The following is a 57,014-nucleotide window of genomic DNA, read 5'->3' as shown; positions in this document are numbered from 1 at the left end:
GGAAAATGGGATTGTGCTCTGTCCTTCTTTTTGTGAAGGTCGATGATAAACTGAAAGACAACAAAGGAACCGAAGCGCTCAACCCCAATGGTTTGATGCAACGTGCCATAAAAACCGTGAAAAATGCCTGTCCGCAGATGCTGGTTATGACCGATGTTGCCTTGGACCCGTTTTCGTCCTACGGACACGATGGTATTGTGGCCGAAGGGCAAATCTTGAACGATGAAACGGCTGAATTGCTAGCGGAAATGAGCGTGTCCCACGCCAAGGCAGGGGCCGATTTTGTGGCCCCCAGCGATATGATGGACGGCAGAATTTTGACCATTCGCGAAGCCTTGGAAGATGAAGGCTTCCTCAACACTGGGATTATGGCCTATTCCGCCAAATACGCCAGCGCCTTTTATGGCCCGTTCCGGGATGCTTTGGATTCCGCTCCCGTGGATATCGCCAATGTACCCAAGGACAAAAAGACCTATCAAATGGATTATGCCAATCGGTATGAAGCTATCAAGGAAACCCAAATAGATATTGACGAAGGGGCGGATATCGTGATGGTAAAACCGGGGTTGTGCTATTTGGACATTGTTCGGGAAATCAAAAACGAAGTAGAAGTTCCGGTTGCCGTGTACCAGGTTTCTGGAGAGTATGCGATGGTAAAAGCCGCTGCAGAAAAAGGCTGGTTGGACCACGATGCCGTGATGTTGGAACAGCTTACGGCCATTAAAAGAGCCGGTGCCAATATCATTGCCAGTTATTTTGCGAAGGATTTTATCCGAACTTTGGGCTAAAACTTGACCAAATGAAAAAACTGGCGGTTTCGTTCTTTTTCATCACTTTAGTGATGCCCTTTGCATTTGCCCAACGCGAACTAATCCACGCCGTGCCCTCCAAATTGGGGTTCGATGAGGCTTTCATCGACCAAAAGGTGGATTCCATTATGGAAATGGGCATCGATAGCTTGGCTTTTCCCGGTGCACAGCTCTTGGTGGCCAAAAACGATACTGTCATTTTTCATAAAGCCTACGGTTTCCACACCTACGACAGCATTCAACCCGTGGCTTTGAACGATCTATACGATTTGGCATCCGTCACCAAAATTTCCGGTCCCTTGCCGGCCTTAATGAAGTTGGTGGACGAAGGCAAGCTAGATTTGGACCAACCTTTCAGCACGTATTGGAAGCCTTGGCGGCACCGAAAAGACAAAAAAGACCTCACGCTTCGGGAAATTTTGGCGCATCAGGCTGGTCTTATACCCTATATTGTTTTCTTACAGCAAGTACTCCGTAAAAACGGTGAGGTCAAAAAAAGATTTGTGCACAATTCATCAAACAAAAGATATCAAGGACAGGTTTACGAGGGCCTGTATATCAATAATCGTTTTGAACGCAAGATGAACCGAATCATCAACCGGTCCAAAGTATCGGAAGAAAAAAAATATGTGTACTCTGGTCTCACTTTTCTGATTTTTCCAAGTTTGATTGAGCAAATCACCGGAACGGATTACCAAACCTATTTGGATGAAAATTTCTATCAACCATTAGGCTGTCATACCCTAGGATATCTTCCCAAGGAAAACAACTACGTAAATGCCATTGTCCCTACCGAAGTGGATTCACTCTTCAGGAAAACCTTGGTCCAAGGATGGGTGCACGATGAAAATGCATCCCTCAAAGGAGGTGTTTCGGGCAATGCGGGATTATTCGGTACGGCAGATGACTTGGCCAAACTGATGCTTTTCTATCAAAATTATGGGAACGTCGACGGCAAACAACTCATTTCAGCTGAAACCGTAAAGTAATTTACCAAGGTGCAATATCCTGAAAATGAAAATTACCGGGGTCTAGGTTTTGACAAACCTCTCTTGAACAATGCCGAACTGCCTTTGGAAGAGGCCTACCCCTCCCCTTTGGCATCGCCGGAGAGTTTTGGCCATTCGGGCTTTACCGGAACCTTTGTTTGGGCGGACCCAGTAAAAAATCTGACCTTTATCTTTCTTTCCAATCGGGTTTACCCATCAAGAGACCATCGAAAACTGTACAGTTTGGACATTAGACAAGCCCTACAAGATGTTTTTTACAAAGCTGATGGATTAAGCATCCATAATTAATTCCTATTCCCTATCTTGGTACTAAAGATTCTGCCATTCTATGGGACTACTACTATTTTATGCCCTTATTTCCATATTCTTTTCGTTTCTGTGCTCCATATTGGAGGCGGTGCTGTTAAGTATCACACCCACCTTTATCAATGTAAAAAAACAAGAAGGGAAAGATTATGCGGCCACGTTGGAATCTCTTAAGAAGGACGTGGACAAACCACTGATTGCCATTCTTACCCTGAACACCGTTGCCCACACTGTGGGTGCCATTTTGGTAGGTGTACAGGCAAAAGTCGCCTATGCAGAAATGTATGGTAGCACAGCGCGAACCATATTCGGATTCACGTTGACCGAAGATTTGATGGTAGGTATTGTTTCCACTTTAATGACGATATTGATTCTAGTGGCCTCGGAAATAATTCCAAAGACCATTGGGGCAACTTTCTGGAAGCAACTGGCCAACTTTACCAGCAAAGCACTAAACATAATGGTATTCATCTTAAAATGGACAGGGTTGTTATGGCTTTTGCAACTGTTTACCAAGCTTGTTGGCGCCAAAGGGGAACATGGTAGTGTTCTGAGCCGTGAGGATTTTAGTGCCATGACCGAAATCGCACACGAAGAAGGCGTGTTTCAGGAATCGGAATCCACGATGATCAAGAACCTGCTCTATTTTGATGAAATACAGGCGCGGGATGTGATGACTCCCAGAACGGTTATGAAGATCGCATCCGAAGACACCCCTATAAAAGAGTTTTTTGAAAAAAACAGACCGTTGCGCTTTTCCAGAATTCCCTTGTACAAAGATCGTATGGACAACATCACGGGCTTCTTTTTAAAGGATGAACTCTTGGAAGCCATCATCTCCAACCAAGGAGAAGAAAAACTATCAACTTTGAGAAGGGAGTTATTGGTTACCGAAAGAAATAAATCTATCAACGAGCTTTTCAAAAAATTTGTACAGAAAAGAGAACATGTTTCATTGGTAGTGGATGAGTATGGTTCCGTAAGTGGATTGGTCACGATGGAAGACGTGATCGAAACCCTTCTTGGTTTTGAGATTATGGACGAAAGCGACAATGTGGAAGACCTCCAAAAGCTTGCCCGAAAGAACTGGCACGAACGCGCCAAGCGTTTGGGAATTATTGAAGGTGAAGATGAAATAGAATAATGGAAACTGCTTACGTACAGACACCTATCGGAACAGCAGAATTAAAAGGAGATGTTCATGGACTATCCTCCATAACCGTTTTGGAAAACAAAAAACCAAATGGTACAATTTCTGATGTTTTAAAGGATGCTGTAAAGCAGTTTGAAGAATATTTTAATGGAGACCGAACGGTATTTGACCTTAAATTGAATCCATCGGGCACCGATTTTCAGAAAAAGGTTTGGGATGCCTTGTTACAAATTCCCTTTGGAAAAACCATTTCTTATTTGGAACTTTCCAAACAACTCGGTGACGTAAAGGCCATTCGTGCTGTAGCCTCGGCCAATGGCAAAAATCCACTTTGGATTGTGGTTCCCTGTCACCGTGTAATCGGAACCAACGGAGACCTCACAGGCTATGCAGGTGGACTGCATAGAAAAAAATGGTTATTGGAACACGAGAGTCCTGCAAAACAGACGACTCTTTTTTAATTGGCTACCATGCTTTATAAACTTAACCTGGAGCATATCCTTTTTTTGGATATCGAGACCGTACCCCAACAACAACATTTCACCGATTTGGATGAAACTGCCCAGCTATTATGGGAACAAAAAACACAGTACCAGCGAAAAGAAGAGTTCACGCCCGAGGAATTTTACGACCGGGCTGGCATTTGGGCCGAATTTGGTAAAATTGTCTGCATCTCCGTAGGCTATTTTAAAATACAAGGAGATCTAAGGACATTTAGGACCACTTCCTTTTATGGTGACGAGACTAAAATCCTGAAAGAGTTCAAACAACTGCTGACAGGTTATTTTAGCGGCGTAAAGCATCTTTTGTGCGCCCACAATGGCAAAGAGTTCGATTTTCCGTATATCGCCCGCAGAATGATCATAAACGGCATCAATCTGCCCTACAAGCTGGACCTGTTCGGAAAAAAGCCATGGGAAATACCCCATCTGGACACCATGGAACTTTGGAAGTTCGGCGATTATAAACATTACACCTCGCTCAAATTATTGGCGCATATACTGGGCATCCCTTCCCCAAAAGAGGATATGGATGGCAGTATGGTAAAAGATGTGTTCTACAAGGAAAAGGACATCGACCGAATCATCAACTATTGTGAACTGGATGTAGTGACCACCGCACAGGTTTTTTTACGCTTACGAAATGAGGAGCTCTTGTCGGACGAAGAAATCAAAAAGGTTTGATTTTGGATGTCGGTAGTTTGTATTGAGTAATGAGAAAATGGTCGCTTCGTTCAGTATGACAACTCGGTCGCTTCGACTCCGCTCAGCGACACGCATGTTATCGATATTTTACGAGGAAAAGCTATTGGTTTTCATTTGTGTAAAGCGATACAAATTCAACATTTTGGTATAAAAGCCCTTGTTTTTCCGATTTCTTGTGACGAACCCTCGTTCAACTGCGGGCAAAAACAGGGTGACTGTTCTGTTATCGTCCATTTCGATGAGTGGCTGTGGTTTGAGATACTTCGCTCCGCTAGGAATGACAACCCCGTCGCTGAGCGTCCGCCTGCCGGACGGGCAGGTAGTCGAAGCGACACGAATCGCACGGGCAATTGGCCAAAGGGAAAAAGTGAAGGGTAAAAGGTTCCGAGTGTCATTTCGAACGGATGTGAGAAATCTTGTGATGCGAAGGGCAAGGGAGATTTCCCGATCGGTGCCCTGCACCTCATTTCGAAATGACAAAACCTGCTCTCCAACAAGAAGTCCTATGTCCTGATTCTGTTTTCTTGATTCCTATCCCTTAACCCCAGACACGAATCCCACGAATTATCGCGAACTTGGGTCAAAGGCAGAAAAGGTAAAAGTTCAATGGTTGGTTGCGTAATTCTACTGAACTTCGCATTGAGTTTGAACTTGAGACTTGAACTTAAACTTGTTCTAGTTCTTGTAAAACTTGGTGCTTTTAAACCCGGAATAGTCCTGAACCACCAACACATACAGTCCTGAAGAAAGCGACGATACATTGATGGAACCCTCGGTCTTTCCTTTTTTAATCACATTGCCAGAAGTGGTCACGATGGAGAACTCTGCATCTTTGGATAGTTCTGCTTCAATATTTAGATAATCCACAGCAGGATTTGGGAATATGGAGATATTCAATTCTTGGGGTACAAACATGGGCGTATTCTCTATCAATACGGTTTCTTCGCCGTTAAATTCAAACTCGATGGTTTCGGAAAATTCGGAAACGGCATTTTCGGTACAGATGGAACGTACGCGCGCCTCGTACACTTTGCCTGCTTCCAAAGCGGTAAGTTCAAAATTGTTGTCCCAAATCAATTCGTTCGACCAATTGTCGGTATCAATACTCTTGTACTGAATCTCGAACAATGTTTCTCTTGCCTCTCCCCATGTAATAGTGGTGCCCTCGTTGGTTGAATTTTCCAATGCAACATCAGAAGGAATACCGATAGAGCAATTGGAAATCTGTGCTCCTGAAACTACCAGCGAAAAATCCTGAAAACCGTTCTTCAAGCTGCCCTTGTGAGAAATTGTAATGGTGTAGGCACCTTTTGCATTGTCTACCTCAACCCGTTCAAACGGGTCAACTTTATTGTCGCCCTTGGTGGCGACATCGTTTGCTTTTGCAGGGTTCAACTTCCAAGGGAAATAAGTTTCACCGTTCTTGGTTATCCTAATGTCCAAATCGTTTACCAAAGCGGGATTAGTACTATTGAGTTCGCCTCGGTTTATATTCTCCGATTCTGGGTCCGTCCAAGAAATCGAAGCCACCAATGGAGCACCATCAATTGCATTTACAGTTACGCTATAAGTTTCACCGTTTGAAAGGCTCTCTTCGTTCACTAAGGTGGTATAATCTTTATACTGAAGAACTTCTGCCGCAGATTTGGCATTTATTACTCCCCACCCCATTTTGTAATCCGGTCCTTTGGCATCAACATCATCAGCAGTATGAAGTGCAAGTCCCTTTAAGGTCGCCGCTTTCATATAACTGCCAAAAAGCTCTTCGTGGTACTGCTGCAACAACAACAATGATCCTGTCACTCCCGGTGCTGCCATCGACGTTCCTGCTGAAACCTGATAACTGCTATTGGTGGCCGAACTGGTGGAAAGTATGTTTCCGCCATCACCGGCAAGGTCAGGTTTTACACGGCCGTCATCCACAGGACCAAAACTACTATATCCCGCTACCGTGGCTTTTTTTAGCTCTCCATTGCTCCCTATCTCTGTATTGGCACCTGCGACCGTCAATCCATTTTTAGTAGTGGTAAAGCCCAACAGAAGGTCAAAGCCATCAGTGGTTTTACCATAAATTGGAGCTTCGTTGTCACTGGAGGTCCGGGCATTGCCCGCTGCGGTCACCATCAGGTAATATGGTGCATTGTACATGATTTTGTCCCAATCCTGGGTCACTTTAATATAGGCCCCAAAATACCAATCGGGTACTCTGTCCGACAAAATTCCGTAGGAATGGTTGCTCAAGAGCATACCATTGGCGGCGGCTTCCGCAACTTCGATTTTATCCCTGCTCCAATCGTGGGTCAGGGCTTGGGCACTATAGGCAACCCCTTTTGCATTGGGTTCAACACCAGCAGAAATTAAGTTTCCCGTAACCAAAGTGGCGTGCAGGCCAATTTCGTCTGCATTATCCGCATTTTTGGCCCGGGTATCAAATTCTTGATGGGACGATAGGGCCACGCCGGAATCCCATACGCCAACTTCCATATCTGTACCGGTAAGTCCCAGATTCAAAAGGCCTTTATCGTATAGGGTATATGCTCTGGAAGTTTTTGAGGCTGGGTCGTTGAGTGTGGTATAATATAATGGGGTGCCATCGGTGCCGATATCCTTTAGTGCAAGCTGTGTACCGTTGGGTTTGTTCTCGGTGGCCTTAAATCTTTTGGATTTGACTAACTCACTTATTTTCTTAAGTTTGGACTCATGCTCCATTTCCATGTCAGAAATCAACGAAGAGATTTTAGCTTGATCGTAGGAAAAGCTAATCTGCTTTTTGGCATTTTCAGACTGAGCAAGAATAGAGGCTCCGCTTAAAAGCGAAAGTAAAATGGTGAAGATCACTCCCTTGGCCCCTAAAGGAAATCTGTAATCCATAGTTAAGTTAAGGTAAGATTTGGATTACGAATATAATTTGATATGTAGGATTCATCGATAAAATTCCTACTTTATTCGATGAAATACATCGCTTTTATCTGTATCCGTTGTGAAAATTAACTTTTCTGTGGTGTAATTTTATTCCTACTTTCAGGCTTTGTTCACATCCATGAGTATGTAAACGGGAAAATGGTCGCTATACCCCCCTAAATATTTGTCTCCAGCATAAGTTCTAAATGGATTTCCCTTGTACCTCCCCTTCCATTCCTTTAGGAAAAGAGGCGCAAATATGTTAGCCTTTACAAAACTGTGGGTGTTTGTTTCGTAGTTCAAGAAGCTGTGCGAAATTAGGATTTGGTCGAAAAGACTCCATGTTCTTTTGTAGTTGGCACTTCCGGTGACGGGCGACAAGAGTTTTTTCATCGGATTTATCAATTGGCCGGTATCCATCAGGGTTTGAATACTTTCAGAATTTGGGCCATCGTTAAAATCGCCCATGATAATAATATTTGGCTTATTCTCTTGGATTTGGCCGATTCTGCTAAGTATGGTCTTGGCTGCTTTTATCCGTTTATAGCTTGTTATTTCTGCACCCTCCCTCCGAGATGGCCAATGGTTCACGAATATGTGGACCTCCTCTTGGTGCAGCTTTCCGCGTACATAAAGAATATCACGAGTGAGGTCGCGCTCGCCATTGGTGTTTTCCACCATCAATGGGATGGTCTCCGATTCTAGTACCATAAAACGTTCTTTATGATAGATAAGCGCTGTATCTATACCCCGTTCATCCGGGGAATCAAAATGGACAAATGCGTAATCGCTATCCCGAAGCTGCTTTGATTTCAACAAAGATTTTAGCACATTTTTATTTTCAACCTCCGCCAAGCCGATCAGAACCGGTGGAAAATCACTTTCGTTCGAACCTATCGCGGAAATTGTCCTTGAAATCTTATTGGCCTTGTTCCAAAATTTGGCCTTGTTCCACTTCTTAAAGCCGTTGGGCGTAAAGTCATCATCCAACAAATACGGATCGTTTACAGTATCGAAGAAATTTTCAAGGTTATAAAATGCTATTGTGTATCGGTTAAGATTTTTCTTCAAGGCAAACTCTTATTATAAATTTATTCCTGACCGTTTGATATTTCTATGACAGGTTTGCTGCCAATGGAAAGCCATTCATCACTGGTTTCTCTTTCTAAATTGGACAATTCATTGGCATACAGCAGGGCATTGAACAAAGTTCGATAGGTTCCCATGGGTTGTCCTCGCCACTGTGGTTGAAAACCAAATAGCAGTACATGTCCGTTGCCATATTTTACATCCATTGCCGCCGCATTTCCGTTCATATATTCCTCTCCGACCAAAAACCCGGACATTAGGGGTGAACCTTTTTTCTGATATTTTGCCAATATTTCCCCAGTGAACCCCTCTTTGGTATTAAAAATGGGGCTGTTATACACAAACACATTGGCATTGGATTGCATACCGGCCATTACCGGATGGTTGGGGTTGGTCTCTACCTGCATGATGGAGCCACCAGTAAAAAACCTGGCCCTATCCACTTTATTGACCACGTTGGTAACAGGCAGATGCAAGGCATTTATTGCAAAATCGGAGCTTTTGTTCAACGTTATCAATGTTCCTCCCTGTTTAACAAAAGTACTTAGATTTCGGATTCCCAGTTCACCCATTCCGCCGGTATATTCTGGAGGGGCAGAACCAGGTTCCAATCCATTTTCAATAGATTCGGGCCATTCGGATGCCATAACGATTACATCGAAACGTTCCCTTAAATTGTTGGATTTGAAGTCTGCATCCCGAATAGATGAATATGAAAATCCAAAATTATCCAGCAACCAGCGTGTCCAACCCATATCCATACTGGCGGTCCATGGTCGATAAACCGCAATTTTGGAATTCACTTTGGTATCACCTGAACCTGAACCCAGATTCGCCTGTATGGCGTAGTCATTGATCCATTGGTTGATTTTACCACGCGATGCCCCTCGCACTCCATATTTTTTGGTATCTGTATCATAATTGATGGCGTATCCTTCCTTGATCGCCTCTGCCAAAACACGAAAAATATTGTTTTGAGTTGGATCCAGCCACAAAGTGCTGCCGCCTCCGCTTAGTTTTCCCGGCAATGGTTTTATGCCTGACGCCACCTTATCCGTATCAAAGCCTGCACCTGGAGCGAAATCCGATTTGTTCAAATCCTTTTTCTCATCATCGGTAGTTTCAAGTGGAGAGCCTTCCACAGGTGTCAAAGCATTTCTAAATGCATCGCTCAAAGGAACGGTTCCCGTAACCACATCTACTTCCATTTGAAAAGGCAATGTCCACCCTGCAGCATCATACGGTTGTTCCAATGGCCCATCGGGAGACTCCCTTAAATCTGGGTATACCTGCACATCCAAAACCTGACGCGCCATTTCGGCAAACTCTTGATCCATCGGGATGACCCAAGTGCCTTTGGGATAGTTTACCCCTGCATAGTCCATAGCTTGCTCAAATTGTGAAACCTGGATACCATTAAAGGCCAATCGCTTCAACAATTCTACGGGACGAACGGGGTCGCGTTGTTTTTGTGGGATGATATAAGCATACGGCGGCTCGTTCCTATATTTTTCAATAGTGGTCATCGCCGCTTGGTACTTATTGAACAACAATGTTTCCTTATATTTTGATGCATAGTCCAAAACGGCAATGGAAGCCGTCTGCATGTATTGCATGGCATTGCTCAATCGCCACCATCCGCCTTTCCAAGGGCTATTGTACAACGATTCCACTCGTAAATCCTTTCTGGACTCAGGAAAATCCCGAAGGGTATAAAAATAAGGTGTCGCATACCGATATAAAGCCGTCTCGGTCCAAAATGAGGGGATATTTTGCATTGCAGGCAGGTAATCGATATAGCCTGGGTACCAAGCATCAAAACCCTTTCCCATATGCACGGCACCTGGCAACCCTTCGGTTTCCAGCTCTTGGGCCATAGCCATACCGATCATGTTCACTTCCCTTGCCACAATGGGCGGAGTTTGTGGGGCAATCGGCTCCGCAAAAGGCGGCAACCATATTCTAGTTGGAAAAGGGGAGGATTGGTGGTGTACATGGATTACGTTGGGCTCCCATTCTCGCCATGTCCTACCCACAACTCTTGATTCGAGCATATTGAGCATATACGCATCCCTATTATTATCATGGCCTACATATTTTTGATAGGGCCAGGGTGTTCGTGCCGTTTCGTAGGGCGTGCCTACATTGGACATGTACCAATTGGCAATAATATTTTGTCCGTCAGGGTTTAAAGACGGCCACAAAACCAAAATCACATCATCCAAAATGGGTTTAAACTTTTTGGAATTGGCCTCACTTACAATTTGATGGGCCAGGGTGATAATATGTTGTGCCCCGGCAACTTCGGAAGCATGAAGTCCACCGCTGATATCCACAATGGCCTTACCTTCCTCTGCCAATTTTTGAGCCTCTTCGCGGGTCATCCCTTTGGGATGGGCCAATTGTTGGGAAATCTCTTTGTAATGGTCAATTTTGGAAAGATTCTCCTCGGAAGAAATCAAAACATAGTACCAAGTAAGGCCCTCAGAGGTTTTTCCGGTTTCGCGCATCTGCACCAAATCACTGGCGGCATCCAACTTTTTGAAATACTCGATGGACTGTTCGTAGGTGGCCAAATGAAAATCGGAACCTACTTCAAATCCTATGACCTCATGAGGATTGGGAAGAGTAGTGTTTTGCGCTTTCAGGTTGAAGACAAGCAAGGGCATCATCAAAAAAGAGCCAATAAAACACTTGCCTTTTAAGCTCAAGAGAGGTTGAATTCCAGACATTATTTTGAGTTAGGTTGGTTTTGGGCATCAAGATAGGGAACAATACAAACAAATAATAGCCTTTCGCCCTGTTCATCAGTGCTTAAAAGGAAGAAAGCACAAAATAGCTTCCAAAACATTATGTAAATTTGTAGTCTAAATCCATCTGATGCTAGAAAAGAAATCAATAGAATATGAAAAGGCGGTACTTATTGGTGTATTGAACCAGTACCAAGATGAGGAAAAGGTAAAGGAATACCTGGACGAGCTGGAATTTTTGACCTACACCGCAGGTGGCGAGGTTGAAAAAAGGTTTGTGCAACGGATTGATGTGCCCAACCCAAAAACCTACATCGGGAGCGGTAAGATGGAAGAAGTACGCCAATTTGTAAAGGAAAACGAAATCGGCTCCGTTATTTTTGATGATGAGCTGTCCCCTGCACAACAGAACAATATAGAAAAGTTATTGAAGTGCAAAGTCTTGGACAGGACTAGCCTTATTCTGGACATTTTCGCCCAACGTGCCCAAACAAGCTATGCACGTACACAGGTGGAACTGGCACAATATGAATATTTATTACCCAGATTGACCGGCCTTTGGACTCACTTGGAGCGGCAACGTGGTGGTATTGGGATGCGCGGACCTGGTGAAACGGAAATTGAAACGGATAGACGTATTGTTCGTGACCGAATTGCCCTTCTAAAAAAGAAGCTGGCCAAAATAGACCGCCAAATGGAGACACAACGGGGCAACCGCGGGTCTTTGGTACGAGTGGCCTTGGTCGGTTATACCAATGTGGGCAAATCCACATTGATGAACGTGATCAGCAAGAGCGAAGTATTTGCGGAGAATAAGCTGTTCGCTACGTTGGACACTACGGTCAGAAAAGTGGTGTTGGGTAACTTGCCCTTTTTGTTGAGCGATACGGTAGGATTCATTCGAAAACTGCCCACCCAGTTGGTCGAAAGTTTCAAGAGTACGTTGGACGAGGTACGTGAAGCTGACCTACTGTTGCACGTAGTGGATATTTCCCATCCGAATTTTGAGGAACATATCGACTCCGTAAATCAGATTTTGGACGAAATCGAAAGTTCCGACAAGCCATGCATCATGGTTTTCAACAAAATAGACCAGTATGTTCCCGAAACCATTGATGAGGACGACCTGGTAACAGAACGTACCAAGGCGCATTTTACGCTCGAGGAGTGGAAAAAAACCTATTTCAATAAGCTCGGGGACAAGGCGTTGTTCATTTCTGCGCTCAACAAGGAAAACCTGGACGAGTTCCGAAAACGTGTTTACGATGCGGTACGGGACATTCATGTTACCCGTTTCCCGTACAACAACTTTCTGTATCCAGAGCATTTGGATGAATATTAAACCAATTCATCGAAGTCTACTTTTTCAGTGAAAAGCAAGGAATCTTTTGCTTCACAACAATTATGTGCCCATTCACAACAAAAATTTAGGGAAAGGCAACGTAAGGTATACTTTCACATTGTTTTTAAGTCATTTTAGTGTCGAACGCAGATCTTAATCGATCTTAACCTACTTAGACCATGGTCTTAAAAACATAGAAAACATTTTCACCCCACAAAAAAGCCACCGTTTCGGTGGCTTTTTTTATACTTAGTATTTATGTCAGAACTTGTAGCTGAGCCCTAAAGTCCAGTAGGTCTGCAACTCGTTATCAATGGCATCGAAGGTAGCATCCGGATTGGGGGTCGGGGCATTGTTCACGATATAGTTAAGCGTCTCTTGCTTGTTGTTTCTCAAACCAAAATCAAACCCTACCCCTATCATTTTCCATAATGTATAACTGAAGGAGTTGGTCCATGTCCAGTTACTCAGGTCGCTGCTTTCATAGCTTTGGAACAGGGATAGGTTACTCTTAAAGCTCACTGCTCCTATTTGTTTCGTATAGTCCGCAACAATCTTGGCACCCATGGACGATTCAAAAATGGTATCCTCATTGCTGAACACAAAGTTGTAGTTGAGCGGATGCATTACCACCACCAAATCTGGTATCGGGGTCCAAGTGGCACCCACACCAAGGTCTAAATACCCGGGGTCGTTAAAGTTGCTCAGTATTGTGGTCCGGTATTCCACAAGACCGGAAATAGCAAACTTCTCGCTTAATTTTCTACCGTACAACGATGAAATATTAAAGACATCCGTAGCTTGGCGAAAGCTATCATCGTCCGTTGGGTCGTCCTTATCGTCCAATTTTACCCATGCGAGATTAACATTGGCAGCGTTTCTCCAAAAAAACTTCTTTTCCTGAAGATTAGCGAAGGAATTTACCGTAAATCCGATGTTTCCTGATGAGTTGTTGGGAATTCCTTGTGCAAACCAATTGTTGAACTGCGATATACTCCCACCAATGGTGCCGAAAGCACCGATTTTCCAGCCGGGGAGGGCGTCCAATTGTTTCTGTAAGGCATTTACACGTGATTGTATAGCTACAATCGAGTCCTTCTTTGGAGCAATTTGAGCTTTAAGTTCCTCTTCCGTCTGGGCCGAAGCCATTGAAACAACAAAAAAGGACAAAGCAATAAAAAGTAGTTTTTTCATAGTATGGAGTTTACTGTTTAGAACCGCAAAAGTAAGAAATGTCACTACTTTTTCATTCAACAATGCACCATTACCAATTAAAAATGGGACAGGCTTGGGTGGATTCAAGAGCAAAGAACCAAGATATCAGTAGTCAGACATCAGACCTCTGAAATCTGACTTCTCCATAAAAGCTCGTGATAATCAGTGGAATTCGTGTCCATTCAATGTACAATCAATAAAATGTCGATAACATGCATGTCGCTTCGACTACGCTCAGCGACCGAGTTGTCATACCTAGCGGAGCGAAGTATCTCAAACCATGGCCACTCATCGAAATGGACGATAACAGAACAGTCACCCTGTTTTTGCCCGCAGTTGAGCGAGGGTTCGCCACAAGAAATCGGGAAAACAAGGACTTTTATACCAAAATGCTGGATTTACATCACTTCTGACATCAAAGAACCAACAGGCTTTCCTCGTAAAATATCGATATCCGGCCATATTGCTTCAACTTCTTGTCCGTCCGGCAGGCCGGGTGCTCAGCGACCGTCCACTGACTACAAAAACTACTATTTTCTCTTGAACAGGGGTACCGAAGAGCAGGCTTCCCCGTACATGATACTTTTGGCCACTTCTTGGATTTTGGCCACCGCCATTAGATAGGCATTTTCGGGTACGGGTTTTTTGGAGCAACCTTTTATGATTATAGGCTTATCTGCAAACTCGGTCACATCCAACTTTTCCAAAATAGTTTGATAAAGTGCCGTTTCCAAGGTTTCCAAATTTCCTTGAACTACTTTTTTGGCGTAGGGTTGCAGTTTGGAGGCAACCAACATAAAGGCCCAGCCTGGAATAATGGCATCCGAAGAACATTGAAGCGCCACATAAGCTTCCTGGTACATTGACCAATCATGCGCATCAACATGGGCGCGGAACTCCTTTTCACGAAGAATAAATCCCTCGTACAACCAATCTTTGATGTCCAAGACCTTACGCTCCCCTTTCGGATAATAATCCTCCAGGTCGAACGTGACCAACTTGCTTTGGGCTACTCTATTTACGATTTCCTTTTCCATATTTGTATTTTTCGCGAGGGCTGGAACCGCTATAATTTTTGATTCTGCGACCTAAATCTATTGGCCGGGGACGTTTTTTGGTGTTTGGTCTTTCTTCCCTTTACCCGTTTTCTCCACAACTCAAAAGAGCAACGTTTGAGATTGCTTCGCATCACTTCCCTCACGTCGTTTTCCTTTAAACCAAACTGGTACTCTATGGCTTCGAACGGGGTTCTGTCCTCCCAAGCCATCTCAATAATTCTATCGATTTGTCTTGTGGTCATGTCGTCATGTCTTTTAGGTTTACCGGGGTTTTACAAAAGGCCCAACTCCAATTTCGCCTCCTCGCTCATCAGTTCTTGGGTCCATGGTGGGTCAAAAGTGATTTCCACCTCCACGTCCTTCAGCATATCAATGGACTTCACTTTCTCCTCTACCTCCACGGGCAAGGTTTCGGCCACAGGGCAATTGGGCGAGGTAAGGGTCATCAAGATCTTTACTTCGTATTCCTCGTTTACGAACACATCGTAAATCAATCCCAGTTCGTAAATGTCCACAGGAATTTCTGGATCGTAGATGGTTTTGAGCACCTTTACGATTTTTTCGCCCAGTTCTTGTGTATCTATGGTAGTTTCTTCGCTCATTCTGTGTTATTTTAACTGTGTTTGATAGGCAACCGCATACAATTTCAATTGCTTGATCATACTTACCAATCCATTTGCCCGCGTTGGTGACAAATGCTCTTTAAGACCTATTTCATCAATAAATTCCACATCGGCATCAATAATGTCCTGTGGCTTTTGATTGCTGAACGCCCTGACCAAAATGGCAATGATTCCTTTCGTAATGATGGCATCACTATCAGCCGTGAACAGCAATTTGTCACCATCGAGTTCGGCATGCACCCACACCTTGCTCTGGCATCCTTTGATCAGGTTGTCATCGGTTTTGTACTGTTCGGCTATCAATGGAAGTGATTTTCCGAGCTCGATCATGTATTCGTAACGCTGCATCCAGTCGTCGAACATGGAAAACTCATCTATTATCTCTTCCTGTATCTCTTTTATGGTCATGCGATGGTTTTATTCAAAAGTACAACTCGGAGGGTTGCCATTCAAGTCTTTATGATAATGATAACGGTCTGGTTATAGCAACATATTCCTTGCACGTGTAACACCTTCCACCAGTTTATCCACTTCCTCCTTGGTATTGTAAAAGCTAAAACTGGCCCTTACTGTTCCCGGAATCTGGTAAAAATCCATTATTGGTTGTGCGCAATGGTGCCCTGTTCTAACGGCAATGCCCAATTTGTCCACAATGGTTCCGATATCATAGGGATGCACGCCTTCAATATTAAAGGATATTACCGAAGTTTTATGCGTTGCGGTTCCGTAGATTTTCAAACCGTCAATGGCAAGCAATTGCTCTGTGGCATATCGGACCAACTCATCTTCGTACTGGGCAATGGCATCAAAACTTATGCTGTTCATATAATCCAATGCGGCTCCAAAGGCAATGCCTCCACAGATGTTGGGCGTTCCAGCTTCAAACTTATGGGGCAGATCGGCATAAGTGGTCTTTTCAAAAGTTACCTCGGCGATCATTTCCCCTCCTCCTTGGTAAGGAGGCAATTTCTTGAGCCATTCCTCCTTGCCATAAAGCATTCCAACCCCCGTTGGTCCGCACATTTTATGGGCGGAAACGGTATAAAAGTCCACATCCAAGGCTTGTAAATCAGCTTTGATGTGTGCCGCAGCCTGCGCCCCATCTATCAATACGGCCGCTCCAACTTTATGTGCAGCTTCAATGATTTCTTCTATGGGGTTTATGGTTCCCAACGCATTGGATACATGGTTGCAGAACACCAATTTTGTCTTATCCGATAACAGGTTGTGGTATTCCTCCATGACCAACTCCCCTTCCAGATTCATTGGAACCACTTTTAGGGTTGCCCCCGTGCGTCCGCACAGCATTTGCCAAGGCACAATATTGGAGTGGTGCTCCATTGCCGATACCAAAATCTCATCCCCCTCCTTTAAAAAGGAAGTGGATCCCGATGCCACCAAATTGATGCCATGGGTAGTTCCCGAAGTAAAGATCACTTCGCGGGAATGCGCAATGTTAAAGTGCTTTTGGATTTTCTGCCGCGCCGCTTCGTAGGCATCGGTGGCCTCTTGAGACAAGGTATGTACCCCACGATGGATATTGGCGTTGTACCGCTTGTAATAATCAACAATGACATCGATTACCTGCTGCGGTGTCTGCGAGGTAGCTGCATTGTCCAAATACACCAAAGGCTTCCCATTGACCTCTCTTTGGAGGATGGGAAAATCCTTTCTAATGGCTTGTATGTCCAAAGTGGTCTCTATCATTGTAATGTAATCGTGAAAAAGTTTGTTTTACAGATCAAAGCCCATGCGTACACCCAGTTTATCCGCAATGATCTTATTGATCCGCAGCTTTAACTCTGGGATACGCACACTTTCCAAAACGTTGTTGGCAAAAGCGTACATCAGCAAAGCCTTGGCTTCTTTTTTTGGAATTCCTCTTGACCTCAAATAAAAGAGCGCTTCATCGTCCAACTGACCAATGGTACAACCGTGCGAACATTTTACATCGTCCGCGAAGATTTCCAATTGGGGTTTTGAGTTGATGGTCGATTTATCGCTTAACAAAATATTGTTGTTCTGCTGAAAGGCATCCGTCTTTTGGGCAATCTTGTCCACAATGATCTTTCCGTTGAACACTCCTGTGGAGCTATCCCCGAAAATACCCTTATAATCTTGATGGCTCTCACAATTGGGCTGTGCGTGGTGCACCAAAGTGTGGTGGTCCACATGCTGTTTATCGCCCAAAATCGTAATCCCTTTCAAGGTAGAGTCGATACGCTCCCCGTTCTGGTAAAAGTTCAGGTTGTTACGGATTAATTTTCCACCCAAGGAGAACGTATGCACCCTTACAACGCTGCTATCTTTTTGTGAGATATATGTATTGTCCACCAAGGAGGCGGTAGGCTCATCGTTCTGAACTTTGTAGTAGTCCACGATGGCGTCCTTGCCAGCAAAAATTTCGGTCACGGAGTTGGTAAACACTTCATTCCCCGTCAAACTTTGGTGGCGTTCTATAATTTGAACCTCAGCGTTGTCCTCGGCAACGATCAAGTTACGGGGTTGCAACATCAAGGCTGGTTCCTTGCCAGTGGCCAAATGCAAAATTTGGATAGGCTTCTTCGGCATTTTGTTCTTTGGAATGTAGATATAGGCACCTTCTTTACTGAACGCTGTGTTCAAAGAGGTCAACGACTCATCTTTGGAGGCCGCTTTGTTGAAATACACCTCTATCACCTGTTTGAACATGGGCTTACTGAAGGCAGAGCTCATCAAACAGACATCTACGCCATCATGTGTGGTTTCGGACAGGTATGAACTATACACCCCATCAACGAAAACAATCTTGTAGGTGTCTATCTCGTGGAGGAAGTATTTTTTCACATCCTTGTATTCCAACGTGGTCTCGTGCTTTGGAAAGATGCTGAAATCTATCTTTTCCAAGCCCCTCAACGAGGTATATTTCCAAGCTTCATCCTTTTTTGTCGGGAAGCCCTTGGTCTCAAAATTCTTTATGGCACTGGATCTTTCCTCATGTACTGGATGATCTAAATCCAAACCATCTTCAAAAGCCATAAAAGAGGAGACTAATTTTTCCTTTAAATCCATATCTTTTTAAGTTTTCAGTGGTCAGTTTTCAGTTTTAAGTATTCTGAAACCTGTTGTCTGAAGTCTTACATCTGTTTTTTAAACTGCAGCTTCTTCTTTTAACCAGTCGTATCCCTTTTCTTCCAGTTCCAGGGCCAATTCCTTGGTTCCGGATTTTACGATTTTTCCGTTGTACAACACGTGCACAAAATCAGGAACGATATACTCCAACAATCGTTGGTAGTGTGTAATCACGATGATGGCGTTGTCCTTGCTGCGCAATTTGTTTACACCATTGGAAACGATACGAAGGGCATCAATGTCCAAACCGGAATCGGTCTCGTCCAAAATGGCCAATTTGGGTTCCATCATAGCCATTTGAAAGATTTCGTTACGTTTCTTTTCCCCTCCGGAGAATCCTTCGTTCAAGGAACGTGAAAGGAACTTTCTGTCGATTTCCAACATTTCGGACTTCTCGCGAATCTTCTTGAGCATTTCGTTGGCTGGCATATCTTCCAAACCTTGTGCTTTTCTGGATTCGTTGATAGCGGTCTTCATAAAATTGGTCACCGATACCCCTGGAATCTCAACTGGGTACTGGAACGATAGGAACACTCCTTTGTGGGCTCTTTCTTCTGGGGAAAGTTCTTCCAAGTCTTCCCCTTCCAGAAGAATGCTTCCTTCGCCTACTTCAAATTCCTCCTGTCCTGCGATTACTTCGGCCAAGGTACTTTTACCGGAGCCGTTGGGGCCCATAATGGCGTGTACCTCTCCTGCGTTCACCTTTAGGTTGATTCCCTTAAGGATTTCTTTATCGTCTACGCTTGCGTGTAAGTTCTTTATTTCTAGCATTTTGTAAAATTGTGTTCTGTCTTAATAATTGTGATTTCGACTTCGCTCAATCACCAAATTGGATTGGGTAGCTGAGCGCCTGCCTGACGGGCAGGCAGCCGAAGTTATCCTACGGAGCCTTCCAAACTGATTTCCAATAGTTTTTGAGCTTCTACGGCAAATTCCATTGGCAGTTTGTTCAATACTTCCTTGCTAAATCCGTTTACGATCAAGGCAATGGCCTTTTCGGTATCGATTCCCCTTTGGTTACAGTAGAAAATCTGGTCCTCGCCAATCTTACTGGTCGTGGCCTCGTGCTCTATCTGTGCACTTTTGTTCTTGACCTCAATGTAGGGGAACGTATGCGCCCCGCAACGGTTGCCCATCAATAGGGAATCGCATTGGGAGAAGTTCCTTGCATTTTCGGCACGACTGTTCACCTGCACCAATCCACGGTAACTGTTTTGTGACTGTCCTGCTGAAATACCTTTGGAAATGATGGTACTCTTGGTATTCTTGCCCAAGTGAACCATTTTGGTCCCTGTATCTGCTTGTTGGAAATTGTTGGTCACGGCAATGGAATAAAATTCACCAATGGAATAATCACCTTTCAAAATACACGATGGGTATTTCCATGTTACCGCAGAACCTGTCTCGACCTGCGTCCAAGAAATTTTGGCATGCTTTTCACAGAGTCCGCGTTTGGTCACAAAGTTGTAAACGCCCCCTTTTCCCTCTTTGTTGCCAGGGAACCAGTTCTGAACTGTGGAATATTTGATTTCAGCATTGTCCAGGGCTATAAGCTCTACCACTGCTGCGTGCAATTGGTTCTCGTCCCGCATCGGGGCAGTACATCCTTCCAAATAGCTCACATAACTGCCTTCTTCGGCAATGACCAAGGTCCTCTCGAACTGTCCAGTTCCCGCTTGGTTGATTCGGAAATAAGTGGAAAGTTCCATAGGACACCTCACTCCTTTTGGAATGTAGCAGAAAGATCCATCGGAAAACACCGCTGAATTCAATGCCGCGTAAAAATTGTCCTTTTGCGGAACTACGGTTCCCAAATATTTTTTCACCAATTCAGGGTGCTCCTTGATAGCTTCGGAAATGGAACAAAAAATAATTCCTTTTTCGGCCAATGTTTTTTTGAAAGTGGTGGCCACGGATACGGAATCCATTACGATATCCACCGCAACACCTGCCAACTTTTTCTGCTCATCTACCGAAATTCCCAATTTTTTGAACGTATCCAGTAATTCTGGATCTACTTCGTCCAAGCTATCGTACTTCGGTTTTTTGTTGGGAGCCGAGTAATAGGAAATGTTTTGGAAGTCGGGTTTTTGGTATTTTACGTTCGCCCATTCGGGTTCTTCCATTTGTTTCCAGGCACGGAATGCTTCCAATCGCCACTTCGTCATCCAATCGGGTTCTTCCTTCTTCTTGGAAATGGCGACAACAATGTCCTCGTTCAACCCTTTTGGAAAGGTATCCGATTCAATGTCCGTGTAGAAACCATACTCGTACTCTTTGGTCTCCAATTCTTTCTTTAATTCTTCTTCTGTATAAGCCATATATTTTTAAATTAGCCAATTACAGGCTTTGAGTCAATGTTTATAGTGAAAAACTTTCTCCACATCCGCAGGTTCGCTGAGCGTTGGGGTTGTTGAACACAAAACCCTTTCCGTTCAAACCTCCGGAATATTCCAATGTGGTGCCCACCAAATACAAAAAGCTTTTTTTGTCCACGATGATTCTCACATCGTTATCTTCAAAAATCTTATCTGTATCTGTAGCGGAATTGTCAAAGGTCAATTCATAAGACAATCCACTGCACCCTCCGCTCTTTACGCCAACGCGCACATAGTCCGTGGTCGCATTATAACCTTCTTCGGTCATAAGCGACACCACTTTGTGCCTTGCTGATTCTGAAACCTTAATCATCTTACTTGAATTTAATCTAAATAGCCTACAAATATACTGTATCTAAAGGGTTTTACCATAGCAACTAACATTAATATAACGAATGATTCCATAGGTGTTTCCTATGAAAAATTAGTCCAATTTGACCACAAGTCCCATCAGTCGTGAATTTGCAAGTATTCTTAATGACTTTTGACAGGTTTTTGCCGAAAAAAATTTTATGTCCCGTCCGACTACAGGATTTACGATTATCCTCATTATTTTTGCAAAATGCTAGAAGACAAGAATCAAGAACGTACATCTTTGGAAGAATTGGGCGAATTTGGCCTGATCGACCAACTTACCAAAAACTTTGAACTGAAACAACCATCTTCCATAGTTGGGGTGGGCGATGACGCCGCCGTAATGGATCATAATGGCAAAAAAACCATTGTGTCCACCGACATGTTGGTGGAAGGGGTTCATTTTGACCTGAGCTATATGCCCTTGAAGCACTTGGGCTATAAATCGGTGATGGTGAATCTTTCCGATATCTACGCCATGAACGCCATGGCCACACAGATTACAGTTTCTTTGGCCATTTCCAACCGGTTTCCTTTGGAAGCGCTCGAAGAATTTTATGAAGGAGTAGCACTTGCATGCAAGCTATACAATGTTGACTTGGTAGGTGGAGACACCACCTCTTCCACAAGGGGAATGATCGTAAGCGTAACTGCAATCGGCGCTGCGGATGAGAACGACATCGTTTACCGAAAAGGCAGCAAGCCCAACGATTTATTGGTAGTTTCTGGCGATTTGGGAGGTGCCTATCTTGGCCTTCAGGTATTGGAGCGCGAAAAAGAGGTGTTCAAGGTAAATCCGAACAGTCAGCCCGATCTTGAACCCTATTCTTATATCGTAGAAAGGCAATTAAAGCCGGAAGCACGAAAAGACATTGTGGAACTGCTCAAAAAATTAGGGGTAAGGCCGACTTCCATGGTCGACATCAGCGACGGCCTTTCTTCGGAAGTAATTCATTTATGCAAGCATAGTGATATTGGCTGCAATGTTTTTGAAGAGAAAATCCCATTGGATCCCACGGTGATTTCCGCATCCGAAGAATTTAAAATGGACAGCACCATGATTGCCTTGAGCGGCGGTGAGGATTATGAGTTGTTGTTCACTATTGACCAAGCAGATTTTCCCAAGATCAAAGGAAACCCCAACTTGACGGTAATTGGACATATGACGGAAAAGAATGAAGGAATCCATTTAATTACTAGGGCGGAGACAAAAATTCCGATTACCGCACAGGGCTGGAACTCTTTCAATAAATAAAAAAATCCCGAAAATCAAGGGCATCCCTACATCATGGCATTGGGGCACGCAACCATTAGCAGTAGGTAATTACTTAAGTTTCCGGGATAAGATTTGGGCCTTTTCCTAAAACAAATAAGGGCTATGCCACTTGGTGCACTACCCTACTTTGCCTTTTTCTGTACATGTCTTCCAGTGTACTGTTGATCTCTTGCATTTGAGGTGTCAAGGCGGAGAGCTTTCCGCTGACATCTGTTGTAACTTGTTTTTGGCAGTGAATGCATTTGTACTCCTTTATGTGATGAGTCACTTTCTTGGAAACCGTATAATGGTGTCCGAACAAGCTGCAAAAGAAGGAAGAAAATTTGTTGCCATGCTGCGTAGTAGTTGTTTTCATAGGCGGGTGTAGTTTGGAGAAAAGCATATAATTACGAAATGGGGCTTCGAAAAATGCTTACTTTGGTTAATGGTAATTTTTTGTTATAAATTATTTTTGAGATTCAACTTTTATAGGAACGAATGTTGATAACTTTTTATTTTGTAAATGTATCGAGATAATATTTTTTTCGATGAAATACCTCAAAATCGATAAAAAGTCGCCTTTTTCCGTCAAAAAACGCTTTTGTAAGATACCGTATTGAAAACAAATTATCAACAATCCATCAATAAAAAATCGTTAACCGTCACTGCATTTGCGCTTTTTTCCCTGTTTTTTGGAGCGGGTAATCTGGTTTTGCCACCATTGCTGGGGTTTAAATCGGGTGATTTATGGTGGTTGGTGGCCTTGGGCTTCTGTATTTCGGGAGCACTTGTTCCTATTTTAGGGATAGTGGCCCATTCCAAACTACAGGGCACCCTGTTCGATTTTGCAAAAAAAGTATCTCCATCATTTAGTGTAGTATATTGTTATTTGATTTACGCAATTGCAATTGCTTTGCCATCGCCACGAACAGCATCGGTAACCCACGAAATGGCAATTCAGCCTTTTTGGGGTTCATCATCGTTACTTACCAGCCTTATCTACTTTATGTTGGTTTTTGTTTTTGCCACCAACAGAACCAAAGTTCTGGATGCTCTTGGAAAAATATTGACCCCTGGTATCCTTATCATCCTTTTGGTCATCATCATGACCGCCATATTTACCTTGGATTTTGATTTTGTCCCTTCTCATATGAGTCAACCTTTTAGTTCCGGTATTTTGGAGGGTTATCAAACCTTTGATGCCATCGGTGCCGTTGTGGTTGGTGCCGTAATCATAATATCGGTCAACATCAAAGAAAAAGCTGCTTCTTATGAAGAAAAACGAAGACTCATAAGGAGGGCAGGTCTTTGGGCAGGTGCTGGATTATTTTTAGTTTACGGAGGACTGATTCTCACCGGGGCCTTGTTTGGGAACTCTTTTGACAACGAAATAACCAGAACAGCACTCTTACGTGGAATAAGCACAAAAACTCTGGGCGAAACAGCCAATCTTTTATTGAGCATACTGGTAAGCTTGGCCTGTTTTACCACTGCTGTCGGAATTGTGACGGGCACTTCAGATTTTATAAAAGGCCGGTTCAACGATTCTTTATGGGCGTACCGAATCACAGCTTTTATAGGTTGTGTACTTGGTGTTTTAATAGGTCAGTTCGATGTGGGCTACATTATTACTGTGGCCGTGCCTGCTTTAATGTTTATATATCCCATAACTATCATTTTGATTTTACTGAACGTTGCTCCTGAGAAATACGCTTCTGAAAAAGTGTTCAGATGGGTTGTCGGCACTACAATCCTGTTCAGTATTCCTGATTTTTTGGGAAGCATTGGACTGGGCGAACACATTTCGCGTTATGTAGATTGGATTCCCTTGGGCCAACATCAAATGGGGTGGGTTTTGCCCGCATTGGTTGTTTTTATCGTCGCAAATCTAGGTGAGAAAAGTTAAAAGGTTGTCGAATATTCAAACCTGTCAGCAATATCGTCCGCTTCTGCCTTAGGCAGCCCCTCCTCTAAATTCTCCCACCATTCTGTCCAGATATGTTTAAGATCTATTTGACTCATGGTGTCCCCTGGACAATGAATGGGTCTCAGTTTTTTTAGTGGAAAGCTAAATCATTCTTAATCACAACAACAGTGTTTGTCACTTTTAGCTTTCTCGAAGCATTCCTTTCCCTCAGAAAGCGCAAAATAGGCCAAGCCCAAGGTTCCCAAACTATCCACATAAGGAATTTTGAAAAGTTCATAAACGCCACTACTTATCAAAAGGATAATGGACATGTACACACAGACCAAGGTACAGTTGGCATCTGCCAAAATGGGAGCCGAATCAAGTTCCCGCCCCACTTTCCTCTTCCACCAGACCAAAATCCACATAATGAGTATGGATATGAAGGAAATGATGACGCCCCAAAAAGTGGTCAGTGGTTTATGGCCGGTCCAAATATTGTATACGCTCGATACTACAAGACCTGTGAACAAAATATAAAAGGCAACACCTGTAATTCTTAAAGCTGTGCGCTCAAAATTGTCCCGATTGCTTTCGGGGTTCCTTTGGATGCGCAGTACCATATGGGCAATACCCAATCCCGAGATGACTTCGATAAAACTGTCCGTGCCAAAACCAAAAAGGGCAAGGCTTTCATCTTCAAAACCAAGATATGTGGAAACTATGCCTTCCACCACGTTATAGAAAATGGTGATAAGTGCTAGGACAAATGCGGTACGGTAAAGTTTATGCTGCTTTTCCAAACTATACGAATTTGCTTTTGTTGAAGTTCGCTTTTTTGTATGGAAAAGGCAAAAGATACATGTAACATATCTATTCCGAGCCCCGTTTCTTTTTATTATAGTGATAAATGGCATAGGCAATACCGGCCAACGCCACGAAAGGAAGGTAACTCCCGATCACTACGCCTATCTCGTAGGCACTGTCGGGAGCTTCCGCTATCTTTTTTTCAATGTTTGATTGTTGAATCAACCAAATTAGATTCATATTGTATCTTTTTTGTCCTTTGGAGCCAACAATGAATAGCTGTATCTCGACTGCACTCGATATGACTATTTACTTGTTCATCAACTCTTCGATTTCTTCAATCTCGATAGGGATGTTGCGCATTAAATTAAATGGCTCTCCTTTTTCTTGAATGACCACATCATCCTCCAAACGGACACCCATTCCTTCTGCCGGAATGTAGATTCCTGGTTCCACCGTAAATACCATATTGGCTTTCATCGGTGTTTTTAATTCTCCGTAGTCATGAGTATTCAATCCAATATGGTGGCTGGTGCCATGCATAAAGTATTTTTTGTACGCTGGCCAATCTGGGTTTTCATTCTGCACATCGGCCTTGTCCAATAAGCCCAAGCCTATTAATTCGGAAGTCATCAATTTTCCCACTTCTTTGTGGTATTCGGCCCAAATGGTACCCGGAACCAACATTTTAGTGGCTTCATCCTTAACACGGAGCACAGAGCTGTATACTTCTTTTTGCCTGTCGGTAAATCTCCCGTTGGCAGGAATAGTCCGGGTCATGTCACTGGAATAGTTGGCGTACTCAGCGGCAAGATCCAAAAGAATCATATCACCATCCTTCACTTCTTGGTTATTCTCCAAATAGTGTAGTACGTTGGCATTGTTTCCAGAGGCTATAATTGGACTGTAGGCAAAACCTTTGGAGCGGTTACGGACAAATTCGTGAAGGAACTCGGCTTCCATCTCGTGTTCCCAAACACCGGGCTTTACAAACCCCAATATGCGCCTGAATCCCTTCTCGGTAATATCGCATGCCTTCTGCATCAACTCAATTTCCTCGGGTTCTTTTACCCCTCTGATATTCTGCAAAATGGGATTGCTTTTGGCCCATTGGTGCGCAGGGTACTCTTTCTTGCATTTTTCTATGAAACGATCTTCACGGGTCTGCGTCTCCACCGCTTGGCGGTAATGCTCATTGGTGTTGAAATATATGGTGTCCGCTTCGGTCATCAGATCAAAAAAGATCTTGTCAAAATCGGTGAGCCAATACACGGTTTCTATCCCGGATACTTCGGTGGCCTTTTCTTTGGTGAGCTTTGCGCCTTCCCAAACGGCAATATGGTCATTGGTTTCCCTAACAAAAAGAATTTCCCTATGCTTCGAATCCATTGCATCTGGGAACAATAACAAAATAGTTTCCTCTTGGTCGGCGCCGCTCAAGTAGAATAGATCGCGGTTCTGCTCAAAGGGCAGGGTGCTATCAGCCCCAATGGGATAAATATCGTTGGAGTTGAATACCGCAATACTTTTGGGCCGCATGTGGGCCATAAATTTCTTGCGGTTTTTCACAAAAAGATTACTGTCTATCTGGAAGTATTTCATAGTTGAATTTTGATTTGCCCAAATTTAGGTAATTGCGTTACCGAAGACAAATTCTTACCTTCCATATCAAATTGAAAAAATGCAACTCAACCTTAGCATCCCCGCCCTACTTTTTCCTGCTATTTCTTTGACCATGCTGGCCTATAATGCAAGATATTTGGCCATTGCGGCACTGATCAGGCAACTCCACAAACAGTTCGAGGAGACTTCCGCCCAGCCCCTAAAGCAACAAATCAATCAGCTGAGAAACCGTTTGGGTATTATAAAAAATATGCAGGCGTCGGCCATTATCAGTTTTTTGCTGGCAGCAGTGACCATGTTCCTTGTTTATGTGGAAATGGAGGTTTGGGCCAACATTATTTTTGGCATAAGTTTGGTTTTTTTAATGATCTCCTTGATTCTCTCTCTTTTAGAAGTACAGCTATCTACAAAAGCTCTAGGGATTCAGTTAAAAAATATGGAGAAATAATCAGGCATTAAAACAATCTATGTAAGAATACTTCGTTACCGTTCTGTTACTAAAAATACAATCGTCAATTGAAAAGGCCCTTGCACCAATCCTAACTGTCCATTGGTAAACCCGACCATAATGGAACAATCGCTTACATTTACTTTTGCCGAGTAATTTTTATATATCCTCAAGAATAGATTTATGCAGCGTGTTAAGGATTTGGAGTTTTTTAAAAAAATAAAACAGATCAGGGAATATGAGTTTGGCACTTTTTATTTTTTTGATGGATTGGTCATCTCAGAAATGAACGAAGGTGAAACCTTTAATTGGTCCAAAGCGGAAAAAATAATAGATGTAGCTTACGAAGTCTCAGGAAAGGATAGGCCAATTGCCTATATCAGCAATCGAATTAACAATTATTCCGTTGTACCCACGGATTGGCTAAAGTTTTACAAAAATCGCCATAAACTGGAATTCTATTCCATTGTTGCCTACAACAATAGCGGATTGACAAGTGTGATTTTAGAAAAATTATTCTTCCAAGATAAAATACGTCAGTTCTCAAGTCTTGAAGATGCCGTAGGATGGAGCGTTGCCAAAATCAACAATAGCGAAATTGACCAGCATACGTAAATGCGTTTGCTTTATCTGCTACGTTTAGCATTTTTATCCACGAACTGAACTATTTTTTTGGCCACATTGACACCCGTTGCGGCCTCAATTCCTTTTAAGCCGGGCGAGGCGTTCACCTCGATCAACAAAGGACCGTTCTTTGACCGAATCAAATCCACCCCGGCCACACCTAGCCCCAAATGTTTGGTGGCATTTATCGCCATAAACTTTTCTCTGGGCGTTAATTGTACTTTTTGTGTCTCGGCACCACGATGAACGTTGGACCTAAAATCATCCAGTCCGCTGGTTCGCTTCATGCTGGCCACAATTTTATTGTCCACAACAATTATCCGAAGGTCTTCGCCATTGGCTTCCTCGATATACTCTTGCAACAAAATGCTTGTGTTCATATTGTACAGGGTATCTATGACAGATTTTGCAGATTTTTTGCTTTCGGCCAAGATAACCCCTTTGCCCTGGGTTCCTTCCTGCAGTTTGATGATCACCGGGGCTCCGCCCAAAAGTTCAATCTGGTGCTCCACATTATTGGGGTTGATGGAAAACACCGTTTTTGGTACTGGAATTCCCTTTTTGAACATCATTTGTAGGGTAGAAACCTTGTTCCTTGCCCGAATGATTCCAAGAGACTTTGCCGTGCTAAATACATGGTTCATCTCAAACTGTTTTACTATGGCAGCGCCATGCCTGGTAACAGTGGTTCCTATTCTGGGGACAATGGCATCGAAATCATCCGTAATATTCTCGGTTCCGTAAAAAATTTGTGGCTTGTCCCCTCCCAATTGTACCGAGCACTTTGTGTGATCGATATGCTCTACATAATGGCCTGCCTTTTCAAACTCCTCGGCAATTCTCCCAGAAGAATATACATTTAAGCTCACGGAAAGTATGGCAACGTCCATCGGTTCTTTAAATTTTATCCAAATTCGGACAATTATTTGGATTTTCCTTTTGCCGGCCGTTTTTCTTTTGATTCCAATTGGATTTACACCATAAGTTTTGGCAGGTTCACGATTACCCTTGTTCCCAGTGCCTTTCCAGTTTCTTCGTCTTTTATATCGTAAATGGTATAGCTGAAATCTTCGTGGTATTTTTTGGAAAAAAAATCCAACCGATCCTGAACTATTGACAATCCCAATGATTGGCCCTTGAGCGGATTTTGAAGGTTTTTAAGACGGGAAGCCTGTCGTCCCACACCATTGTCTTCCACTATAACCTTAAGACAGTCCTCTTTCTCGCTTTCCTGGACTTTAATAATCAACCGCTTTTTACCGCTTTTTGTTGTGAGTCCGTGCCAAATGGAATTTTCCACAAAGGGCTGTAATATGAGCGAGGGAATCAAAATAGCGTCCGTAGATACTCCATCGTCAATTTCGGCAATGTATTCAATATTGTTTTTGAATCGGTCACTTTCAATTTCAGTGTACATTTCAATAATGGCCAACTCCTCTTTTAAGGTGACAAGGTCCTTCCTTGAGCTTTCCAAGATTCCACGGATAAGCTTGGAAAACCTTCCCAAGTAATAAATGGCCTTTTCTTGATTGTTTTCTATCAAATAGGATTTGATGGAGTTGAGCGCATTGAAAATAAAATGAGGGTTCATTTGACTGCGCAGGGCATCGAGCTTGAGCTGTGCGAACCTGTTCTCCATTTTCATGGTGAGTTTTTCGGTTCTTTCCCTTTGGGCTTCCGAACTGAGCCCCTCTATTTCGGCCTTGGTCTGCAAAAGTTCATCCGACAGTGTTCGGTTAATACTCTCCTTGATCACTTGGTTCTCTTCTAGCTGATCTATGTATTTTTTCTGTACTTGGGCCTTATCCCTATAGACCATTTTTTGCTCTAAACCAATGGCGAGGGCAAACAAGAGACTTTCCAACAATACCCCCAAGTAAAAAATATACAGTGTTTCGTCATTGGCCCTACTATCCTTAAACGAATACAAAGTGATGATGAGGTAGGAAACAAAAAGTGCCGACATACCCGATAGGATGTACCACTTGATTATGCGATCCTGTTTCAGTACCAAATAGAATCCTCCCACAAACACGATCAAGCTCATGGGCAAAAAGAAAAACCCATGGAAATAATCAATCAGGTAAGATCGGCGATTCATCAATTGAACGGCCCATAAGGTCAAATATATCGGGGCAACGCCCAAATAGGCCCGGTATGCCCATTTAACGAATTTGGGATGTCCGTTTTTGAGCTGCATGATGTCCAGGACAAAAAAGCTGAACAGCATCGAGGCAAACAATTGTGTGGGGTAATGAACCCAGGCTACAAAGCCTCTTCCGGAAGGACTATGAAAAAAGTCCGAAAAAAAGGCACCTTCCACATATTTCATCAACGTAACGCCGGTAACCAGGGCATATAAACAGTAAAAGAGGTAAAATCTTTTCTTATGCTGAAAAAACTGTATCAGAAAAAAAACAAAAAGATAGAACAGTACGGAAACCACAAAGAAACCAAATCCATTTTGGTTACTTTCCTTGAAGAAGTCTGTCAAATTTTTCAGCATAAGGGCATATTAGCTCATCCTATTTAAAAAAGCCTCTTTTTTGGTCCTTGAAACAGGTATTTTCTTTTGGTTCAACAAGACCAAGTACCCTTCGGACCGCAAATACTCTTTTACCTTTAGCAAATGGACGATGTAGGAATTGTGTACCCTGAAGAACATTCGATTGGGAAGCATGTCCTCCAGCTCTTTCAGTTTTTTTGATACCAATAACTGTTCTCCGGATTCCAAAAAGGCTTTTGAGTAATTCCCGTCCGATTCGCAATACACAATTTCGTTCACACGCAAGAACAAAATCTTTCCACTTACCGGAATCTGGACGATCTGTGGTGAACTTGCCCGGGAAAGCGCCTCAAACGTTTGTTCGAATTGGTGTTTGAAACTTTGCGCTCCATTCAGCTTTTTCAGCTTTTCCACCACGCCCAAAATATCATCCTGATCTACCGGTTTCAAAAGGTAATCCACCGCGCTTTCCTTAATGGCCCTAATGGCATATTGATTGTATGCTGTGGTGATAACTATGGCAAAGTTGCGGTATTCCAATTTTTCCAAAAGAGAGAACCCGCTCATTTCGGGCATTTCAATATCCAAAAAAACACAATCGGGCTTTAGGTAATTGATTCCCGATATGGCCTCTACGGGAGAGGTGAATGTTTCAATGATCGAGATAAAGTCCGAGTGTTTCCTCAATTCCCAAGACAAGCTATTTATAGCGGCCAACTCGTCATCTACAATAATTACCCTCATGATGGTTTCTTCTTTACCCCAAATTATAAATTGAACCGCTACAAAACCCAACCATAGTGATATTTAACACAAAATGGTGTGTAAGCTACATGTATGCTGTACGAATGGTAAATCTTTCCAAAAAAGAAAGGAACGTCCCATTGGCAATAAAAAACAACCAGCCAGCATAATAATATACACCTATGGTAAGGAACGAGTTCATCAACTGGTCCAGCAATTCTAATTTGACCCCCTGAAACCCAAAAAATTTAAACATGAAAACAAGTGAATTATCAATTAAAGCATTTCTTTTAACAGTAATGTCGGTCGCGTTGATTGTCTCTTGCTCTCCAGAAGATGGTGAGGATGGTGCCGTTGGCCCACAAGGACCTCAAGGTGAGCAAGGGGTCGCCGGACCTGCAGGCCCTCAAGGGGAACAGGGGGAACAGGGCGAGCAAGGAGAAACAGGTACGGCCAATGTTATCTATTCGGATTGGATAGCATCCGAATTTGGAGGTCTTGCTGCAGCCGAAGAATCCGATCAATTGTTGGTTTCCTTTGGACTAGGGGAATTCAACAATGCAAATGACGTTCTCCTTGTCTACGGAAGACGTGAAATCAATGTAATATCAAACGAGGTCTATCAATTGCCCTTTGAGCTAATTTCCCAAAATGAAATCTATAGGTATAGATTGTCTGAAGGTAGCGGATTTATAGCGCTATATGTAGAAGCACTGACCACTGATGGAGGAAGCAACTTGTTTACTTATTTTGATGACTTTAGATATGTCCTCATCCCTGGTGGAGTATCCACTTCTGGTAAATCAAACATAGATTTTACCAAAATGAGCTACGAACAAGTCATCGAATATTTCAATATTCCTGAATAATCAGATTCTATAAAGTTCCCCCTAATTCAAAACACACCTATTATTTAAGCTCTTATATAAAGATGAAACAATTATTATACGTTCTCTTGGTGGCAATGATGCCTTCCCTAATGGCGGCCCAAGAACAAAGCGCTACCATTACAGTATTGGCCAGGGCCATCCATGTGGATTCTTCTCCCATCTATAAAGCCACCGTTTCAATAAGCCCTGCGTATTCAAGCTATGCTTCGGACGGCATGGATTTCGAGGAACTAAGGTCCCTTTACCAAAAGGCATTGGAATTGCAAGGTATCTCTTGGAAGGAAATCAAGGAAAGACCGTATGAGTTTGGTTTTGAGACCATGGGGTATGATAAAGAGGGTGCCATCTATGAATTTTCAACTTCGTCCATCGAAAAAATGAGAACTTTTTTGACCATAAAATCGTTGGGGCTTCAGCGTTTGAATAGCGTTGCTGTTATAAAAATAGATGAAAACGCGGCTAAACTACTCTATGGCAAAGCAATGGAAGACGCCAGAAAAAAAGCATCCTTAATCGCGCTCACCCTGGGCAAGGAACTTGGTGATGTAATCACTGTAGAGGACAATCAATATCTAAACGAGCAGGTGGAAACGGCCATATATTATGATCGCCCGGTCAATGAATACATCTATTCCCTTCAAGTGGTGTTCGAAACAAAATAATCTTCAAACCAGATATTCTTAAATACCTTATAGCCCATTTGTAAGCAATTTCAGCAAGCTCAATCTTTTTGAATGGAATAAAAATTCCAGCCCAAGTTCCTTTTGTCAGTTTTATTATATCATTTTCAAAGCTTTGACCCTTCCCTATAATGTTTCTAAATAAGGGGGTTCTACTTCTTTATTACTTGTTAAAAACTCATTCGTGCCGTAAATTTGTGTAAAAACTAACTTCTAATGAGTTTGATAAAATCTTCGCTGGCCCGAAAATATGTTATGGCCCTATCGGGTCTTTTTTTGGTCACATTTTTGATTCTTCACGTGACCATTAATTTGGCCTCGGTATTTTCTCCTGATTTTTTTAATGAAGCATCCCACTTTATGGGCTACAATCCCATAGTCCAGTTCTTGATGCAGCCTATCCTTATTGCTGGTGTCATCGTACACTTTGTAATGGGTTTTGTTTTGGAAATCCAGAACAGAAAGGCCAGGAACGTGGGTTATGTTAAGTACAATGGTAGCGCCAATGCGCCCTGGGTTTCCCGAAACATGATTTATTCAGGTCTGGTCATCCTTGCATTCTTGGCATTGCACTTCTACGATTTTTGGATACACGAAATGGCCTACAAATATGTAGAGGCCAATCCTGAGGACCCCACACGTTATTATCATGAAACGGTAGAGAAATTTGCTCCTTTCTGGAGAACCATTCTTTACGTGGTTTCCTTTGTGTTGCTTAGCTTGCACTTGTGGCATGGCTTTGCTTCCTCTTTCCAATCCATGGGTGCCAATAACAAGTACACCGTTGGATTCACAAAATTTGCTAAAATATTTGCGGTAGTGGTACCCTTGGCATTTGCTTTTATCGCCTTGTATCACCACCTTAACCCAATAACACATTAAGTATGGGCATATTGGACTCTAAAATTCCATCTGGGCCATTGGCCGACAAATGGACCAAGCATAAAAACGACATCAATCTGGTTAACCCTGCCAACAAAAGGAACATAGACATCATTGTTGTAGGTACAGGACTTGCAGGTGGTGCCGCTGCAGCTACTTTGGCCGAGTTGGGTTACAATGTAAAAACATTCTGTTATCAAGATTCTCCGCGTAGGGCACACTCCATTGCTGCCCAGGGAGGGATCAATGCAGCAAAAAACTACCAAGGAGATGGCGATAGCAACTACCGCCTTTTCTACGATACCATAAAAGGTGGCGATTACCGCTCCCGTGAAGCCAACGTTTATCGACTGGCCGAGGTGTCAGGAAACATTATCGACCAATGTGTGGCACAAGGTGTTCCCTTTGCCCGTGAGTATGGTGGTATGTTGGACAACCGTTCTTTTGGTGGAGTACTCGTATCTAGAACTTTTTATGCCAAAGGACAGACCGGGCAGCAATTATTGCTTGGTGCTTATTCCGCAATGAACCGTCAAATCAACCGTGGAAAGATTCAAGCCTTCAACCGTCACGAAATGATGGATTTGGTCTTGGTCGATGGTAAGGCAAGAGGAATTATCGCCAGGGACTTGGTAAGCGGAAAAATTGAAAGACACAGTGCACACGCCGTTGTTTTGGCAACAGGTGGCTACGGAAACGTATTTTTCCTTTCTACCAACGCCATGGGAAGTAACGTAATGGCCGCATGGAGAGCACACCGTAAAGGAGCTTTCTTTGCCAATCCATGTTTTACTCAAATTCACCCAACTTGTATTCCTGTTTCAGGAGACCATCAATCCAAACTGACCTTGATGTCAGAGTCGCTTAGAAATGATGGACGTATTTGGGTACCTGCGAAAAAAGAAGATGCTATTGCAATCCGTGAAGGCAAATTAAAGCCAACCGAACTGGCTGAAGAAGATAGGGACTACTACCTGGAAAGAAGGTACCCTGCCTTCGGTAACCTAGTGCCGCGTGATGTGGCATCCAGAGCTGCCAAAGAACGTTGCGATGCTGGTTTTGGAGTGAACAAGACCGGTGAAGCGGTATTCTTGGATTTCGCATCTGCCATAGAGCGTTATGGAAAAGAAAAAGCTTTGACCTCTGGTCTTAAAGACCCAGACAAAGCTACCATCACCAAACTGGGAGAAGAGGTTGTTGAAGCCAAATATGGCAACCTGTTCCAGATGTACGAAAAAATCGTAGATCAGAATCCGTATAAGACCCCAATGATGATTTATCCTGCGGTACACTACACCATGGGAGGTCTTTGGGTAGATTATAACTTGCAGACCACAATTCCTGGCTGCTATGCTGCGGGCGAGGCCAACTTTAGCGACCACGGTGCCAACCGTTTGGGAGCTTCTGCTTTAATGCAAGGACTTGCAGATGGGTATTTTGTACTCCCCTACACGATTGGAGATTATCTATCAAAAGATATTAGAACCGGAGCCATTCCAACAGATTCTCCAGAATTTGACGAAGCCGAAAAACAGGTCCGCGACAGAATGGAAAAGTTGATGAGCGGTTCGGGAATCCATTCCGTGGATTATTATCACAAAAAACTCGGCAAGATTATGTGGAACAAATGTGGTATGGCCCGTAACGAAAAGGAACTGAAAGAAGCCATCAAGGAGATTTCCGCACTTAGAAAGGATTTCTGGGAGAACGTAAAAATTCCGGGAAGCATCGAATCGAAAAACCAAGAGCTTGAAAAAGCCGGACGCGTTGCGGATTTCTTGGAGTTGGGCGAACTTTTTGCGAAGGATGCACTGCACCGTAACGAATCCTGTGGAGGACACTTCCGCGAAGAATACCAAACGGAAGAAGGCGAAGCGCTCCGTGATGACGAGAACTTTAAATATGTGGCCGCTTGGGAATACAAAGGTGAGCCCAAAGATGCCGAATTACATAAAGAGGATTTGGTTTACGAAAATATTGAACTGAAGACAAGATCCTACAAATAAGAAGCTATGAAATTATATCTAAAAATATGGCGTCAAAAAGACGCATCCGCACCAGGAAAAATAGTTGATTATACCCTAGACGGTGTAGAAGGAGATATGTCTTTCTTGGAAATGTTGGATATCCTAAATGAAGAATTGGTCTCCAAAGGAGAGGAGCCCGTAGAGTTTGACCACGATTGTAGGGAAGGTATCTGCGGAACATGTTCGCTTCAAATCAATGGGGAGCCCCATGGACCGGACAGATTGGTAACTACTTGCCAATTGCACATGAGAAAGTTCAACGATGGGGATACCATTGTAATTGAACCTTTCCGCGCCACTGCATTCCCCGTTATCAAGGATTTGATCGTAGACCGTAGCGCTTTTGACCGTATACAGCAAGCTGGCGGGTATATTTCCGTGAACACCTCCGGAAATACAATCGATGCGAATTCCATTCCAATCAATAAGCATGCTGCTGACGAAGCCATGGACGCCGCTACCTGCATTGGCTGTGGAGCTTGTGTGGCCGCTTGTAAAAATGCAAGTGCCATGTTGTTCACCTCTGCGAAGGTATCTCAATTTGCCTTGTTGCCTCAAGGTCAAGTTGAAGCTACCGAGCGTGTTCAGAATATGGTTCGCCAAATGGATTTGGAAGGTTTTGGTAACTGTACCAACACGGGAGCTTGTGAAGTGGAATGCCCAAAAGGTATTTCATTGACCAACATTGCTAGAATGAACCGTGAATACTTATCCGCTACATTAAAGGGGTAAAACAACTCACATTGATATATACAAAACCCAAATTCCGATAGGAGTTTGGGTTTTTTATTATCTTACGGTATGCCCAAAGAATACCCAAAAGAACGCATCAAAGTGCCTCGATTCAATGAGGAATCAGGTTTCTATACGACACCGGAACGTTCCAAGATCATGGGAAAAATCCGAGGTAAGAACACAAAGCCGGAACTAGCCTTTAGAAAGGCGTTGTGGCAGTCGGGCTACCGATATCGTATCGACTACAAAAAACTTATAGGAAAGCCCGATATCGCCCTTAAAAGGTACAAAACCGTCATATTTATTGATGGGGAATATTGGCATGGTCATAATTGGGAAGAACGAAAGGAAAAAATTAAGACCAATCGTGAATTCTGGATTCCAAAGATTGAACGCAATATACAACGGGACCAAGAAGTAAATCAGGCATTAAAGGACAAAGGATATACCGTCTTCCGATTTTGGGAAACTGAAATAAAAAAGGACTTGGATGGGTGTTTGGAACAGGTATTGACTCACCTCAACAAGGTCAAAGCTGCTTTTTCACAATCCTGAAGACTTGTAGTACATCTTCCAAAGCCAATTCAAAATCTTGAAATTCTGGAGAAGTATTCAAATTGTGGCAAACCAATGTCCTTTTTTCTTTATTATATCCTGTAAGCCGCTTACAGATAATCCTATCCGCACAAACCAATATATAGGATTGCCGCCATAAGGTCTCATTACGGGTCAACGATTCTTTTTTGATTTCCAGACCAAGAACGTATGCTTTGTTAGGAATGGATTCAGCACTGGAATCGTTCATGGAATCGCCAGATACTTCGAATATACGGTGGGGTTCTTCGGTTAAAAAATCAATAATAAAACCTCCCTGAAATGGATTGCTGAAGTTATCCTTCCGTAAATTTTCAATATATTCTTTTTGCCACTCTACCAGTATCAAAGGAGCCATAACCAAATATTTACCATGCTCCAATGGGTAAAAAACGCTTCCATGCTTGGTAAATGGCTGACGTTTGGTATAGGCCTCGCCCATATCGTTTACCTCGTGCATGTACAGCTCGGCAATGGTAAGGCCAAAATACTCGGCTATCTTGGTTAGATTTTTGATCGGGATATTGGCGTCCTTGCGTTCGTAGAGCTGAATCGTACGAAGACTTACCCCAATTTCCTCGCCCAATTGCGATTGACTTATGTTATTTTTTCTTCGTAACTGCTTAATTATATACATTTATTTCTATATTGTGTACTATTGTTACGCAATATGCGCTTAACGCAGCAATTTATCTAGTTTTCTGTAATTGGGTTACAAGCCAAATATAGAAAATAGGATCTGACCCCGACATATAATTATTTAAACTTGAATTATATATGGGTTCCATGAAAGGCCTTGGGCCACTCCTTAAAATCGAACTGATCTTTACTGATGAAAATTACGGCAAACCGATAAGCAAAAAGCTCTCCGAGGTTCTCCGCAGAAACACATCCAAAAACGATTTGGCCAATATTGCCATTAAGAGCAATGTGAGCTTTTCCACTATTCGTGATGTGGTATACAGAACAAATAGTCTAACAAAGCTGAATGCAAAGGCAATCTCTCTGTTGATGCATGCCGCTTTTGAAAACTCCGTAGCGCATAAATTACAAGCGGGGGGGATAATGTTTACCTGGGCGGATTACTTAATATTTAGCCGGAGCAACCAGTCTGTCTGCCTATCTGAACCAATATAATACGGATGTTCCCCAAACTTGGCAAAGCCATGCCTTTGGTAAAATTGAATGGCTTTTGGGTTGTGCTCCCAAACTCCCAACCAAATGTAATTCTTCTTTAATGATTCAGCTTGGGCCATTACTTTCTTGAGCATCCAAGAACCGATTTTTTTGCCCTGATGTTCTCCTATAACATAAATGCGTTCAATTTCCAGGGCATTGGGGTCGTGCACATCGGTTTGGGCGGCACCAATATTCAATTTGAAATAGCCCACCAATGTTTCATCGTCATAAACAAAATGAAAAAGACTATCCCTATTTGCGAGTTCGGCGGCTAGCTTTTTATAATGGAAAGCCTCATTGATATATTTCTGGAAGTCTTCGGGGTCGTTGTCCTTTTCAAAGGCATCGGAAAAGGTGCTTTTGGATATATTCACCAAGGTATCCAAATCGGTACCCTCGCATTCCCGAAAGTGAAGCGACATATCTGAATGGTTTTCTTTAAAATTATAGCAAAAAAAAGAGCCGAACAAGGGTGTTGGCTCCAAATTTTTCAGGGGGATATAACTGATTTAAAGCATAAAAAGCTTTTTAATCAAAAGCATAAATCCTGTGAAAAAATCGTTTCGGTAAACTTGGACGTTTTCATCCATTGTTGTCTGTGTTTTTAGTGCCATGGTCAAAGCGGTTTTGGTGGTGTTAATTTGGGTAAAAATTTCGATATAACCAAATATATAATCGATGAACGGCATTCTAAAACTATTGTTGTGTAATAGCTTTAAAATGTTGTAAAAATGCCAAGGATATTTATTAAATCCTCATTTCCGGAACGTCACCATCCACAACCAACCTACCTTCGGTTGCATTCTTGATTTCCTCTACGGAAACACCTGGTGCTCTTTCCAACAGTTTAAATCCTTGGTCCGTCACCTCCAATACCGCAAGATTGGTCACGATTTTTGTAACGCAACCCACGCCCGTCAACGGCAACGTACATCTTTTTAAAAGTTTTGAATCTCCGTCCCTGTTGGTGTGCATCATTGCCACTATGATGTTTTCCGCAGATGCCACCAAATCCATTGCGCCTCCCATACCCTTCACCATTTTACCGGGTATCTTCCAATTGGCGATATCACCGTTCTCCGCTACTTCCATAGCACCTAAAATGGTTAAGTGGACATGTTGGCCACGTATCATGCCAAAACTGGTTGCAGAATCAAAGAATGAAGCGCCGGGCAATGTGGTAATGGTCTGTTTGCCTGCATTAATGATATCGGCATCTTCCTCCCCTTCGAAAGGGAAAGGACCCATCCCAAGAACGCCATTCTCACTTTGAAATTCTACACTGATATCATCCCGCACAAAATTGGCGACCAATGTGGGTATTCCTATACCGAGGTTGACGTAGTACCCGTCCTTGACCTCTTTCGCTATACGTTTTGCTATTCCGTTTTTATCCAACATATCTATGCTTTCTGTCTAACTGTTCGTTGCTCAATTCTTTTCTCATACTTCCGACCTTGGAAAATTCGCTGTACAAATATTCCGGGAATATGAATCTGGTTGGGGTCCAAACTACCTGCCGGAAGTAGTTCTTCTACCTCAGCCACGGTAATTGTAGCCGCACCACACATACATGGATTAAAATTACGCGCAGTCCCTTTAAAGATGAGATTGCCTGCCTCATCTCCTTTCCAAGCTTTGACAAAAGCGAAATCAGCTTTAAAAGCGGGCTCCAAGACATACATCTTGCCATCGAACTCACGGGTTTCCTTGCCTTCAGCCACCTCGGTTCCGTATCCCGCAGGGGTATAAAAGGCAGGGAACCCTGCCTGTGCCGCTCTGCATTTCTCTGCAAGCGTTCCTTGGGGTGTCAGTTCCACTTCCAGTTCGCCGCTCAGCATCTGACGTTCGAACTCGTCATTTTCGCCCACGTAGGAGGATATCATTTTTTTGATTTGATGCTTTTGCAAGAGCAGTCCCAGTCCAAAATCATCCACTCCGGCATTGTTGGATATGCAAGTGATATCTTTAATACCCAATTGCACGAGTTCGTCAATAGCATTCTCCGGTATTCCGCATAGGCCAAATCCACCTAACATGAACGTCATTCCATCTTCTACTCCCTTCAAGGCATCAGCTACATTGGCAACTTTTTTATTGATCATAGCATTCTTATTAATATTCCCTGAAATTACGATTTAAATAAAAAAGCCCCAAGCAAATTAGAATATGCTTGGGGCTTTATTTTTTCAAAAATGAGTTGAACTAGAAGTCTAAGTCGTCCAAATCATCATCGGTATCGATATTTTCGTCTTTTTGATGTTGGGAACAATCCAAATCTATAGACATTTCTTCTGGCACCTCAAAAGCTTCCTTTGAAACACCAATTTCATCGTTGGCATAGTTCTTTTTCATATAAAGGGCCCAAATCGGCAATGCCATAGATGCCCCCTGACCATAACTTAATCCACTAAAGTGTATGGACCTATCGTCTCCACCGACCCAAACACCGGTCACTAAATTGGGTACCATTCCCATAAACCAACCATCACTTTGGTTCTGTGTGGTCCCTGTTTTACCTGCTATCGGGTTTGTCAATTCGTATGGGTAGCCGGTTATAATTTTCTTATATACGGTGTTGTTCTTTCCATAAGTATGCCTTAGGCGTCCCCCAGAACCGTATTGGGTTACCCCTTCCAAAAGATTGATCATCGCATAGGCAACATCCTTACTCAAGACATCCTTTGTTTCTGGTTTGTATTCAAAAAGCACGGTGCCATTTTTGTCCTCGATGCGTGTTACCATTACGGGCTTCACATATACACCTTGGTTCGCATAAGTCCCGAAGGCGCCCACCATTTCATATACACTTACATCTGGAGTACCGAGTGCAATGGATGGTACTGCAGGGATTTCCTTGGTAATCCCCATATTTTTGGCCATAGAAACTACAGCTCCCGGGCCTACTCTATCAATAAGTTGCGCTGTGATGGTGTTTACCGAATTGGCCAGTGCATTCTTTAAGGTCATATCATCCCCTGAATATTTTCCATCGGAATTCTTTGGCGTCCATGCCAACATATTCCCATGCTTTCCTGGCTCAATACTATATTGGTTGTCAGGAAGGGTATAACAGGGAGAATATCGTAATTGATCAATGGCAGCTGCATATACAAATGGCTTAAACAATGATCCAGCTTGTCTTGAACCTTGAATAACATTATCGTACTGAAAGTGTTTGTAATCGATTCCGCCAACCCATGCTTTTACGTGACCGGTCTGGGGCTCCATGGACATCATGGCGGTGCGTAGGAAGGTCTTGTAGTACCTAATGGAGTCCATCGGAGTCATGATGGTGTCTTTTTCGTAGGAATCGCTGTTCCAATCAAAAACGGTCATCTCCTCTTTTTTATGGAAAGTGGCCTCAATTTCTTTGTCCGAAAGGCCTTCGCGTTTTAAATGGCGCCATCTTGCAGAACGCTTCATGGCATTTCGCAAAATAGTATCTATTTCTCCTTTTCGTAAATCCAAAAAAGGAGCGGTAGGGTTACGGTCTGGTGTGTTTTGATGGAAGAATTCGGCTTGTAAATTACTCATGTGCTCCTGTACGGCTTCTTCCGCATTACGCTGCATTCTGGAGTCGATGGTGGTGTAGACTTTCAGTCCATCCAAATATATATTGTAATGCTCCCCGTCCGGTTTTGGGTTTTCACGGACCCACTGGTTCAAATAGCGCTGCATGTACATCCTAAAATAGGTGGCCAATCCTTCCCTATGCGATTCGGGATTAAAATTTATTTTCATCTCCCTGCTTTGCAACGAGTCTTTCTCCTTTTCTGTGATATATCCATACTTTGCCATTTGTCCAAGTACGGTATTGCGTCGATTGAACACCAGTTCCTCACGGCGCATTGGATTGTAGAGCGATGAGTTCTTGAGCATGCCCACTAAAACAGCGGATTCTTCGGTTTTGAGATCGGCAGGCTCTTTTCCAAAGTAAATCCTGGATGCGGAACGAATGCCGTCCGCATTGTACCCAAAATCGTAAATATTAAGGTACATCGCTATGATTTCCTGTTTGGTATAGTTTCTCTCCAAACGGGTTGCAATGACCCACTCCTTTATTTTTTGGGTTACTGCCTCAAACAAGTTCCTGGATCTAACTCCCACAAAAAGTTGGCGTGCCAATTGCTGCGAAATGGTACTTGCCCCACCCTTGGTCCCCAAAAAGGCCAAGGCCCTTGCAAATCCGCGGGCATCAATACCGGAATGGTCGTAATATCTGGCATCCTCGGTAGCTACCAAGGCATCTACAATGTTTTGCGGAAGGGTTTCGTAGTCTACCCAAGTTCTGTTGTCGTCCAAATAGAGTTTCCCCAAAGTTTCACCATCCGAAGAGATAAACTCGGTGGCCAAGTTGGTCTCGGGATTTTCCAAACGCTCAAAGGTTGGCATTTCCCCAAACACTCCCCATGAGGCCAGTAGAAAAATAAGTACTACGGATAGGACACCTGCTCCGAATATGATCCAAAACCACTTGATAAAAGGGAAAAAATTCTGCTGCTGTTTTTTGTGACGTTTCTTTGCCATTATAATTTGGGTGCTTTTTCTATTTCCAAACCAACATCCGTTATTCCCTCCAAAACATGGAGGCCTTCCACATCGCCATTTTTACGCATGGCATGGGAAATGTTCACCTTATATACGCCGGAATCGGGAAAATCGATGTTTTCCTTGAACCAAAGTTTATTTTCTTTAATGCTGCCCATTCCTTTTCCGAGCCATTCCCCATTGGGTTCGGCCATTCTGTATTCCAACGTGTCCTTAACGGTATTGCCGCTCGGATATTCTAACTCGGTTATCAAAAATAAATTGCTAAAGGCAAAATTTTCGTCGTTCCTAATGTTTATGAACAGGTTGTAGGTTTGGGTAGAATCCAGTTCCGAAAATTGAAAATCGACATCTTGGCCCATCTCCCATTTGGCTTCCTTAACCGGTTTATACTCTGAATAAACCAACAATTCGTTACAAGACGACAGGGCAAGAATCGCAATCGAAAGAAACAAAAATTTATTTCGCATTGAAGGATGCTTTGGATTTTGGTTTTCTACGCTTTTTCTTTCTTCTCTTCTTGTTCTTCGGCCTATCAAAACGGGTAAGGCTGTCCTGGCCTACGACATTTTCGAAAGTAGTCTTTTCTTCCGCAACATTATCTGCGGCGTACTCCTCTAGACTGGCAACTTTATCGCCTTTTTTGTTAAGTTCCAGAATTTCCAACACTTGGTCTTTGGAAAGGGTGTGCCAAGTTGCCGGCTCATCTTTATACGAAAACCAAAGGGTTTCTTTAAAGATATCCGCCTTTTGGCAGAAGGCCAATCCTTTTTGGGTCTTAAGCTTGCAATCCGATGGTGGGAAATCTTTCAATGCTTCCAGATACATGTCCAGCTCATAGTTGAGGCAACATTTGAGCTTTCCACATTGCCCCGCCAATTTTTGGGGGTTCAAGGCCAATTGCTGATAACGTGCCGATGCCGTGCTCACGGACCTGAAATCCGTCAACCAGGTAGAACAGCAAAGTTCGCGCCCGCAAGAACCGATGCCCCCCAAGCGCTGTGCTTCTTGTCGGTAACCGATTTGACGCATCTCAATACGGATTCCAAAGGCCTTGGCCATATCCTTGATCAACTGTCTAAAATCAACACGATCCTCTGCAGTGTAATAAAACGTTGCTTTGGACCCGTCTCCTTGGAACTCTACATCGCTGAGTTTCATTTCGAGCTTTAACGAAATGGCTATTTCCCGGGAACGTTTTTTTATTTCCTCTTCCCTATCCCTGCATTTTTGCCAAATATCGATGTCCCGTTGGGAAGCCTTTCTGTAAATTTTAGGGATGGTCTTGTCGTCGATGGATACTTTTTTGCGCGTCATTTGAATACGCACCAATTCACCGGTCAGGGTAACCACGCCCACATCATGGCCCGATTTGGCCTGAGTGGCCACCACATCGCCAATGGACAAGGTAAGATTCTCCGTATTTCGATAGAATTCCTTTCTACTGTTTTTGAAACGTACCTCAACACAATCAAAGGGTTTTTGACCGTTGGGCAACGACATATTGGAAAGCCAGTCAAAGACTGTCAGCTTGTTACAACCATCAGTGCCGCAAGTACCATTGTTCTTGCAACCACGCGGTTGTCCATCCTTGCCGGTTGAACAACTGCTACACGCCATATATAATATCTTGATTTAAGGAAACTTAATGCGCTTCCCTAAAAAGGGTTCATAAAAAATTACTAGTTGTAAATATACTACAAATTGTTGCAGCATTGAAATACTACTTCTTGTATTTAAGAACCGGAGACCTGCCTTTTTTGAATATTTTATTGCTGGCTCCTTTGCCCTTACGCAAACGTTTTTGTTCCTCATAGGGCAATGCATGTATTTCCATGCAGTCTACAGAACAGCAATTGTTCATTTTTTCGGCACATTCTTCACATTGTATAAATAGCAAGTGACAAGCTTCGTTGGCACAGTTTACATGGGTGTCGCAAGGTTTACCACATTGGTGACAGTGGGCTATCACGTCTTCCGAAATACGCTCTCCCCTCCTATGGTCAAACACGAAGTTTTTGCCCAGAAATTTATTCTCCAGCTGTTTTTCGCGTACCTGTCGGGTATACTCGATAATCCCGCCTTCCAGCTGGTAGACATTCTTAAAGCCTTTATGTTTGTAGTAAGCACTTGCCTTCTCGCAACGGATGCCACCGGTACAGTACATTACCAGTTTTTTATCTTCTTTGTGCTCGGCCAGATCCTGTTCTATAATATCGAGAGAATCCCTAAAGGTGTCCACGTCGGGGGTGATGGCATTTTTAAAATGTCCAATCTCACTTTCGTAATGGTTTCGCATATCGACCAAAACGGTGTTCTCATCTTCAATAAGTTCGTTGAACTGTTCCGCGCCTACATGTATGCCCTTGTTGGTGACATCAAAAGTGTCGTCGTTCAATCCATCTGCCACAATTTTGTCCCTGACCTTTACTTTCAGTTTCAAAAAAGATTTGTTGTCCTGCTCTATTGCAATGTTCAATCGTACATTTTCCAAAAAGGAAATACTGTCCAAATGTTCCTTGAATACATTAAAGTTTTCTGCTGGTACCGATAATTGGGCATTTATCCCTTCGTGTGCCACATAAATACGTCCCAGGACTTCCATGTCGTCCCAGGCCAAAAAAAGATGGTTCCTTAAAATCTGTGGATTGCCGATTCGTGCATATTGATAGAAAGAGATGGTAAGCCGTTCCTTCCCGGCTTCTTCGATAAGGGCTTCCCTTTCCTTTGCACTTAATGTGTTGTACAGTTGCATGCTATACTTGATTAAGTTAAAGAATGGTTCTAAAATTTGTGCAAAGATAAAAATTAAAGGGAGAGTAAATTAAAAGGGCCGCGAAGGCCCCCTTAATCCATTACCGTTTTTCATAGCTGAATTTTCTTCCTCATAGCAATTCCGAGCCCTAAACGGCTCTATGGAGATGAGTTAGTGTCCTTAAGATGTATTGTTATTAAAAAGGTTGCGTGCCCTTTTTTCATGTGGAAAGAAATGGTATTTTAGCCTTCCTAACAATTTTTACCATGAGCAAAGAGAAAGAAGCAAAATTAAAGGCACTAAAACTTACGTTGGACAAGTTGGACAAAACCTACGGTAAAGGTGCTGTCATGAAAATGGGCGATAGTGTTGTTGAAGATGTCGAAGTGATTCCTTCTGGCTCTTTGGGATTGGATATTGCACTTGGTGTAGGCGGATATCCGAGAGGAAGGGTAATCGAGATTTACGGTCCGGAATCTTCGGGTAAAACCACATTGACGCTGCATGCCATTGCCGAAGCTCAAAAAGCGGGAGGTATCGCAGCATTTATAGATGCAGAACATGCGTTTGACCGTTTTTATGCCAAAAAATTAGGGGTTGATATCGACAACCTGATCATCTCCCAGCCCGATCATGGGGAACAGGCATTGGAAATCACAGAAAACCTGATACGTTCCGGAGCCATCGATATCGTAATCGTGGATTCCGTGGCCGCATTGACCCCAAAAAGTGAAATCGAGGGAGAAATGGGGGATTCAAAAATGGGTCTGCACGCCAGATTGATGTCCCAAGCACTTCGAAAACTGACCTCAACCATCAGCAAAACAAAATGTACCGTAATATTTATTAACCAATTACGCGAAAAAATTGGCGTAATGTTCGGGAACCCGGAAACCACCACGGGTGGTAACGCGCTTAAATTCTATGCTTCCGTCCGACTGGACATTAGACGCTCTACCCAAATAAAAAGTACCGATGGCGATGTCCAAGGGAACAAGACCAGGGTCAAGGTGGTAAAAAACAAAGTGGCCCCTCCATTTAAAACCGCGGAGTTCGATATTATGTACGGTGAAGGAATCTCCAAGATCGGAGAAATACTCGACTTGGGAGTTGCCTACGAAATCGTAAAGAAAAGTGGTTCTTGGTTCAGCTATGGCGATACCAAATTGGGGCAAGGAAGAGATGCTGTTAAGGCTCTCCTTGTGGACAACCCCGAACTATCCGAAGAATTGGAGAGCAAAATAAAAGAAGCCATCGCCGCTGTAAGCGAATAGCCCTTTTATCGATTTTTTGGGGAGTTTAACTTTTGGTTGTGAAAATCCTACGCAACCCCTACGCATACTGCACATCTAGGGAATAAAAGGATTTTTATTATGAAAAAAGTGTTAATGCCCTTTATGTTGATTGTGGCATGCTCATGGTTCATCTCCTGTGAGGTGGACGATGATTCCCCCAATTTTTACTTTACCGCCCTTACCACAGTGGAGGCCGAAGTTCCAGAATCGTTCGAGTTTGGAAAAACGTACGATATTGAAGTAACCTACCTAAGACCGAATGGTTGTACATTTTTTGAAGGTTTCGATGTATCGCAAACTGCCGAAACGGGTCGTGATGTCGTAGTGGTCGGTTCCGTACTCACCGATGAGGACAGAGCCTGTACCGAAGCTGTTGAAGAAGTAACGGCCACCTTAAAATTTAATGTAATTTACACCAAGGACTACACCTTCCGCTTTTATGCCGGGGATGATGAAGAAGGAAATGCTAAATTTTTAGAATACACGGTTCCGATTGCGGAAGAGAGTGAACCGGCAAATTAAATAGCAACAATCCAAAATTGACCAACATTTGGATCTTGAAGAATTGATACATAACTGTCAAAAGGGCAACCGACAGGCACAGGCTGAACTATACCGGAGATACTCCGGTATTCTTTTCGGTATGTGCCTGAAGTACTCCCGTAACAAAACGGAGGCGGAAGACAATCTGCACGACAGTTTTATGACCATATTCGACAAAGTTGACCAATATGGTTTTAAAGGGTCATTTGAGGGTTGGATCAAAAGAATTACGGTAAACACCGTGCTCCAAAAGTACAGAAAAGACCAGCACCTTAACGTGGTTTCTGAAAACACCGAAGGAGAGGTGGAGGTAGAGACGGAGGATACGGATATAAGCCTATCTACATTACTGGGGTACATTCAAGAGTTGCCACACAAGTATAGGCTAACATTCAACCTATATGTGCTCGATGGCTACAGCCATAAAGAAATCAGTGAGATGTTGGGGACGTCCACTGGAACATCAAAATCGAACTTGGCAAGGGCAAAGGCCATTTTGAGGGAAAAAATAGAAAAAGCCAAAATAAACATTGCTTAAATAGAAGACAATGGGGAAAAAGAATTTAGAGGAATTGTTCAAAGAAAGCTTTCAGGACTTTCAGGAAGTTCCGGACGAAAAGGTCTGGGCTTCCATCGAAGCTTCTTTGGACAAGAAAAAGCAAAAGAAGCGGGCCGTTCCTATTTGGTGGGGCCTAGGGGGTGCGGCGGCGGCCTTGGTCATCGCATTGCTTGCCATTAATCCGTTCGGACAGGAACAAGAACAGGAGCAAATTATAACGGATACGGAAAATAGTACCGTTCCCGAAAGTAGAACAAATCCAGAAGAGGAGATAAATCGAGATTTCATCCCTCCCACTACCCATCCAAATGGGCAAAATAGTTTGGCGGACACCTCTGAAGAAGACTCCTCGATTCAAAAAAGTAATCAAGCTGCGGATAACGGTTTTGGCAAATCCAAAGCTTCAAATATTGAAAATACTATTTCCACATCAAACGGAAATGCTTCAAATGCAATAGCTCAGGTCACTAATAGCCGTTCAAAAGAAGCTGAAAGAATTTCTACAGATGACGAAGGTGCAAAAAACAACAGTGCCATTGCTATGAACGATGACCGGAAGGAATCTTCTGAAAAACAATCGCCCCTGTCATCCGAAAAGAACGATAAACAGGTTGCCGAAAATATGACAGAAAAGGATGAATCTGAAAAGCAGTCCATCTATGATGCCATTGCCGAACAGGAAGGATTGGAGGAAGCAGTCGCCAAAAACAATTCTGGAAAATGGTCCGTTGGTCCATCGTTGGCGCCCGTGTATTTTAATGGTGCAGGTGATGGGTCTCCCGTAGGCGCTGATTTTACCGCTAATTCCAAAACAGGAAACCTCAACTTGAGTTATGGCGTCAACGTTGCCTATGAGGTTGGCAAAAAAGTAAAGATACGCTCCGGGGTGCACCGGGTCAACTTTGGTTACAACACCAACGATGTGGTCTTTTCCTCTACCCTACAGGCAGCAGCAAGCAATAGGATCGCGAACATAGATTACGACCAAAATTCCGAGACCATACTGGTCCAGAGCAAGGAAAGTGCAAAGAACAATTCCCCTGTGTTGGGTGCCAAAGAAGTCGCTTTTAATGAAGTACCTAGCTTGGAGGGGAAAATGGTCCAACAATTGGGCTACATCGAAGTTCCGTTGGAAGTAAACTATGCCCTGCTCGACAAAAAATTCGGGGTTGACCTTATAGGGGGCGTAAGTTCATTGTTCCTTGTGAACAACTCGGTTTTGTTGGAATCCAATGAACTGGTCACCGAAATGGGTGAGGCCAACAACATCAATTCATTAAACTTTAGTGCAAACTTTGGTATGGGGCTCAATTATCACTTTACTCCAAAATTCAGGTTTAATGTGGAACCCGTTTTCAAGTACCAGCTAAATACGTTTTCGAATGTTTCCGGTAATTTTCAGCCCTACTCCATTGGCGTGTACAGTGGATTTACCTTTAAGTTTTAGCACAGAAGAAGTTGGTTAGGAAGATTGCTCCTTTAAGCAATTAATTAAGCGTCCATTTTCAGGGCGCTTTTTTATGCAAAAAACATTCACATATTTTTCTTACTTTTCAATTTATATACCAACCAACTTGTTGACAGTGTGAACCCTGAACAGTTCGAAGATATTCTCATATACTTTTCCAAATCCTTGATGGGAAAAGAAAATGAAGAAGATATCCTATGGGACCTGGCTAAAAAGAGTAAAATAAACTTCACGTAAAATTTCATGTAGCTATCTTAAGTTAGGGAGAGTAAGTGTTATGTTGCCAATCCATCTTTCTCCTATTTTATGGATCGTGCCTTCATTTTTAATATTGTATCCCTTTGCTGTATTGAGCAACTTGATTTGATCTTGCCATTTTAGTATACGTGCCCGATATTCTTGTGGTTTAGTGTTTTTTGAATCAAACTCCCTATATCTGGAATCCCAAAATAAAATGGTCACTAGAAAAATAGGCAGGTTTGACGAAAACAACGAGAGCAATCAAATTAATCATTCATATTACTACTCATTTTTAAAGTTGAAAGCGAACAACTTGCTCGATGATGGGCATTTATTAATACAGGCAAAGCGGATTACCTTTAAGGAAGATGTTCAGAATTGGCGCTTCACCATTAGCAACACCCCTCCCAATGCATTTATTGCCCAACAGGGTTTTGAAGACCAGTTACCTTACTATTTCTTTACCGGGCTTTGCTTTATCATGTGTTTTACAAGATTGTCCTTTTACTTCTTCATCAAAAAATCGGAGTTTCTTTGGTATTCCATTTATATTGTGGTGACCTTCGTGTACGTATGTGGCCTTAAGTTTAGGATTTATGAGTTTGTTTTCAACGACAACTATATATCCTATTGGGTCTCGCAGGGTTTCTTGTTCGTGGACAATATTGTGTATCTGTTCTTCTTTGCAGGCTTCCTTCAATCTAAAAGAGAATACCCATTTGTTCATTTTCTGGTCCAAGTGCTCGCAGTTCTCAATATCATAATCCTGATCTGCATTGGTGTTCTGTTTGTTCTTGAGGACACCATAGGCTTTATCTTTACCACCCGAAATGCCTACGCCATACTTAATTTACTGCACTTTTGGGCCTAGCGCACCTAATGTATGTTGGCAAGGACCCTTTAGCCTACCTATGTTATGGCCCCTGGCCACATCTGCCTACTGTGCCGCCCCTTTGGTAAGGACATTTTATTCGACCCAGGAAGACGGAGTTCTGTTGGATGGCTCTATTATATAATTATAGGCCGTTGCATATTGGCATTTGGTCTCTTCTATAAAATCCATCTGGAGTTCCGTGAAAACCTTATGCTTCAACAAAGGGCTCTTTTTGAAAAAACAAGAGCGCTACGGGCCCAAATAAACCCCCATTTTATTTTTAATTCCCTAAGTGCGATACAACATTTGGTATCCGTTAAAAAAATTGAAAGTGCCTTAAAGTATCTGAACAAATTCAGTCGGCTTACCCGAAATGTTCTGGAAAGCTCCATGGAGATCAACATTCCTTTAGCTGAAGAAATTAAAATACTGGAAGATTACCTATCCCTGGAACCGTTGCGGTTCGACAATAGCTTTTCGTACAACATTACGATAGATGAAGCCATTGATCCCGAAGAAATAGAAATACCTCCAATGATTTTACAACCATTTGTTGAAAACGCCCTGATACATGGCCTATTGCCAAAAAAATCCGGGCCAAAACAATTGGATATCATTTTTAATACTGACAACAACTATTTAATTTGTACTGTGGACGATACAGGAGTACGCCAATTAGCGGCAAATGAGAGGCCCCACATCTATCAAAATGAAAAAAAATCAAGAGGTCTCGAGGTCACCAAACTTAGGCTGCAATCATTGGGCGAAAGCAAAGACGCTATTACCATTGTGGACAAATATGACGAGAACAACCACCCAATGGGAACAAAAGTAATCGTTCGTATACTTTAATTCTTCTCCAAATCCTCCAGGATAACCTGTCTAACCTCTTCCCGGATAGTCGAGGTATCGGAAGGTGCTAGAATTCCAGTCTCGAAAAAAGGATGGACAATGGCTCGAACCCGTCCTGGCCCTCCACTAAAAAAAGTAAAGGAAAAGCGCTTTTTATTATCCAAAAACGTCATGGGAACTACAGGAATTTTGTGGGCAATGGCCATTTTAAACGCGCCATCCTTAAACTTGTCCAGTACAATATGTTCCTCTGGGACACCTCCTTCAGGAAAAATACAAATGCTCAAACCTTGGTTGAGCCGCTTCTGGGCCCGCCTGTAAACCCCTGTCCGGCTTTTAACACTGTCCCGGTCCACCAGTATACAGACCCTCTTGTAAAAAAATCCAAAAATGGGAATGCCCCCAAGCTCCTTTTTTCCAACGAACACAAACGGGTTGCGGCTAACGAGCAGCATCAACATAATATCCAGCATACTGGTATGGTTAGCCACCAACATATAACTTTTTCCCTTCTCCATGCGCTGTTGCCGCACAATTTTTGGAAAACAACCCATTCCATATAAAATGGGCCTGGCCCACAAATTTCGGGCAAGCCAAAAAAATTGGTGATACGTCTTTTCAGAAATGGTCAAAAGAAGCAAAACCGGAAAAAAAAGGATAATAGGAACGGTAACCAAAATATAGAACCAGACCCTATACAACACATGCCCCAAATTTTTGATTGCTCCAAGCATCTTCCAAATGTAAAGTATTTCCAAATCTTAGCTTTAGTAGCATCCCATCTTTTAGACTAACAGCCACTTTTTTTATACGTTAGGGATGCTTACTTTTACGGGCAAAAAACTAGGCATGGCGCGAATACTTACGGGCATACAAAGTACAGGAACGCCCCATTTGGGGAATATTTTGGGTGCAATTGCACCGGCCATTGAAATGGCACAGGACCCAAAGAATGATTCCTTCCTCTTTATCGCAGATATGCACTCGCTTACCCAGATCAAAGATGGGGAACTACTACGCAACAATACCTACGCCATAGCTTCAGCTTGGCTCGCATTCGGCCTAGATATTGAAAAAACTGTTTTCTACAGACAGAGCGATGTTCCACAAACTGCCGAATTGGCCTGGTACCTCAGCTGCTTTTTTCCATATCAACGGTTGACGTTGGCCCACTCCTTTAAGGACAAGGCCGACAGGTTGGAAGATGTAAACGCGGGATTATTTACCTATCCCATGTTGATGGCCGCCGATATTTTACTTTATGATGCCGATATTGTTCCCGTAGGGAAAGATCAGTTGCAACATTTGGAAATGACACGCGATGTGGCCTCCCGGTTCCACGCCCAAATGGGCGAAACCTTTGTAATTCCCGAAGCCAAAGTTCACGAACAAACCATGTACGTACCCGGGACCGATGGAGAAAAAATGAGCAAAAGCCGTGGGAACCTCATCAATTTGTTCCAGCCGGACAAAAAGTTGCGCAAACAGATTATGGGCATTGTTACGGACAGTACTCCCATGGAAGACCCCAAGGACCCAAGCAAGGATAATGTTTTTGCCCTATACAAGCTATTGGCTCCCCAAGAGAAGGTAGAGGAAATGAGCGCCAACTATTTGGCGGGGAACTACGGCTACGGACACGCCAAGCAGGCCTTGTACGAGCTCATCGTGGAAAAGTTCGAAGAGCCCCGCGAAAAGTTCGAGTACTACATGAACCACAAAAACGAAGTGGACGAAGCCTTGGCCTTTGGAGCAGAAAAAGCCCGTAAAGTCGCCGATAAGGTATTGGCAAGGGTTCGTGAAAAGTTGGGATACTAGCCTTTCATCGTCAATTTGATACAATCGCCTTTTATTTTCTAGAAGCCTGAATGTAGTAAACTCGCTGAGTTGGACCAAACCCTAGCAAAATCTCGATTTTTAGTGGCAACTTCCCGTTGAACCACACCGAAAAACAGAGTGACTGTTCTGTTGTCGCTTGCATCGATGAGCTGTTTTTTTCAACTACTTTAATTCGTTTATGTTGCTGTTTTTCCAGATGAACGGCAGATGCTAATGCCAATTTTAAGCTGAAGAGGTGCTTCATTTTAAAAATCCTAACATTTATCAATACAACTCCTGTATCTTTTACCTGAATCCCCCTCCCTATATCAACTACACCGCCTCGAACATTTTACCGGGCAATGGTCGGATCACCCCCTTCATTTCCATGTTCAATAAAGTTGAAGAAACTTTAAAAATGGGCAGATCACACTCCACAGCAACGGTGTCCAGCAGTTGTTTTCCGTTCACTTGCAAATAAGAGTAGATTGACTGTTCTGTTTCGTCCGACTCGATGAACAGCTGTTTTTGCACCGCTTTTTCCTGTTTTTCTTCCTCAATTTCCCATCCCAAGAGGTAGACCAGCTCCGCGACAGAGGTCGATAAGTGTGCTTTTTGATATTTGATGAGGTCGTTGCGGCCCTTGCTCCATTTATCGGTCGCTCTGCCCGGCACGGCAAATACTTCGCGATGGTAGCCGTGGGCCATACAGGCAATGGTCTGTAATCCATGGTCCATTGCTGCTTTTTGAATGGCAATATCCACCCCGTAGGCCAACCCACTTACAATTACTGGGTTCAGCGGCGCCAATTCTTCAATAAATTGATTACAAAATGATGTTCCGTAGTTGGTCACGTTCCCCGTACCTACCACACTGATGACCTTTTGATTGTCCAAGTTGATATTTCCCCGTTGGAAAAGCAAAATCGGGCCATCCACGCAATGCTTCAAACGGGCCGGGTAATTATCATCCATAAAATATGTGATATCGATGTCTTCTTTGGACAGAAATTCAAACTCTTTTTGGGCTTCTTCCAAATGGACAGGATCAAAAAGACCCTTTAAGGTCATCTTTCCTATGCCATCGATTTTTAAAAGGTGATACAGCTTGTCCTCAAAAATGGCCGATTGACTTCCACAATGGGCAATTAATTTTTTAGCGGTAACATCTCCGAAATCCGGAATTTTTTGCAGCCGCAAGACCGCAATAATTTCAGGTTCAGTCATTTGATTTGGGCGTCAAAGTTGTTCACAAAATACAGATTTTCAAATGTTAATAAAAAGTTATCCGGCTTATTTTGTACTGTCTCATTTTTTGCAATATTTGTGCCTATGCGGATAGATTCATACATAGAAAAATTGTTGTTCGATTACAATTGTGTTGTAGTACCTGGTTTTGGGGCTTTCTTGGCCCACGGTAAATCCGCAGAAATTGATTTGGCAACCAATACTTTGGTGCCTCCAAGCAAGACCATCTCCTTTAACGCCCAACTTTCCAAAAATGATGGTTTGTTGGTATCCCATATTTCCAAAGAAAAGAACTTGGGGTATGAAGATATGCTTCAGGAAGTGGAAAACATTGCCAAAGATTGGAACTCCAAATTGGCACAGGGCGAAAGCATTGAACTTTTTGGGATTGGTAAGTTGTGGCACAACAGCGAGCAGCGTATCCAGTTCCAACCTGAGGAAAAAATCAACTTTTTGACATCTTCCTTTGGTCTATCCACTTTTGCTGCGACTCCTATCCAGAGAGAAGTGATCAAAGAAGAGGTGGAAGAAATGGAAGAACGCATTCCTTTTATCATCACTCCGGAGAAAAGGGAACAGACATCCTTCAGGCCTTGGTTAAAATATGCTGCCGTGTTTTTGTTGGCGGTTTCTTTGGGCGTAACTTCCTATAGCACTTATGGCGACCTTCAACAGAAAGAAGTGGCCGCTCAGCAAGATGCCCAACAGGAGGTTTCCCGTTTGATCCAAGAGGCCACGTTTTTTGAAAGTGCTCCTTTGGAGCTCCCGGCCATCAACATTAATGTGACAAAAAAGCGATTGGGCAAGCACCATGTAATTGCCGGTGCTTTCCGTGAGGAGCAAAATGCCGACAAAAAAGTAGCGCAACTCAAGGATAAGGGGTACAATGCCTTTTACTTGGGCGTGAACAAGTATGGACTTCACCAAGTGGCCTACGATAGTTTTGACGAACCTAAAGAGGCACTCGCCTTTTTAAGAAAGGTAAAAGCCGAAGATTCAAGGGATGCTTGGTTGCTTTCCGAGAAATAATCCCGCTTTCCTTTAAAACCATTCCACACTTCAATATCTTTGCGCAAAATTTAAAGGTATGCGCGCTAAAAAACCCAGTGAATCCCGCACGGTAATGACCGATTTGGTGTTGCCCAGTGAAACCAACCCCCTCAACAATCTTTTTGGCGGGGAACTCTTGGCCCGTATGGACCGAGCTGCCAGTATTGCGGCCCGTAGGCACAGTCGGCGAATCACTGTGACTGCTTCGGTGAACCACGTAGCTTTTAACAGAGCGGTGCCCTTGGGCAGTGTTGTGACCGTTGAAGCGGCCGTTTCTCGCGCATTCAATACTTCCATGGAGATTTTTATCGATGTTTGGATCGAGGATCGCTTTACGGGAGAGCGTACCAAGGCCAATGAGGCGATTTATACCTTTGTTGCGGTAGATGATACCGGGAAACCAACCGAAGTACCCGCATTAGACCCAGAAACCGACTTGGAAAAGGAACGTTTCGCTGCCGCCCTGAGGAGAAAACAGTTGAGTTTGGTGCTTGCCGGCAAAATGAAGCCTGCGGATGCTACGGAGCTCAAAGCGCTTTTTACTTCTTAATACTTAAAAAGCAAAATTATCCGGATCTGGGCCAAACCGTTTGCCTTTTTCCAATCCATCGAGCAGTTCTACGTCCTCTTTTGATAATTCAAAATCGAAAAGGTCGGAATTGGCGATAATACGTTCTTTTTTGGATGATTTTGGTATGGTGACCACTCCTTTTTGGAGGTCCCATCGCAGCACAATTTGGGCAATGGTCTTTTTATATTTTGATGCCAGTTCTGTCATAACGTCCAGATCAAAGATATTTCCCTGCATCAGTGGGGACCACGCTTCATATTGAATTCCTTTGGAGTTGCAGAAATCAATCAAGTCCTGTTGCACCAAAAAGGGGTGGAATTCCATTTGGTTGACCATAGGAACGATCTCGGCGGAGGTCAATAAGTCTTCCAAATGGTACTGCAAGAAGTTGCTCACGCCAATGGCCCGCACCCGTTTTTCCTTATATAGCTTTTCCAGCGCTTTCCAGGTTTCCTTCGAGATCTCGCCTTTGGGCCAATGCACGAGGTACAAATCAAGATAGTCGGTTCCCAAACGTTCCAAACTGGCGTCAAAAGCTTTTAGCGTCGTATCGTAGCCTTGGTCCGTGTTCCAGACTTTACTGGTTAAAAAAACATCCTTTCGGTCCACAGTGCTTTCGCGGATTCCTGTGCCAACACCTTCTTCATTGTCGTAAATGGCAGCCGTATCAATATGGCGGTAACCATGGTTCAAAGCTGCTTTTACTGCATTGATTACTTCGCTTCCATCCTCGGATTGGTACACGCCCAATCCAAAATAGGGCATTTGGACCCCATTGTGCAGTTCAAAAGATCCTTGTAAATCTGTAATTTTCTTCATAGTGTTAGAGTTGATATATCCAATCTTCAGGATTCAAACGATTGGAGTCCTTGTACAAATAGAACTTCAATTTTGTGGTACCGTCCAACCGATTGGTATTTATTTCTCCCAATGCCTCTTTGGCGGCCACTTTATCCCCTTTTTTTACGAACAGATTGGATAGGTTA

General features: G+C 43.2%; 58 protein-coding genes and 1 pseudogene (2 of these 59 cut by a window edge). 27 read left to right on the top strand and 32 right to left on the bottom strand.

Going from position 1 to position 57,014, the window contains the following annotated elements; translation table 11 throughout:
- From hemB to K1F36_RS04450, 5 genes and pseudogenes are all read left to right on the top strand, one after another.
- A protein-coding gene (hemB, locus tag K1F36_RS04470; RefSeq protein WP_220112712.1) for a porphobilinogen synthase crosses the window boundary here: on the top strand, window positions 1–788 show its 3' portion. Its footprint begins 202 nt before the window's first position; only the last 788 of its 990 coding nucleotides appear in the window; the start codon falls outside the window, past its left edge; the stop codon is at window positions 786–788.
- 11 nt (window positions 789–799) lie between these two features.
- A pseudogene (locus K1F36_RS04465) lies at window positions 800–2,107 on the top strand (serine hydrolase domain-containing protein).
- Between the two features lie 40 nt (window positions 2,108–2,147).
- A complete protein-coding gene (locus K1F36_RS04460; RefSeq protein ID WP_220112711.1) occupies window positions 2,148–3,269 on the top strand; it encodes a CNNM domain-containing protein in 1,122 nt (373 codons plus the stop codon).
- Window positions 3,269–3,739, top strand: coding sequence for a methylated-DNA--[protein]-cysteine S-methyltransferase (locus tag K1F36_RS04455; protein ID WP_220112710.1), 471 nt, complete (start codon window positions 3,269–3,271; stop codon window positions 3,737–3,739). Before K1F36_RS04460 ends, K1F36_RS04455 begins: the two co-directional genes overlap by 1 nt.
- Before the next feature lie 9 nt (window positions 3,740–3,748).
- Window positions 3,749–4,462 carry a 3'-5' exonuclease gene (locus K1F36_RS04450; RefSeq protein WP_220112709.1) on the top strand — a complete coding sequence of 238 codons (714 nt, stop codon included), beginning with the start codon at window positions 3,749–3,751 and terminating at the stop codon, window positions 4,460–4,462.
- A 696-nt stretch (window positions 4,463–5,158) separates the two neighbouring features.
- Here K1F36_RS04450 and K1F36_RS04445 read toward each other — a convergent pair.
- The 3 genes from K1F36_RS04445 to K1F36_RS04435 all read right to left on the bottom strand — a co-directional run bounded on the left by K1F36_RS04445 (window position 5,159) and on the right by K1F36_RS04435 (window position 11,205).
- Window positions 5,159–7,354: a S8 family serine peptidase gene (locus K1F36_RS04445; protein WP_220112708.1), complete on the bottom strand. Its 2,196-nt coding sequence runs from the start codon at window positions 7,352–7,354 to the stop codon at window positions 5,159–5,161.
- 150 nt (window positions 7,355–7,504) lie between these two features.
- The gene (locus tag K1F36_RS04440) at window positions 7,505–8,455 is read right to left on the bottom strand and encodes an endonuclease/exonuclease/phosphatase family protein (RefSeq protein WP_220112707.1); all 951 of its coding nucleotides are present in this window, start codon (window positions 8,453–8,455) and stop codon (window positions 7,505–7,507) included.
- A 20-nt stretch (window positions 8,456–8,475) separates the two neighbouring features.
- On the bottom strand, window positions 8,476–11,205 hold the full coding sequence (locus K1F36_RS04435) for a M14 family metallopeptidase (protein WP_220112706.1): 2,730 nt from the start codon (window positions 11,203–11,205) through the stop codon (window positions 8,476–8,478).
- Window positions 11,206–11,353: 148 nt separating this feature from the next.
- On the opposite strand from K1F36_RS04435, the gene hflX reads away from it, so the two are divergent.
- Window positions 11,354–12,565 (top strand): GTPase HflX, encoded by a 1,212-nt coding sequence (gene hflX / locus K1F36_RS04430; protein ID WP_220112705.1) that lies wholly within the window; start codon window positions 11,354–11,356, stop codon window positions 12,563–12,565.
- 261 nt (window positions 12,566–12,826) lie between these two features.
- Here the strand turns inward: hflX and K1F36_RS04425 are convergent, their stop codons facing one another.
- On the bottom strand, window positions 12,827–13,759 hold the full coding sequence (locus K1F36_RS04425) for a DUF3078 domain-containing protein (protein WP_220112704.1): 933 nt from the start codon (window positions 13,757–13,759) through the stop codon (window positions 12,827–12,829).
- 233 nt (window positions 13,760–13,992) lie between these two features.
- On the opposite strand from K1F36_RS04425, the gene K1F36_RS04420 reads away from it, so the two are divergent.
- Window positions 13,993–14,193 carry a hypothetical protein gene (locus tag K1F36_RS04420; protein ID WP_220112703.1) on the top strand — a complete coding sequence of 67 codons (201 nt, stop codon included), beginning with the start codon at window positions 13,993–13,995 and terminating at the stop codon, window positions 14,191–14,193.
- A 117-nt stretch (window positions 14,194–14,310) separates the two neighbouring features.
- Here K1F36_RS04420 and K1F36_RS04415 read toward each other — a convergent pair whose 3' ends face one another.
- The 9 genes from K1F36_RS04415 to K1F36_RS04375 form a co-directional block, all read right to left on the bottom strand.
- A complete protein-coding gene (locus K1F36_RS04415) occupies window positions 14,311–14,817 on the bottom strand; it encodes a DUF2480 family protein (protein ID WP_220112702.1) in 507 nt (168 codons plus the stop codon).
- 29 nt (window positions 14,818–14,846) lie between these two features.
- Entirely contained in the window at window positions 14,847–15,080 is a 234-nt protein-coding gene (locus K1F36_RS04410) for a TIGR03643 family protein (RefSeq protein ID WP_220112701.1), read from the bottom strand.
- A gap of 30 nt (window positions 15,081–15,110) precedes the next feature.
- On the bottom strand, window positions 15,111–15,440 hold the full coding sequence (locus tag K1F36_RS04405) for an iron-sulfur cluster assembly protein (protein ID WP_108245524.1): 330 nt from the start codon (window positions 15,438–15,440) through the stop codon (window positions 15,111–15,113).
- A gap of 6 nt (window positions 15,441–15,446) precedes the next feature.
- A complete protein-coding gene (locus K1F36_RS04400; RefSeq protein ID WP_220112700.1) occupies window positions 15,447–15,869 on the bottom strand; it encodes a SufE family protein in 423 nt (140 codons plus the stop codon).
- A gap of 72 nt (window positions 15,870–15,941) precedes the next feature.
- Complete coding sequence (locus K1F36_RS04395; protein ID WP_313790061.1) at window positions 15,942–17,168, bottom strand: aminotransferase class V-fold PLP-dependent enzyme; 1,227 nt, start codon at window positions 17,166–17,168, stop codon at window positions 15,942–15,944.
- Window positions 17,169–17,195: 27 nt separating this feature from the next.
- Window positions 17,196–18,512 (bottom strand): Fe-S cluster assembly protein SufD, encoded by a 1,317-nt coding sequence (sufD, locus tag K1F36_RS04390; RefSeq protein ID WP_207031332.1) that lies wholly within the window; start codon window positions 18,510–18,512, stop codon window positions 17,196–17,198.
- Window positions 18,513–18,590: 78 nt separating this feature from the next.
- Complete coding sequence (gene sufC / locus K1F36_RS04385; protein WP_220112699.1) at window positions 18,591–19,343, bottom strand: Fe-S cluster assembly ATPase SufC; 753 nt, start codon at window positions 19,341–19,343, stop codon at window positions 18,591–18,593.
- Between the two features lie 104 nt (window positions 19,344–19,447).
- Window positions 19,448–20,893, bottom strand: coding sequence for a Fe-S cluster assembly protein SufB (gene sufB / locus K1F36_RS04380; RefSeq protein WP_220112698.1), 1,446 nt, complete (start codon window positions 20,891–20,893; stop codon window positions 19,448–19,450).
- Between the two features lie 40 nt (window positions 20,894–20,933).
- Complete coding sequence (locus K1F36_RS04375; RefSeq protein WP_207031329.1) at window positions 20,934–21,263, bottom strand: HesB/IscA family protein; 330 nt, start codon at window positions 21,261–21,263, stop codon at window positions 20,934–20,936.
- Window positions 21,264–21,512: 249 nt separating this feature from the next.
- On the opposite strand from K1F36_RS04375, the gene thiL reads away from it, so the two are divergent.
- A complete protein-coding gene (gene thiL, locus K1F36_RS04370; protein WP_220112697.1) occupies window positions 21,513–22,559 on the top strand; it encodes a thiamine-phosphate kinase in 1,047 nt (348 codons plus the stop codon).
- 121 nt (window positions 22,560–22,680) lie between these two features.
- Here thiL and K1F36_RS04365 read toward each other — a convergent pair whose 3' ends face one another.
- Complete coding sequence (locus K1F36_RS04365) at window positions 22,681–22,935, bottom strand: hypothetical protein (protein ID WP_108245934.1); 255 nt, start codon at window positions 22,933–22,935, stop codon at window positions 22,681–22,683.
- Between the two features lie 240 nt (window positions 22,936–23,175).
- Here K1F36_RS04365 and brnQ point away from each other — a divergent pair, with 240 nt between their 5' ends.
- Window positions 23,176–24,465, top strand: coding sequence for a branched-chain amino acid transport system II carrier protein (gene brnQ, locus K1F36_RS04360; protein WP_220112696.1), 1,290 nt, complete (start codon window positions 23,176–23,178; stop codon window positions 24,463–24,465).
- Between the two features lie 173 nt (window positions 24,466–24,638).
- Here brnQ and K1F36_RS04355 read toward each other — a convergent pair whose 3' ends face one another.
- The 3 genes from K1F36_RS04355 to K1F36_RS04345 all read right to left on the bottom strand — a co-directional run bounded on the left by K1F36_RS04355 (window position 24,639) and on the right by K1F36_RS04345 (window position 26,874).
- Window positions 24,639–25,268 (bottom strand): cation efflux transmembrane domain-containing protein, encoded by a 630-nt coding sequence (locus K1F36_RS04355; RefSeq protein WP_258538932.1) that lies wholly within the window; start codon window positions 25,266–25,268, stop codon window positions 24,639–24,641.
- 70 nt (window positions 25,269–25,338) lie between these two features.
- Entirely contained in the window at window positions 25,339–25,512 is a 174-nt protein-coding gene (locus tag K1F36_RS04350) for a hypothetical protein (protein ID WP_220112694.1), read from the bottom strand.
- 69 nt (window positions 25,513–25,581) lie between these two features.
- Entirely contained in the window at window positions 25,582–26,874 is a 1,293-nt protein-coding gene (locus K1F36_RS04345; RefSeq protein ID WP_220112693.1) for an aminopeptidase P family protein, read from the bottom strand.
- Window positions 26,875–26,953: 79 nt separating this feature from the next.
- On the opposite strand from K1F36_RS04345, the gene K1F36_RS04340 reads away from it, so the two are divergent.
- Window positions 26,954–27,343: a DUF2721 domain-containing protein gene (locus K1F36_RS04340; RefSeq protein ID WP_207031320.1), complete on the top strand. Its 390-nt coding sequence runs from the start codon at window positions 26,954–26,956 to the stop codon at window positions 27,341–27,343.
- Window positions 27,344–27,526: 183 nt separating this feature from the next.
- Window positions 27,527–27,958: a hypothetical protein gene (locus K1F36_RS04335; RefSeq protein WP_220112692.1), complete on the top strand. Its 432-nt coding sequence runs from the start codon at window positions 27,527–27,529 to the stop codon at window positions 27,956–27,958.
- Window positions 27,959–27,969: 11 nt separating this feature from the next.
- On the opposite strand, the gene K1F36_RS04330 is transcribed toward K1F36_RS04335, so the two are convergent.
- From K1F36_RS04330 to K1F36_RS04320, 3 genes are all read right to left on the bottom strand, one after another.
- Complete coding sequence (locus tag K1F36_RS04330) at window positions 27,970–28,857, bottom strand: RimK family alpha-L-glutamate ligase (RefSeq protein ID WP_220112691.1); 888 nt, start codon at window positions 28,855–28,857, stop codon at window positions 27,970–27,972.
- Between the two features lie 83 nt (window positions 28,858–28,940).
- Window positions 28,941–30,473, bottom strand: a complete 1,533-nt coding sequence (locus K1F36_RS04325; RefSeq protein WP_220112690.1) for a sensor histidine kinase — start codon at window positions 30,471–30,473, stop codon at window positions 28,941–28,943.
- A gap of 9 nt (window positions 30,474–30,482) precedes the next feature.
- Window positions 30,483–31,217: a LytR/AlgR family response regulator transcription factor gene (locus tag K1F36_RS04320; RefSeq protein ID WP_207031314.1), complete on the bottom strand. Its 735-nt coding sequence runs from the start codon at window positions 31,215–31,217 to the stop codon at window positions 30,483–30,485.
- Window positions 31,218–31,471: 254 nt separating this feature from the next.
- Between K1F36_RS04320 and K1F36_RS04315 the strand changes: the two genes are divergently transcribed.
- The 6 genes from K1F36_RS04315 (at window position 31,472) to K1F36_RS04290 (ending at window position 36,986) form a co-directional block, all read left to right on the top strand.
- Window positions 31,472–32,086 carry a collagen-like protein gene (locus K1F36_RS04315; RefSeq protein ID WP_220112818.1) on the top strand — a complete coding sequence of 205 codons (615 nt, stop codon included), beginning with the start codon at window positions 31,472–31,474 and terminating at the stop codon, window positions 32,084–32,086.
- A 62-nt stretch (window positions 32,087–32,148) separates the two neighbouring features.
- Entirely contained in the window at window positions 32,149–32,769 is a 621-nt protein-coding gene (locus K1F36_RS04310) for an SIMPL domain-containing protein (protein WP_220112689.1), read from the top strand.
- 234 nt (window positions 32,770–33,003) lie between these two features.
- Entirely contained in the window at window positions 33,004–33,669 is a 666-nt protein-coding gene (locus tag K1F36_RS04305) for a succinate dehydrogenase cytochrome b subunit (RefSeq protein WP_207031311.1), read from the top strand.
- A gap of 2 nt (window positions 33,670–33,671) precedes the next feature.
- A complete protein-coding gene (locus tag K1F36_RS04300; protein ID WP_220112688.1) occupies window positions 33,672–35,675 on the top strand; it encodes a fumarate reductase/succinate dehydrogenase flavoprotein subunit in 2,004 nt (667 codons plus the stop codon).
- Window positions 35,676–35,681: 6 nt separating this feature from the next.
- Window positions 35,682–36,428 carry a succinate dehydrogenase/fumarate reductase iron-sulfur subunit gene (locus K1F36_RS04295; protein WP_220112687.1) on the top strand — a complete coding sequence of 249 codons (747 nt, stop codon included), beginning with the start codon at window positions 35,682–35,684 and terminating at the stop codon, window positions 36,426–36,428.
- Between the two features lie 69 nt (window positions 36,429–36,497).
- Window positions 36,498–36,986 carry a very short patch repair endonuclease gene (locus K1F36_RS04290; RefSeq protein WP_220112686.1) on the top strand — a complete coding sequence of 163 codons (489 nt, stop codon included), beginning with the start codon at window positions 36,498–36,500 and terminating at the stop codon, window positions 36,984–36,986.
- On the opposite strand, the gene K1F36_RS04285 is transcribed toward K1F36_RS04290, so the two are convergent.
- Window positions 36,961–37,662, bottom strand: a complete 702-nt coding sequence (locus K1F36_RS04285) for a helix-turn-helix domain-containing protein (protein WP_220112685.1) — start codon at window positions 37,660–37,662, stop codon at window positions 36,961–36,963. The genes K1F36_RS04290 and K1F36_RS04285 overlap by 26 nt on opposite strands.
- Window positions 37,663–37,802: 140 nt before the next feature.
- Between K1F36_RS04285 and K1F36_RS04280 the strand changes: the two genes are divergently transcribed.
- Window positions 37,803–38,162 carry a hypothetical protein gene (locus tag K1F36_RS04280; protein WP_207031305.1) on the top strand — a complete coding sequence of 120 codons (360 nt, stop codon included), beginning with the start codon at window positions 37,803–37,805 and terminating at the stop codon, window positions 38,160–38,162.
- Here K1F36_RS04280 and K1F36_RS04275 read toward each other — a convergent pair.
- The 7 genes from K1F36_RS04275 to trhO form a co-directional block, all read right to left on the bottom strand.
- Entirely contained in the window at window positions 38,108–38,626 is a 519-nt protein-coding gene (locus K1F36_RS04275) for a GNAT family N-acetyltransferase (protein ID WP_207031303.1), read from the bottom strand. The genes K1F36_RS04280 and K1F36_RS04275 overlap by 55 nt on opposite strands.
- Window positions 38,627–38,951: 325 nt before the next feature.
- Complete coding sequence (locus K1F36_RS04270; protein WP_207031302.1) at window positions 38,952–39,605, bottom strand: CoA transferase subunit B; 654 nt, start codon at window positions 39,603–39,605, stop codon at window positions 38,952–38,954.
- A gap of 2 nt (window positions 39,606–39,607) precedes the next feature.
- Window positions 39,608–40,309, bottom strand: a complete 702-nt coding sequence (locus K1F36_RS04265) for a CoA transferase subunit A (protein ID WP_207031300.1) — start codon at window positions 40,307–40,309, stop codon at window positions 39,608–39,610.
- A gap of 100 nt (window positions 40,310–40,409) precedes the next feature.
- A complete protein-coding gene (locus tag K1F36_RS04260) occupies window positions 40,410–42,734 on the bottom strand; it encodes a penicillin-binding protein 1A (RefSeq protein WP_220112684.1) in 2,325 nt (774 codons plus the stop codon).
- The gene (locus K1F36_RS04255; RefSeq protein WP_220112683.1) at window positions 42,734–43,225 is read right to left on the bottom strand and encodes a gliding motility lipoprotein GldH; all 492 of its coding nucleotides are present in this window, start codon (window positions 43,223–43,225) and stop codon (window positions 42,734–42,736) included. The genes K1F36_RS04260 and K1F36_RS04255 overlap by 1 nt, the downstream gene beginning before the upstream one ends.
- Window positions 43,215–44,375, bottom strand: coding sequence for a PSP1 domain-containing protein (locus tag K1F36_RS04250; protein WP_220112682.1), 1,161 nt, complete (start codon window positions 44,373–44,375; stop codon window positions 43,215–43,217). The genes K1F36_RS04255 and K1F36_RS04250 overlap by 11 nt, the downstream gene beginning before the upstream one ends.
- A 103-nt stretch (window positions 44,376–44,478) precedes the next feature.
- Complete coding sequence (gene trhO / locus K1F36_RS04245; protein ID WP_207031290.1) at window positions 44,479–45,510, bottom strand: oxygen-dependent tRNA uridine(34) hydroxylase TrhO; 1,032 nt, start codon at window positions 45,508–45,510, stop codon at window positions 44,479–44,481.
- Window positions 45,511–45,776: 266 nt separating this feature from the next.
- Here trhO and recA point away from each other — a divergent pair, with 266 nt between their 5' ends.
- The 6 genes from recA to K1F36_RS04215 all read left to right on the top strand — a co-directional run bounded on the left by recA (window position 45,777) and on the right by K1F36_RS04215 (window position 51,341).
- Entirely contained in the window at window positions 45,777–46,784 is a 1,008-nt protein-coding gene (gene recA, locus K1F36_RS04240; RefSeq protein WP_207031289.1) for a recombinase RecA, read from the top strand.
- A 99-nt stretch (window positions 46,785–46,883) separates the two neighbouring features.
- Complete coding sequence (locus K1F36_RS04235) at window positions 46,884–47,327, top strand: hypothetical protein (protein ID WP_220112681.1); 444 nt, start codon at window positions 46,884–46,886, stop codon at window positions 47,325–47,327.
- Between the two features lie 28 nt (window positions 47,328–47,355).
- On the top strand, window positions 47,356–47,886 hold the full coding sequence (locus K1F36_RS04230) for an RNA polymerase sigma factor (protein WP_220112680.1): 531 nt from the start codon (window positions 47,356–47,358) through the stop codon (window positions 47,884–47,886).
- Window positions 47,887–47,896: 10 nt separating this feature from the next.
- Window positions 47,897–49,354, top strand: coding sequence for an outer membrane beta-barrel protein (locus K1F36_RS04225; protein WP_220112679.1), 1,458 nt, complete (start codon window positions 47,897–47,899; stop codon window positions 49,352–49,354).
- 475 nt (window positions 49,355–49,829) lie between these two features.
- Window positions 49,830–50,486, top strand: a complete 657-nt coding sequence (locus K1F36_RS04220) for a 7TM-DISM domain-containing protein (protein WP_220112678.1) — start codon at window positions 49,830–49,832, stop codon at window positions 50,484–50,486.
- 45 nt (window positions 50,487–50,531) lie between these two features.
- The gene (locus tag K1F36_RS04215) at window positions 50,532–51,341 is read left to right on the top strand and encodes a sensor histidine kinase (protein WP_220112677.1); all 810 of its coding nucleotides are present in this window, start codon (window positions 50,532–50,534) and stop codon (window positions 51,339–51,341) included.
- Here the strand turns inward: K1F36_RS04215 and K1F36_RS04210 are convergent.
- Window positions 51,338–52,075, bottom strand: a complete 738-nt coding sequence (locus K1F36_RS04210; protein ID WP_220112676.1) for a lysophospholipid acyltransferase family protein — start codon at window positions 52,073–52,075, stop codon at window positions 51,338–51,340. The two genes, K1F36_RS04215 and K1F36_RS04210, sit on opposite strands and share 4 nt — an antisense overlap.
- A gap of 115 nt (window positions 52,076–52,190) precedes the next feature.
- Between K1F36_RS04210 and trpS the strand changes: the two genes are divergently transcribed.
- Window positions 52,191–53,159 (top strand): tryptophan--tRNA ligase, encoded by a 969-nt coding sequence (gene trpS, locus K1F36_RS04205; RefSeq protein ID WP_220112675.1) that lies wholly within the window; start codon window positions 52,191–52,193, stop codon window positions 53,157–53,159.
- A 333-nt stretch (window positions 53,160–53,492) separates the two neighbouring features.
- Here the strand turns inward: trpS and K1F36_RS04200 are convergent, their stop codons facing one another.
- Complete coding sequence (locus tag K1F36_RS04200) at window positions 53,493–54,386, bottom strand: DNA-processing protein DprA (RefSeq protein WP_220112674.1); 894 nt, start codon at window positions 54,384–54,386, stop codon at window positions 53,493–53,495.
- A 105-nt stretch (window positions 54,387–54,491) separates the two neighbouring features.
- Here K1F36_RS04200 and K1F36_RS04195 point away from each other — a divergent pair, with 105 nt between their 5' ends.
- Together K1F36_RS04195 and K1F36_RS04190 are read left to right on the top strand one after the other, a co-directional pair.
- Window positions 54,492–55,436 carry an HU domain-containing protein gene (locus K1F36_RS04195; protein ID WP_220112673.1) on the top strand — a complete coding sequence of 315 codons (945 nt, stop codon included), beginning with the start codon at window positions 54,492–54,494 and terminating at the stop codon, window positions 55,434–55,436.
- 58 nt (window positions 55,437–55,494) lie between these two features.
- Window positions 55,495–56,007: an acyl-CoA thioesterase gene (locus K1F36_RS04190; RefSeq protein WP_207031266.1), complete on the top strand. Its 513-nt coding sequence runs from the start codon at window positions 55,495–55,497 to the stop codon at window positions 56,005–56,007.
- A 3-nt stretch (window positions 56,008–56,010) separates the two neighbouring features.
- Here K1F36_RS04190 and K1F36_RS04185 read toward each other — a convergent pair whose 3' ends face one another.
- Window positions 56,011–56,847, bottom strand: coding sequence for an aldo/keto reductase (locus K1F36_RS04185; protein WP_220112672.1), 837 nt, complete (start codon window positions 56,845–56,847; stop codon window positions 56,011–56,013).
- Between the two features lie 4 nt (window positions 56,848–56,851).
- Window positions 56,852–57,014, bottom strand: partial view of a murein hydrolase activator EnvC family protein gene (locus K1F36_RS04180; protein ID WP_220112671.1) — the 3' end only. The gene runs 1,064 nt beyond the window's last position; only the last 163 of its 1,227 coding nucleotides appear in the window; its start codon lies beyond the right edge, outside the window; it ends in the stop codon at window positions 56,852–56,854.

The organism is Flagellimonas abyssi, assembly GCF_019457905.1.
GTDB classification, from domain to species: Bacteria; Bacteroidota; Bacteroidia; order Flavobacteriales; family Flavobacteriaceae; genus Flagellimonas; species Flagellimonas abyssi.
Note: the sequence above shows the minus strand (reverse complement) of the source record. Positions and strands in the feature narration are given on the sequence as shown.

What these genes read in the sequence shown, in the direction of transcription:
- K1F36_RS04460 (WP_220112711.1), top strand. Translation starts at nt 2,148, where the DNA reads ATGGGACTACTACTATTTTATGCCCTTATTTCCATATTCTTTTCGTTT.
- K1F36_RS04455 (WP_220112710.1), top strand. Translation starts at nt 3,269, where the DNA reads ATGGAAACTGCTTACGTACAGACACCTATCGGAACAGCAGAATTAAAA.
- K1F36_RS04450 (WP_220112709.1), top strand. Translation starts at nt 3,749, where the DNA reads ATGCTTTATAAACTTAACCTGGAGCATATCCTTTTTTTGGATATCGAG.
- K1F36_RS04445 (WP_220112708.1), bottom strand. Translation starts at nt 7,354, where the DNA reads ATGGATTACAGATTTCCTTTAGGGGCCAAGGGAGTGATCTTCACCATT.
- K1F36_RS04435 (WP_220112706.1), bottom strand. Translation starts at nt 11,205, where the DNA reads ATGTCTGGAATTCAACCTCTCTTGAGCTTAAAAGGCAAGTGTTTTATT.
- hflX (WP_220112705.1), top strand. Translation starts at nt 11,354, where the DNA reads ATGCTAGAAAAGAAATCAATAGAATATGAAAAGGCGGTACTTATTGGT.
- K1F36_RS04425 (WP_220112704.1), bottom strand. Translation starts at nt 13,759, where the DNA reads ATGAAAAAACTACTTTTTATTGCTTTGTCCTTTTTTGTTGTTTCAATG.
- K1F36_RS04420 (WP_220112703.1), top strand. Translation starts at nt 13,993, where the DNA reads ATGCATGTCGCTTCGACTACGCTCAGCGACCGAGTTGTCATACCTAGC.
- K1F36_RS04415 (WP_220112702.1), bottom strand. Translation starts at nt 14,817, where the DNA reads ATGGAAAAGGAAATCGTAAATAGAGTAGCCCAAAGCAAGTTGGTCACG.
- K1F36_RS04410 (WP_220112701.1), bottom strand. Translation starts at nt 15,080, where the DNA reads ATGACCACAAGACAAATCGATAGAATTATTGAGATGGCTTGGGAGGAC.
- K1F36_RS04405 (WP_108245524.1), bottom strand. Translation starts at nt 15,440, where the DNA reads ATGAGCGAAGAAACTACCATAGATACACAAGAACTGGGCGAAAAAATC.
- K1F36_RS04400 (WP_220112700.1), bottom strand. Translation starts at nt 15,869, where the DNA reads ATGACCATAAAAGAGATACAGGAAGAGATAATAGATGAGTTTTCCATG.
- K1F36_RS04395 (WP_313790061.1), bottom strand. Translation starts at nt 17,168, where the DNA reads ATGATAGAGACCACTTTGGACATACAAGCCATTAGAAAGGATTTTCCC.
- sufD (WP_207031332.1), bottom strand. Translation starts at nt 18,512, where the DNA reads ATGGATTTAAAGGAAAAATTAGTCTCCTCTTTTATGGCTTTTGAAGAT.
- sufC (WP_220112699.1), bottom strand. Translation starts at nt 19,343, where the DNA reads ATGCTAGAAATAAAGAACTTACACGCAAGCGTAGACGATAAAGAAATC.
- sufB (WP_220112698.1), bottom strand. Translation starts at nt 20,893, where the DNA reads ATGGCTTATACAGAAGAAGAATTAAAGAAAGAATTGGAGACCAAAGAG.
- K1F36_RS04375 (WP_207031329.1), bottom strand. Translation starts at nt 21,263, where the DNA reads ATGATTAAGGTTTCAGAATCAGCAAGGCACAAAGTGGTGTCGCTTATG.
- thiL (WP_220112697.1), top strand. Translation starts at nt 21,513, where the DNA reads ATGCTAGAAGACAAGAATCAAGAACGTACATCTTTGGAAGAATTGGGC.
- K1F36_RS04365 (WP_108245934.1), bottom strand. Translation starts at nt 22,935, where the DNA reads ATGAAAACAACTACTACGCAGCATGGCAACAAATTTTCTTCCTTCTTT.
- K1F36_RS04350 (WP_220112694.1), bottom strand. Translation starts at nt 25,512, where the DNA reads ATGAATCTAATTTGGTTGATTCAACAATCAAACATTGAAAAAAAGATA.
- K1F36_RS04345 (WP_220112693.1), bottom strand. Translation starts at nt 26,874, where the DNA reads ATGAAATACTTCCAGATAGACAGTAATCTTTTTGTGAAAAACCGCAAG.
- K1F36_RS04340 (WP_207031320.1), top strand. Translation starts at nt 26,954, where the DNA reads ATGCAACTCAACCTTAGCATCCCCGCCCTACTTTTTCCTGCTATTTCT.
- K1F36_RS04335 (WP_220112692.1), top strand. Translation starts at nt 27,527, where the DNA reads ATGCAGCGTGTTAAGGATTTGGAGTTTTTTAAAAAAATAAAACAGATC.
- K1F36_RS04330 (WP_220112691.1), bottom strand. Translation starts at nt 28,857, where the DNA reads ATGGACGTTGCCATACTTTCCGTGAGCTTAAATGTATATTCTTCTGGG.
- K1F36_RS04325 (WP_220112690.1), bottom strand. Translation starts at nt 30,473, where the DNA reads ATGCTGAAAAATTTGACAGACTTCTTCAAGGAAAGTAACCAAAATGGA.
- K1F36_RS04320 (WP_207031314.1), bottom strand. Translation starts at nt 31,217, where the DNA reads ATGAGGGTAATTATTGTAGATGACGAGTTGGCCGCTATAAATAGCTTG.
- K1F36_RS04315 (WP_220112818.1), top strand. Translation starts at nt 31,472, where the DNA reads ATGAAAACAAGTGAATTATCAATTAAAGCATTTCTTTTAACAGTAATG.
- K1F36_RS04310 (WP_220112689.1), top strand. Translation starts at nt 32,149, where the DNA reads ATGAAACAATTATTATACGTTCTCTTGGTGGCAATGATGCCTTCCCTA.
- K1F36_RS04305 (WP_207031311.1), top strand. Translation starts at nt 33,004, where the DNA reads ATGAGTTTGATAAAATCTTCGCTGGCCCGAAAATATGTTATGGCCCTA.
- K1F36_RS04300 (WP_220112688.1), top strand. Translation starts at nt 33,672, where the DNA reads ATGGGCATATTGGACTCTAAAATTCCATCTGGGCCATTGGCCGACAAA.
- K1F36_RS04295 (WP_220112687.1), top strand. Translation starts at nt 35,682, where the DNA reads ATGAAATTATATCTAAAAATATGGCGTCAAAAAGACGCATCCGCACCA.
- K1F36_RS04290 (WP_220112686.1), top strand. Translation starts at nt 36,498, where the DNA reads ATGCCCAAAGAATACCCAAAAGAACGCATCAAAGTGCCTCGATTCAAT.
- K1F36_RS04285 (WP_220112685.1), bottom strand. Translation starts at nt 37,662, where the DNA reads ATGTATATAATTAAGCAGTTACGAAGAAAAAATAACATAAGTCAATCG.
- K1F36_RS04280 (WP_207031305.1), top strand. Translation starts at nt 37,803, where the DNA reads ATGGGTTCCATGAAAGGCCTTGGGCCACTCCTTAAAATCGAACTGATC.
- K1F36_RS04275 (WP_207031303.1), bottom strand. Translation starts at nt 38,626, where the DNA reads ATGTCGCTTCACTTTCGGGAATGCGAGGGTACCGATTTGGATACCTTG.
- K1F36_RS04270 (WP_207031302.1), bottom strand. Translation starts at nt 39,605, where the DNA reads ATGTTGGATAAAAACGGAATAGCAAAACGTATAGCGAAAGAGGTCAAG.
- K1F36_RS04265 (WP_207031300.1), bottom strand. Translation starts at nt 40,309, where the DNA reads ATGATCAATAAAAAAGTTGCCAATGTAGCTGATGCCTTGAAGGGAGTA.
- K1F36_RS04260 (WP_220112684.1), bottom strand. Translation starts at nt 42,734, where the DNA reads ATGGCAAAGAAACGTCACAAAAAACAGCAGCAGAATTTTTTCCCTTTT.
- K1F36_RS04255 (WP_220112683.1), bottom strand. Translation starts at nt 43,225, where the DNA reads ATGCGAAATAAATTTTTGTTTCTTTCGATTGCGATTCTTGCCCTGTCG.
- K1F36_RS04250 (WP_220112682.1), bottom strand. Translation starts at nt 44,375, where the DNA reads ATGGCGTGTAGCAGTTGTTCAACCGGCAAGGATGGACAACCGCGTGGT.
- trhO (WP_207031290.1), bottom strand. Translation starts at nt 45,510, where the DNA reads ATGCAACTGTACAACACATTAAGTGCAAAGGAAAGGGAAGCCCTTATC.
- recA (WP_207031289.1), top strand. Translation starts at nt 45,777, where the DNA reads ATGAGCAAAGAGAAAGAAGCAAAATTAAAGGCACTAAAACTTACGTTG.
- K1F36_RS04235 (WP_220112681.1), top strand. Translation starts at nt 46,884, where the DNA reads ATGAAAAAAGTGTTAATGCCCTTTATGTTGATTGTGGCATGCTCATGG.
- K1F36_RS04225 (WP_220112679.1), top strand. Translation starts at nt 47,897, where the DNA reads ATGGGGAAAAAGAATTTAGAGGAATTGTTCAAAGAAAGCTTTCAGGAC.
- K1F36_RS04220 (WP_220112678.1), top strand. Translation starts at nt 49,830, where the DNA reads ATGGTCACTAGAAAAATAGGCAGGTTTGACGAAAACAACGAGAGCAAT.
- K1F36_RS04215 (WP_220112677.1), top strand. Translation starts at nt 50,532, where the DNA reads ATGGCCCCTGGCCACATCTGCCTACTGTGCCGCCCCTTTGGTAAGGAC.
- K1F36_RS04210 (WP_220112676.1), bottom strand. Translation starts at nt 52,075, where the DNA reads ATGCTTGGAGCAATCAAAAATTTGGGGCATGTGTTGTATAGGGTCTGG.
- trpS (WP_220112675.1), top strand. Translation starts at nt 52,191, where the DNA reads ATGGCGCGAATACTTACGGGCATACAAAGTACAGGAACGCCCCATTTG.
- K1F36_RS04200 (WP_220112674.1), bottom strand. Translation starts at nt 54,386, where the DNA reads ATGACTGAACCTGAAATTATTGCGGTCTTGCGGCTGCAAAAAATTCCG.
- K1F36_RS04195 (WP_220112673.1), top strand. Translation starts at nt 54,492, where the DNA reads ATGCGGATAGATTCATACATAGAAAAATTGTTGTTCGATTACAATTGT.
- K1F36_RS04190 (WP_207031266.1), top strand. Translation starts at nt 55,495, where the DNA reads ATGCGCGCTAAAAAACCCAGTGAATCCCGCACGGTAATGACCGATTTG.
- K1F36_RS04185 (WP_220112672.1), bottom strand. Translation starts at nt 56,847, where the DNA reads ATGAAGAAAATTACAGATTTACAAGGATCTTTTGAACTGCACAATGGG.